The organism is Chloroflexota bacterium, assembly GCA_034717495.1.
Lineage (GTDB): Bacteria > Chloroflexota > Anaerolineae > JAAEKA01 > JAAEKA01 > JAYELL01.
In genome coordinates this window covers 1-51,690 of sequence record JAYELL010000015.1, presented here as the reverse complement: position 1 = coordinate 51,690, position 51,690 = coordinate 1, and the positions used below count along the sequence as shown (strand labels likewise).

Annotated in this window: 42 protein-coding genes; 9 read left to right on the top strand and 33 right to left on the bottom strand. The window is 57.7% G+C overall.

Going from position 1 to position 51,690, the window contains the following annotated elements:
• Window positions 1-156: 156 nt before the first annotated feature.
• Window positions 157-3,636 carry an alpha-amylase family glycosyl hydrolase gene (locus U9R25_03795; protein MEA3335006.1) on the bottom strand — a complete coding sequence of 1,160 codons (3,480 nt, stop codon included), beginning with the start codon at window positions 3,634-3,636 and terminating at the stop codon, window positions 157-159.
• 179 nt (window positions 3,637-3,815) lie between these two features.
• Here U9R25_03795 and U9R25_03790 point away from each other — a divergent pair, with 179 nt between their 5' ends.
• Genes U9R25_03790 through trxA form a run of 3 tightly spaced genes read left to right on the top strand, consistent with a single transcriptional unit; the run spans window position 3,816 to window position 8,175 of the window.
• Window positions 3,816-6,470 carry a tetratricopeptide repeat protein gene (locus U9R25_03790; protein MEA3335005.1) on the top strand — a complete coding sequence of 885 codons (2,655 nt, stop codon included), beginning with the start codon at window positions 3,816-3,818 and terminating at the stop codon, window positions 6,468-6,470.
• On the top strand, window positions 6,467-7,306 hold the full coding sequence (locus U9R25_03785) for a lamin tail domain-containing protein (protein ID MEA3335004.1): 840 nt from the start codon (window positions 6,467-6,469) through the stop codon (window positions 7,304-7,306). Before U9R25_03790 ends, U9R25_03785 begins: the two co-directional genes overlap by 4 nt.
• Window positions 7,307-7,320: 14 nt before the next feature.
• Window positions 7,321-8,175 carry a thioredoxin gene (trxA, locus tag U9R25_03780; protein ID MEA3335003.1) on the top strand — a complete coding sequence of 285 codons (855 nt, stop codon included), beginning with the start codon at window positions 7,321-7,323 and terminating at the stop codon, window positions 8,173-8,175.
• A 677-nt stretch (window positions 8,176-8,852) separates the two neighbouring features.
• On the opposite strand, the gene U9R25_03775 is transcribed toward trxA, so the two are convergent.
• The 31 genes from U9R25_03775 to U9R25_03625 form a co-directional block, all read right to left on the bottom strand.
• The gene (locus U9R25_03775; GenBank protein ID MEA3335002.1) at window positions 8,853-9,599 is read right to left on the bottom strand and encodes a sulfite exporter TauE/SafE family protein; all 747 of its coding nucleotides are present in this window, start codon (window positions 9,597-9,599) and stop codon (window positions 8,853-8,855) included.
• 3 nt (window positions 9,600-9,602) lie between these two features.
• Window positions 9,603-10,895, bottom strand: coding sequence for a nickel-dependent lactate racemase (larA, locus tag U9R25_03770; protein MEA3335001.1), 1,293 nt, complete (start codon window positions 10,893-10,895; stop codon window positions 9,603-9,605).
• 93 nt (window positions 10,896-10,988) lie between these two features.
• A complete protein-coding gene (locus U9R25_03765) occupies window positions 10,989-11,918 on the bottom strand; it encodes a creatininase family protein (GenBank protein MEA3335000.1) in 930 nt (309 codons plus the stop codon).
• A complete protein-coding gene (locus U9R25_03760; GenBank protein ID MEA3334999.1) occupies window positions 11,911-13,161 on the bottom strand; it encodes a Tm-1-like ATP-binding domain-containing protein in 1,251 nt (416 codons plus the stop codon). Before U9R25_03760 ends, U9R25_03765 begins: the two co-directional genes overlap by 8 nt.
• 187 nt (window positions 13,162-13,348) lie before the next feature.
• On the bottom strand, window positions 13,349-14,236 hold the full coding sequence (locus U9R25_03755) for a sugar phosphate isomerase/epimerase (GenBank protein MEA3334998.1): 888 nt from the start codon (window positions 14,234-14,236) through the stop codon (window positions 13,349-13,351).
• A 169-nt stretch (window positions 14,237-14,405) separates the two neighbouring features.
• Window positions 14,406-15,515, bottom strand: a complete 1,110-nt coding sequence (locus U9R25_03750) for a (Fe-S)-binding protein (protein ID MEA3334997.1) — start codon at window positions 15,513-15,515, stop codon at window positions 14,406-14,408.
• Window positions 15,516-15,560: 45 nt separating this feature from the next.
• Window positions 15,561-17,000, bottom strand: a complete 1,440-nt coding sequence (locus U9R25_03745; protein MEA3334996.1) for an FAD-binding oxidoreductase — start codon at window positions 16,998-17,000, stop codon at window positions 15,561-15,563.
• 357 nt (window positions 17,001-17,357) lie between these two features.
• Complete coding sequence (locus U9R25_03740) at window positions 17,358-18,395, bottom strand: TIM barrel protein (protein MEA3334995.1); 1,038 nt, start codon at window positions 18,393-18,395, stop codon at window positions 17,358-17,360.
• A 25-nt stretch (window positions 18,396-18,420) separates the two neighbouring features.
• On the bottom strand, window positions 18,421-19,932 hold the full coding sequence (gene xylB / locus U9R25_03735; protein MEA3334994.1) for a xylulokinase: 1,512 nt from the start codon (window positions 19,930-19,932) through the stop codon (window positions 18,421-18,423).
• Window positions 19,933-20,055: 123 nt separating this feature from the next.
• Entirely contained in the window at window positions 20,056-20,490 is a 435-nt protein-coding gene (locus U9R25_03730) for a hypothetical protein (protein ID MEA3334993.1), read from the bottom strand.
• Between the two features lie 39 nt (window positions 20,491-20,529).
• Window positions 20,530-21,723: a Gfo/Idh/MocA family oxidoreductase gene (locus tag U9R25_03725; GenBank protein MEA3334992.1), complete on the bottom strand. Its 1,194-nt coding sequence runs from the start codon at window positions 21,721-21,723 to the stop codon at window positions 20,530-20,532.
• A 14-nt stretch (window positions 21,724-21,737) separates the two neighbouring features.
• Window positions 21,738-22,784 (bottom strand): sugar phosphate isomerase/epimerase family protein, encoded by a 1,047-nt coding sequence (locus U9R25_03720; protein MEA3334991.1) that lies wholly within the window; start codon window positions 22,782-22,784, stop codon window positions 21,738-21,740.
• A 73-nt stretch (window positions 22,785-22,857) separates the two neighbouring features.
• Window positions 22,858-23,706, bottom strand: a complete 849-nt coding sequence (locus U9R25_03715; GenBank protein MEA3334990.1) for a sugar phosphate isomerase/epimerase — start codon at window positions 23,704-23,706, stop codon at window positions 22,858-22,860.
• A gap of 20 nt (window positions 23,707-23,726) precedes the next feature.
• Window positions 23,727-24,782, bottom strand: a complete 1,056-nt coding sequence (locus tag U9R25_03710) for an ABC transporter ATP-binding protein (GenBank protein ID MEA3334989.1) — start codon at window positions 24,780-24,782, stop codon at window positions 23,727-23,729.
• A 4-nt stretch (window positions 24,783-24,786) separates the two neighbouring features.
• Complete coding sequence (locus tag U9R25_03705; GenBank protein ID MEA3334988.1) at window positions 24,787-25,872, bottom strand: ABC transporter ATP-binding protein; 1,086 nt, start codon at window positions 25,870-25,872, stop codon at window positions 24,787-24,789.
• A gap of 37 nt (window positions 25,873-25,909) precedes the next feature.
• Window positions 25,910-26,785 carry a carbohydrate ABC transporter permease gene (locus U9R25_03700; protein MEA3334987.1) on the bottom strand — a complete coding sequence of 292 codons (876 nt, stop codon included), beginning with the start codon at window positions 26,783-26,785 and terminating at the stop codon, window positions 25,910-25,912.
• Between the two features lie 133 nt (window positions 26,786-26,918).
• A complete protein-coding gene (locus U9R25_03695; GenBank protein MEA3334986.1) occupies window positions 26,919-27,878 on the bottom strand; it encodes a sugar ABC transporter permease in 960 nt (319 codons plus the stop codon).
• Window positions 27,879-27,974: 96 nt separating this feature from the next.
• Window positions 27,975-29,366 carry an extracellular solute-binding protein gene (locus U9R25_03690; GenBank protein ID MEA3334985.1) on the bottom strand — a complete coding sequence of 464 codons (1,392 nt, stop codon included), beginning with the start codon at window positions 29,364-29,366 and terminating at the stop codon, window positions 27,975-27,977.
• A gap of 289 nt (window positions 29,367-29,655) precedes the next feature.
• A complete protein-coding gene (locus tag U9R25_03685; protein ID MEA3334984.1) occupies window positions 29,656-30,351 on the bottom strand; it encodes a GntR family transcriptional regulator in 696 nt (231 codons plus the stop codon).
• Window positions 30,352-30,624: 273 nt separating this feature from the next.
• Window positions 30,625-31,587: a sugar phosphate isomerase/epimerase gene (locus tag U9R25_03680; protein ID MEA3334983.1), complete on the bottom strand. Its 963-nt coding sequence runs from the start codon at window positions 31,585-31,587 to the stop codon at window positions 30,625-30,627.
• 230 nt (window positions 31,588-31,817) lie between these two features.
• Window positions 31,818-33,125, bottom strand: a complete 1,308-nt coding sequence (locus tag U9R25_03675; GenBank protein MEA3334982.1) for a dihydrolipoamide acetyltransferase family protein — start codon at window positions 33,123-33,125, stop codon at window positions 31,818-31,820.
• 64 nt (window positions 33,126-33,189) lie between these two features.
• Window positions 33,190-34,179 carry an alpha-ketoacid dehydrogenase subunit beta gene (locus U9R25_03670; GenBank protein ID MEA3334981.1) on the bottom strand — a complete coding sequence of 330 codons (990 nt, stop codon included), beginning with the start codon at window positions 34,177-34,179 and terminating at the stop codon, window positions 33,190-33,192.
• A complete protein-coding gene (locus tag U9R25_03665; GenBank protein MEA3334980.1) occupies window positions 34,172-35,131 on the bottom strand; it encodes a thiamine pyrophosphate-dependent dehydrogenase E1 component subunit alpha in 960 nt (319 codons plus the stop codon). The genes U9R25_03670 and U9R25_03665 overlap by 8 nt, the downstream gene beginning before the upstream one ends.
• Window positions 35,128-36,417 carry an NAD(P)-dependent oxidoreductase gene (locus U9R25_03660; protein ID MEA3334979.1) on the bottom strand — a complete coding sequence of 430 codons (1,290 nt, stop codon included), beginning with the start codon at window positions 36,415-36,417 and terminating at the stop codon, window positions 35,128-35,130. The genes U9R25_03665 and U9R25_03660 overlap by 4 nt, the downstream gene beginning before the upstream one ends.
• Before the next feature lie 55 nt (window positions 36,418-36,472).
• On the bottom strand, window positions 36,473-37,438 hold the full coding sequence (locus U9R25_03655) for a transketolase C-terminal domain-containing protein (protein ID MEA3334978.1): 966 nt from the start codon (window positions 37,436-37,438) through the stop codon (window positions 36,473-36,475).
• A complete protein-coding gene (locus U9R25_03650) occupies window positions 37,429-38,271 on the bottom strand; it encodes a transketolase (protein ID MEA3334977.1) in 843 nt (280 codons plus the stop codon). Before U9R25_03650 ends, U9R25_03655 begins: the two co-directional genes overlap by 10 nt.
• 41 nt (window positions 38,272-38,312) lie before the next feature.
• Entirely contained in the window at window positions 38,313-39,311 is a 999-nt protein-coding gene (locus U9R25_03645; protein MEA3334976.1) for a carbohydrate kinase, read from the bottom strand.
• A 74-nt stretch (window positions 39,312-39,385) separates the two neighbouring features.
• Window positions 39,386-40,363, bottom strand: a complete 978-nt coding sequence (locus U9R25_03640) for a sugar phosphate isomerase/epimerase family protein (GenBank protein MEA3334975.1) — start codon at window positions 40,361-40,363, stop codon at window positions 39,386-39,388.
• A gap of 57 nt (window positions 40,364-40,420) precedes the next feature.
• Window positions 40,421-41,158: a GntR family transcriptional regulator gene (locus tag U9R25_03635; protein MEA3334974.1), complete on the bottom strand. Its 738-nt coding sequence runs from the start codon at window positions 41,156-41,158 to the stop codon at window positions 40,421-40,423.
• 111 nt (window positions 41,159-41,269) lie between these two features.
• Window positions 41,270-41,794, bottom strand: coding sequence for an AMMECR1 domain-containing protein (locus U9R25_03630; protein MEA3334973.1), 525 nt, complete (start codon window positions 41,792-41,794; stop codon window positions 41,270-41,272).
• Between the two features lie 688 nt (window positions 41,795-42,482).
• A complete protein-coding gene (locus tag U9R25_03625) occupies window positions 42,483-42,734 on the bottom strand; it encodes a PspC domain-containing protein (protein ID MEA3334972.1) in 252 nt (83 codons plus the stop codon).
• 453 nt (window positions 42,735-43,187) lie between these two features.
• On the opposite strand from U9R25_03625, the gene plsX reads away from it, so the two are divergent.
• The 6 genes from plsX (at window position 43,188) to U9R25_03595 (ending at window position 50,428) form a co-directional block, all read left to right on the top strand.
• Complete coding sequence (plsX, locus tag U9R25_03620; GenBank protein ID MEA3334971.1) at window positions 43,188-44,207, top strand: phosphate acyltransferase PlsX; 1,020 nt, start codon at window positions 43,188-43,190, stop codon at window positions 44,205-44,207.
• 59 nt (window positions 44,208-44,266) lie between these two features.
• Window positions 44,267-45,673 carry a beta-ketoacyl-ACP synthase II gene (gene fabF / locus U9R25_03615; GenBank protein MEA3334970.1) on the top strand — a complete coding sequence of 469 codons (1,407 nt, stop codon included), beginning with the start codon at window positions 44,267-44,269 and terminating at the stop codon, window positions 45,671-45,673.
• 55 nt (window positions 45,674-45,728) lie between these two features.
• The gene (locus tag U9R25_03610) at window positions 45,729-46,442 is read left to right on the top strand and encodes a hypothetical protein (protein ID MEA3334969.1); all 714 of its coding nucleotides are present in this window, start codon (window positions 45,729-45,731) and stop codon (window positions 46,440-46,442) included.
• A 202-nt stretch (window positions 46,443-46,644) separates the two neighbouring features.
• A complete protein-coding gene (gene queG, locus U9R25_03605; protein ID MEA3334968.1) occupies window positions 46,645-47,826 on the top strand; it encodes a tRNA epoxyqueuosine(34) reductase QueG in 1,182 nt (393 codons plus the stop codon).
• A 138-nt stretch (window positions 47,827-47,964) separates the two neighbouring features.
• On the top strand, window positions 47,965-49,005 hold the full coding sequence (locus U9R25_03600; GenBank protein ID MEA3334967.1) for a homoserine dehydrogenase: 1,041 nt from the start codon (window positions 47,965-47,967) through the stop codon (window positions 49,003-49,005).
• A 10-nt stretch (window positions 49,006-49,015) separates the two neighbouring features.
• The gene (locus tag U9R25_03595; protein ID MEA3334966.1) at window positions 49,016-50,428 is read left to right on the top strand and encodes a tryptophanase; all 1,413 of its coding nucleotides are present in this window, start codon (window positions 49,016-49,018) and stop codon (window positions 50,426-50,428) included.
• Here U9R25_03595 and U9R25_03590 read toward each other — a convergent pair.
• On the bottom strand, window positions 50,400-51,368 hold the full coding sequence (locus tag U9R25_03590) for a 4Fe-4S binding protein (GenBank protein ID MEA3334965.1): 969 nt from the start codon (window positions 51,366-51,368) through the stop codon (window positions 50,400-50,402). The genes U9R25_03595 and U9R25_03590 overlap by 29 nt on opposite strands.
• Window positions 51,369-51,690: the final 322 nt, after the last annotated feature.

Below are 51,690 nucleotides of genomic sequence, written 5' to 3'. Positions count from 1 at the left end.
TAAAGGGAGCTACGCACAGCCTCGACTCCTACCCATCCGACCGCCGTGTCCCCCCTCCCCGTGTCTCCGCATCCCCCCTCCCCGTGTCTCCGTGTCCCCCCTCTCCGCGTCTCCGCATCCCCCCTCTCCGTGTCTCCGTGTCCACGCGACCAACCATTACCTGGCCGCCTCCAACAGGGTCTCGATCCGGTAGCCCGACTCCCGGCCAGCCTCGGCCAGCTTCTGGAGAATGGCATAGCGCTCAGCGATGGTCTCTCTGGCCTCGTCTTCCTCCATGCCGGATAGGGCATCGAGGATCGCCGGCAACATCAACCAGGCGCGTAGCTGCTCGTAGGCTTCCTTGTTGAACCAGAGAACCCCTTGATGACGATTAACCTGGAGGAACCGCTGCACATCCCGATCGCGCAGTAACCTGGTGAGGACAACCAACGCCTCCCGGCCGGCCGGGGCTTTGACATCAAACCAGTCCTGGTGACTGGCGAGCACCTTGATGAGGCTGACGGCATGCCAGGCTATACCTTCGTCCAGGCCTGCCTCCTGCAAAGCGGCAGCGATCTGGCGTCCCAACAGCCACTCGTCTATCAAACTGCGGCTGGACGCAGCCGGGTCGTCCGGGTCCACGACCTGCCCCAGGTCATGGACCATCAACCACCCGAGGGCCGTTCCCCAGATAACAATGCTCTCATCATGATGTTCTTTGAGCACAGCTGCTGTCGCCTTCAACTCAGGCATCTCTTCGGCCAGGTCGGGCAGACTCATGAAAAGTCCCAATTCCTCCGACATCTGACCCGCCAGCGACCTGCTATCGCCGCCTGTGTCGGCGAAGTTGGCGGCAGCCTCCGCCAGGCCCGCGGCCCGCTCACTCACTTCGACCAGGAACGCGCCATCGACCGATTCCTCACCAGTGATCATATCGGTCACCCGCTGAATCACATGACCGTTAGCAATCGACCTGAAGGGCTCAAGCACCGGCTGGAGCACAATCTCGGCCATGGCCTCTTCGATGTTGGGTACACCCCGACCATCGAGGTAACCCATCAAATGCCTGTAGCGGTTCAGCTGGTCGTCATGAACGACCCGGAAGTCGAGAAAGACGTGGTATTTGAAGGCGCCCAGTTCGATAAACATGCCCTCATCGTGAAGCTGAGCACAGTTACGAATATACTCTTGCCCTGTCACCTGATCGCGGAAGATGACAAATGCGTTGTTGTCACTGGGTAGCACCAGGCCTTGCGCCAACGTTTTCTGCTCCAGGTGCTTCTCTCCATCCGGGCCCTTGACAGCGTAGGCCGCCGAGGCGCGAATCCAGCCGCCGGCCTCCGCCCATTTATTGTGGTAAACGACCAGTCCGCGCTCCTCCCCCACCTGATTGGAATAGGCGAAGACATCCTCGTTCACCGATCCATCGGCGTTGAAGAAATCGTAGAGCAGGAAATTCCCGACCCCGGCAAAGAGGTATCGCTTGTGCAAAAGGGGAAATATCTCTCGCTCGTGCCGCTCGACCAGCCATTGTTTCGGCGTTTCATCGTAATAGGCCTTGCGATATTCCATGCCATATTTTTCGGTGTAGCCCTCCACCTGGCCGTGGCCAAACATGGGCAGACCAGGCATGGTCGCCAGTAAGGTACAGGTGCCGAAATACTTATCCCCCTCGCCAAATTGGGCCACTGCCGTATCCTCGTCGGGGTTGTTCATGAAATTCACGTAACGCTTGAGAATCTCAGGGTCGAATTCTACGGTGTTTTTGATGACCGACCTGTACTTGGCGTTTTCTTCGTTCTTGAGCATGTTCATGAATGCACTGTTGTAAACGCGGTGCATGCCCAGGGTACGCACAAAATAGCCCTCCATCATCCAAAACGCCTCGGCCAACAGCAGTGTATCGGGCACCTCGGCCGCGATTCGATCCACTACCTCACGCCAGAACTCCTCAGGAAAAGCCTCGTTGAACTGCTCCTTGCTCAGGCCGTACTCTGCCCGGGAGGGAATATCGCCACCGCTGCCAGGTTCGGGAAACCAAAGCCGCTGATAGTGGCGTTTGGCCAGGGTCATGGCAGCGTCGAAGCGAATAATCGGGAACATGCGAGCCACGTGTAAAATCGTTTGGATGACTCCTTCGCGCACCTCGGCGTTGAGGTAATTGAGCTGTGCCGTATCGTTCCATGGCATACTGGTACCATCATTGCCGTGGTAGACATATTTCGTATCCCCGGTCCATCGATCCACCCGCTTGAAAACCACCGCCGCGTCTGAGCGGGTATAGTAGTGATCCTCCAAATAGATGCCGACCCGCCCGTCCTCAGATAGATCAGGACCATCAAACGTGTAGGATGGGAAGGGGCTGTAATCCAGCGAAATGAACCAGTCGGGCTGTTCGAAGACCCAGCGTCCGTCGATTCCCACATGGTTGGGCACCATGTCACTGGCCAGCCGGATGCCCCGTTGCCATGCCCGATCCCGCAGGTCTTCGTAGGCTTCGTAGCCGCCCAGGTCATCCGCTATCTGGTAATCGTAGAGCGAGTAAGCAGAGGCCACAGCTTCGGGGTTGCCCATCATCTGCTTGATGCGCCTGGAAGCCTTGCTGCGCTCCCACAGGCCGATCAACCACAGGCCATTGAAACCCGACCGGGCCAGCGTATCCAATGCCTCATCAGGAATCTGATCCAGGCGGTAGAGCTTCTCGCCACAGGCCTTGCTCAACTGATCGAGCCAGACAAAGGCGTTTTTTGACAGCATGACTACCTTGGGCATCCAGAACTTGTCATGGCTGAACCGTTCCGGCTCCGGGTCCAGATGGGCAAAATCGGGCGCTGACGAGGGGCCAGGTCCAAAAAAGATAGGCTTTTCCTCTTCGGCGATCAGATCCAGCCCGGCCAGCAAGCGGTAGAGGCTTTTGCCCAGATAGGGCGCCCAGTTCTCACGGATATACTCTAACTGTCCTGACAAAGAGTGGGGAGAAGCCTTGGCAGGGGCCTCCAACAGGTCGATCAGGGTCATGCCGCCCGGACCGAAGGCAGGTTGCTCGGCGAAAAACTCTCGCAGGCCGTCGACGACTTCCCTGTAAGCTGTTTCCCTGGCCATTTCACTATCATCAAAAAACTCTCGATAGGGGGAAAAGGCAGGATTGTTGTTGGAGAGCCAGAGCAGCAGCATCTCCTCCAGAACTACTTCCTGGTTGGGGTCTTCGCCCGTTTGGCCTGCCAGGTACTGCTCTGCTGTCTGATTGCCCTGGTAAACCGTGGGTGCCGGAAATTCATCGGTGAAGTGCTGTTCAGTGCTCTGAACCGCTCCTTCTCCCACAATGCTCTCCACATAAGCCAGTCCCTCTGAAAGAGCGCCAGGATTGCCTTGCTGGCGGTAGGCAAGAATCATCAAGTGCATGAGTTCGTGAATCAGCGCCATGGCGTTGATCTGTCCTGCCTTCACCGCCTGCTCAGGAAAGCGCAGCAAATCATGCCGTTCATTGACGCGCTGGGTAAACTGCCGGGCTGCCCGAAAGTTGGCAAGCGCAATAGTTCCCCGGACAGAAAACAGGGACTCATCAAACAGGTATCGATCCCTGGCTGACCGGGATACGTGGAACTCGCGGTCATAGGCCGCGGGAATGGACAATTGGGAGTGCTTGCGTCGTCGCATTTTGTGCTGCCTCGCTTCTGGTTCCTGGCTGATTGGATCACACGGGAATTGTCATTAGAGTACCATATTACACTACCGGCAACAAGTTGTACGGGTGAGGTGACCTCGCCCGTACGCGCATTGGGTGGGTGGCGCGCAGGCCGTCCACGAATGGGGCCGCGAATGCACGAATGCCGGCGGTGGCAATCGCTGCATTTGACAGGAATGTGGGCACCGACTATCATCATTCCATGCTGATCAAGTTACTCAACCTCTCACGGCCGCCCGCGTTGATCCTGCTGGTGCTGTTGATCATGGCAGCAGGTTGCGGCGATGCCAAACCCACGGCTACGGCTACCGCCACAGCCACGCCGCGACCCGGCCAAAACAGCGGGGCCACATCTGTTTCCAGCCGGGAAGACGGCGGCGAAGCTGCCTCGGATGCTGGCGAGACGGCCTACCCTGAGCCGGCGGACGATCTCCCCCCAACGACGGAACCCACCAACACAGCAACACCGTCGGCGACGGCATCCCCATCACCCACCATCACGCCGAGGCCGACATCAACGCCAACAGGAACGCCGACGCTGACACCAACGGCCACCCTGCCTGCCAACCAACGACTCTCCGAAGCGCGAGCCTTGCATGACATGGGCAACTATGGCGCAGCCCGTCAGGCCTACGCCAACTTGCTCCGTGACCGGCCCGACGATCCGCAGATCTACGAAGCACGCTGGCGCTTGGGCCAGGCCTATCTTGAGGATGATCTACCGACCGAGGCGATCGTGGCCCTGGAGAAGGCCCGCGCAGAAGTGCCGGCCGAGCAGTTGCCACCCGAGACCGATTTCTGGTTGGCTCGGGCATACACCCAGGTCGTGGCACCCCAGCAGGCCATCGACGCCTACCGCCGCTACCTGGCGCAGGACGACACGCTGGCTGGCCCCGTCCATCTGCGCATTGCCCGCCTGATGCGCAGCACCGGCGACGACGAGGGCGCCATCGATGCCTATCAGCAAGCCATTGCTCAGGCACCCGACAACTTTGTCCTGTTCGCCGCCCGGGAAGAGCTGGCCGAGGTATATGCCGAAAAAGAATCATGGCAGAACGCACTGGCTCAGTTGGACCAGATCATTGCCCAGAGTCAATATGACCGGTATAAGGCTGAAATCCAGTTTCGAGCGGGCCAGATTCTGGAAAACGCCGGTGAGCCTGAGGCTGCAGCCTCCCGCTACCGGCAGGCCATCGAAGAATCGGAGCGCAGCGGCGTCACGGTCAGTGCTATCAACCAGCTCGATCTGCTCTCCCAGCCCGTCGACGAGTACACTCGGGCCCGGTTGCTGCTGGCCAATGGCTACGTAAGTGCCGGAATCCCGGCGATGTATGAGTACTTCGAGAAGACGCCAGAACATGCGGCCTATCCTCATGTTCTGGTGGCGGAAGCCTACTACGGACAGAGGGAGTACGAGTCGGCCCTGGCCGAGTGGCAGGGTTTGCTCGATACCCACCCGGAATACCCGGATCGGGCCGGCGTCCTGATCCGTATGGCAACGGCCCAGTATCGCCTCGATCGCGATGAAGTGGCCCGGGACCTCTACGCTCAGGCCGCCGAAGCCTCATCCGTCAGAGCGCCTGAAGCTCTTCTGGAGGCCGCTCAAATCGCGGAACGAAGCCACGATTGCGAGACGGCCGCGACCGAATATCTGGACATAGTCCGTCAATATCCCGCGTCTGCCCAGGCCGGTGAAGCCCTTTACCGGGGCGGCCTGTGCCAATATCGCCTCGGCCAAACGGGCAGCGCCGTCGAGTCATGGCAGCGACTGATCGACAGCTATCCTGGCAACACCTATGCCCACGCAGGACGTTTCTGGCTTGGCAAGGGGCAGTTGGAGCTGGGCGAAACCGACGCAGCTATCGAAACCTGGCAAGGTCTCCGGCCGGTAGCCCCGGACAGCTACTACACGGCGCGCGCGGCCGAACTGGCTGCACAGGCCGGCGTCGACGGGCCCCTGCAAAAAACGAGCAGTTCCAACGCCGACGAGGAAAGCCTGCAGGAGGAAGCTGATGCGTGGCTTGCCAACTGGGCTGCCCCCGGCGTCTCCGATCCCGCCACGTTGCGCCAACTGCCGGCTGAGCTTGCCGTGGATAAGCAGTTGCAGCGGGGTGCGACTTATCTTCGCGCCGGTTTGCGCGCCGAGGCCATCCGGGAATTGGATGCCGTGCGTGACCGCTACAAAAACGACCCGCTGGCCATGTACGCGCTGTCACTTTACTTCAGGGATTTGGGGGCATACCGCCACGCGACGCTGGCAGGAGTCCGGCTTGGCGCCCTCGCGCCTGATGGCCTCTTTGAATCGCCGGAGTTTGTCCAACGGCTTGCCTACCCCAACTACTTTGCCGACATGGTCGAGGCTGAAGGGTCTGCCTTTGAAGTTGATCCGCTGCTGATGTATGCCCTGATTCGCCAGGAGAGTTTTTTCGAACGGGGGGCCCGCTCCAGCGCCGCGGCCCAGGGATTGACCCAGGTGATCCCCAGCACCGCTGAGTGGATCGCCAGTGCGCTGGGTTGGTCCGGCTTCCAGGCAAGCGACATCTACAAACCTTACATCAATATCAAGTTCGGCACCTACTATCTGTCGGCTGCCCTGGACATGTTCGACGGCAATCCCTATGCGGCCCTGGTCGGTTATAATGCCGGGCCCGGCAATGCCCGTTACTTCCTGGACGAAGCCAATACCGACGACCACGACCTGTTCGTTGAAGAAGTTACGATTGCAGAACCGAAGCTCTACGTGCGACGGGTGCTGGCCCATTACGCCAACTACCGGCGGCTCTACGGAGACGGAGGAGGGCAATGAAACGCCAGTGGCTTGGCCTGATTGTTGTCAATGCCGTGATCTCCCTCTTAATCACACTTGGAGTTCTCTGGTTTGCAGTGAACCTGGGTTGGATCGATTCGGGCACCGAACCAACCCCTTTCGTCATCGTGCCGTCGACCGCAACGCCAGGGCCAACTGCGACAGCAACTGTTCCATTGACACCAACGCCGACCATTGCAAAAGGCATCTATGTCGTTCAACTGGGCGATTCCCTCCTGGCCATCGCCGAAAGACTGGATGTCGACCCGAAGATTCTGCTCAAGCTGAACGACATAGGCGATGCCAATCACCTGGTGACGGGGCAAGAGCTCCTGGTACCACTGGCGAGTCTGCCCACAGGAACCCCGACCCCAACGCCAACGACCGCTCCTTCGGCGACACCGACCCTGGTTGATATCCCGCAGCCGGGCCCCGAGGTGACCCTGCCAGTCACAACGACTGCGAGCGCCGATATCGAGGCCGAAGCGGCCATCACGGCGACCCTGCCGGTGACAGGCGTGCACGTCGTATTGCTTGGCGTGGCCTCGCCCGGCGACGTTCAAGCGGAAGCAGTAATCATCGAGAACCAGGGCGGCGAAGCTGTGCAACTGCGCAACTGGACGTTGGCGCACAGCAACGGGCCCCGCTACGTTTTTCCACCCTATATGCTTGTGCCAGGCGAAGCCATCTGGGTACATACAAGAGCCGGAATCGACGACATCGGCGATCTCCACTGGGCCCGGAACACTGCCGTTTGGAGCAGGGGAAGTGCGGCGATCCTGGCTAACATGTCGGGCGAGACCATGTCTGAGCTGACTATCAACAGTGAGAACTAATAGGAAGATACACAATGTCTAACATCATCGAAGTAACTGATCAGGATTTTCAACAGCAGGTAATCGAGCAGTCGCATTCCAGGCCCGTAGTTGTTGATTTCTGGGCGCCCTGGTGTGCACCATGCCGAATGATCGGACCGGTCCTCGAACGGTTGGCAACGGAAGCCAACGGCGCCTGGGTTCTTGCCAAATTGAACGTTGACCACAACCAACAAACCGCCGCGCGGTACGGCATACAGGGAATCCCGGCCGTCAAAGGCTTCAAAGATGGCCAGGTGGTCGCTGAGTTTGTCGGCGCCCAGCCCGAGCCCAACATTCGACGATTCATCGACGAACTGGTTCCCGGCGCGGCCGAAAACCTGGTAGGCGACGCCAGGCGCCTGGAAGCCGGGGGTGACCTTGGGCAGGCCGAAAGCCTCTACCAGCAAGCGTTGCTGGACGATCCCAATAACGCCGGTGCCCTGCTCGGGCTTGGCAGAGTTCTCTTCAATCTCGATCGGATGGATGAGTCACTGGCTGCGCTGCAACGCGTGCCACAGGCCAAACCGGAACGCGCCGAAGCAGAGAGCTGGATCGCCAAGGCAAACTTCCGCCAGTCTGCCGAACTGAGCGGAGGGGAAGTCGATGCCAGGCGCCGTTTGGCGGCCAATCCGGATGATTTACAGGCCCGCCTTGATCTGGCAGCAGCCCTGGCAGCCAAGGAAAGTTACCGGGAAGCCCTGGAAGGTCTACTGGAAGTGATACGGCGGGATCGCGGCACCTACCGCGAGAATGCCCGCAAGAACATGTTGTCCATCTTCGATGTTCTAGGCGAAGAGCACACGCTAACCCAGGAATACCAGCAACAGCTGGCGATAGCGCTCTATTAAAACACCGAAGAATAAGCGTGACTGTTACAGAGGCTCTCGCCAACAGGCGTGCTTCGCACTGTCATTGCGGGGGCACCAACCCACAGCAGTCGCGGGATGCGCCGGTACAACAAACTCACGCATCCGTCACTCCCGCGCACGCGGGAGTCCATCGATATCGCGTGCCATAATTGGTCGTCCTAGCGTGAGTCAGAGCTGGAGCCCAGGAGTTCATGCTCTGGTTCCCCGCCTTCGCGGGCCCCTCCGGGGTGCACGCGAGGATGACACACGGTCGGTCCGGAAATCGCAAGTTTCTAAGCAGCAAACTCAGACCCTCTTCGCGACCCGGTTTCCTCAAGTATGAATGAGACTGCCACGTTGATCTCGCTGGATTGCTCCCGCAGCCTTTACTCGGTTGCTGCCGTCGCTCGATCTCCTCGCAGTGACAGGCCCTCTTTTGTCATTGCGACGCTACGCTACGCCACGCCAGCACGCTACGCCAGCACGGTAGCAACCGATCCGAGAGGTAGGCGTGCCGAGAGGCAGCAAGCGGTGCGGCCTAGCACGCCAGCAGGCGTACCGTGACGCTAGCAAGCGGTGCGAGAGCTAGGTAAGGCCACCGAGAGGTGTGAGCTGGTGATCCATCCCGCGGCGGTCGCGGGATGTACAGGGCAGAAACTCGATTTGATCCCGATTCCTCAGTCTTTGAAGATAAGCAGCAGGGCTGATACAGACAGGATCGCCACGATGATCCGTTCGTAGACCTTTGGATCAATCTTGACGACGATCTGCTTGCCTGTCCACACACCCAGCGGCACCATGGGCAGTATCCAGATGATCTGGCGCAGGCGCTCCAGGTCAAAAATACCGGCGTAGAAATAAAAGGGGACCTTGATCCAATTCAGGATCATGAAAAACATGGCCGATGTGGCAACAAAGGTGCGAGGCGGTACCTCCTGCATCAGAAGGTAGATGCCGATGGGAGGTCCTCCGGTATGCGCCAGGGTAGAGATGAACCCAGAAGTGCTTCCTGCCAATACACCGTGCCAATTTCGAGGGTGATAAGTGAACAGCCCCAAAATGCGGCTTTCGAAAACCTTGTAGGCGGCAAACAACAGGATGATGATGCCCAGCGCCGTACGCAACACGTCCGGTGGCACGTTGGTGATGAAATAGGTTCCCAGGATGACACCCGACAGGGCACCAGGAATGAGTAGAACCAGAAGCCTGTTACTCCATCGCCGCCAGTGGAAACCGACAGCAATGATATCTGCCAACATCAGGACCGGCAGAATCATGCCGATAACGACACTCACCGGCATCACCAGCGCAAGCAACGGCATCGCCAATGTTGCCGACGTGGCACCCAGGCCACCTTTCGCCAGACCGATCATGAAAAAGGCAACAGCGGCGATCAAGAGGATAACAACGGTTGACTCTTCCACCGGTCAGATCCGATGATCTGAACTGTTATCTTCGAGATAGGGCACCGTTTGAGGTCCCTCTGGCAGCACAGCGATGCGGGCATTCGGCCCATAGCGTTGATGCAATGCATCGACCGTTTCCTCAATGTCATGACAGGATAAAAACAGGGCGTTTTCGATCTGGTCGTCAGTGAGGCCCTGGCTGTAAACGTAAACATCCGCCTTCAGTTGGATATGTGCCTGTATCTGTACCTGCCATTGGTCGTGTTCCAGGAATCCTGGCTGGGATATCAGGTCCAGCGCTTGCTGAGGCGAATCGACCTGCGCCAGCAAGGAAGCGTACTGGCCGTGATCCGGCACACCATCCTCGCAGGCGGCAGCCACGATGATGCTGCCACCCTCTCGAACGATCTCGGCAGCGGCCCTCATTCCCTTCACCGATTGGTACAGATTCTGGTCGAGGGGATAACCACTGTTGGTTGTGATTACGATATCGTAGGGCTGTGACACCGGAATCATGGCACTTGCCCGCACGAAGTCACAGCCCGCGGCATGAGCCGCCAGCAGCTCTCCCGCGAATACACCGCTGATTTCGTGACGGGCATTGAGCGTCACGTTGAGCAAAAAACCGGGCTCAGTGCGCAACGCCACTTCCCGCATCTCCTGCCAGATGGGATTGCCCTCGATCACACCCCAGGTAGCCCGGGGATCGGCAACCATGGAGACGCTGTGGTTGGAGAAGACACTTTCAGTGCCGGCCAGGGATGGCAATATCGCCTTGGGGCCGCCGCTGAAGCCCGCGAAGAAGTGGGGCTCGATGAAACCGGTCAATATCTTGAAATCGGCCGCCAGATAGTCCCTGTTGATGCGCACCGGATGGCCCAGCTGTGTGGTACCCAGCGAAACAAGACTGGCGTCATCGAAGCAATCATGTTGCAGACAACGATAGTTGTCAACGATTGAGTCGCCTAACATGGCCCGCAGCTCGGCCTCGGTCTGGGGACGGTGGGTACCAAGACCGTTCAACAGGGTTATCTCCTCGCGTCTGATTCCCGCCCCTTCAAGCTCGGCGAGGACCGGCGGCAGGATCCGGTCGTTTGGAGTCGCCCTGGTGATGTCGGTATGCACGATGACGACTCTATCCCCCGGCTGGACTAGCTCCGCCAGCGGCGGCGAATCGATCGGTTCGCGCAGGGCTGCGACCAATGCCGCCTGCTCGTCGGGCAATCCCAAAGTAGCCCTGGGCTTGATAATGTCACACCCATCGGGCAAAGTCACCTTCAGCCCATCTCGACCGTACGCCAATCTTACCTGCATGTCATTCTCCTCTCCCCTCTCCCAGGTAGGAAGCCCTTCGCTGCCGCTCTGGGGGCTGCCCACGGGGCGGGGGGGTGGATTAAAAACATCATCCTAGAAAACCCTATCCACGAATTCCCGGTCATGGACTTCGACAGGCACTTCCATCAGTTCAAGGACTCCACGAGCTACGTGTTCCGACAGGCGCCGGAAGGACTCCTCACCCTTTTCCCTGGTAGCACGCAAGGGATTGCCGATCACGCCACTTTCGATGAATTCATGGTGATCCATTGGAAAGGTGAAATACTTGTAGTCCTCGAATTCCACATCGGGCATACCATCCTTCTTTTCAAAGGACCTGGGAAGGAACTCCGGAACGTGAGCCCGAGTGAAGGCGGCCCGGTCCATCCTGACCAATCCCTCGTTCCAGGCCAGGTCCTGCGCGGTTTCCAACTCGCTGGCATGCCAGCCCGGTGTCTCATCCCAGGGATTCTCCATCAGTCCATCGAGTATCCCCACATAGTTTTCCATATAGGGTTTGACGAAACTGATCAACGCTCCGGTGTCGTACCTCAATTTTCGCAGGATCGGGTCGATCACCTTGACATTGGAGCCATGGCCGTTGATGAAGATAATGCGGTTGAAACCATGGTGGATCAAACTTCGAGCCACGTCATGCACCAGATTGAGCAAAGTGCTACTTCGCAGTGTAATCGTGCCGCGTCCATGGCCCGGTTTGTGCATATGCTGAGGGGAATAACCGGTCCAGATCGGGGGCGTGTGCAGCACGGCAATCATCTCCGAGACACGCTTGGATATCTCCCAGGCCGTCACCGTGTCGGTGTAAAGGGGAAGATGGGGCCCATGCTGCTCCAGGCTCGCCATGGGTACCAAAATTGTATCCTTGGTCTCCAGATAGGTCTCGATATCGGTGATACAGAGGTCGCCCAAATCCCATGAAAGGAAATTCGAGCGGAAGTCCTGGTCACCCTCGGTAAAATGGGGAACGTCGCGGTATTTCTGCGAATTATGATCGTCAATCATTTTCGGACTCCTTGGCGCCCTTGGACGCCATCATATCTGCAAAGAGGTCTGCCATCGCAACACCAAATGATGGGTCGTTGACATGGCGCTCGTAACTGAGAACGGGAATATCGTCGCGAATGGATGCTTTTAGCGTGTTCAGAAACGCCTGGTCCGCCTCTGGATCCCAGAAGGGTCCATCCGGCACATTTGGAATCGATAAGCCCTGCGTGGGCACCGCGACGATTACTGGACCGGTTGCCAGGTTCAGTCGCTCGGCGAAGAGTTCACCAAGAGCCATCATCTCCTCCTGGCTGGCGCGCACCAGGGTGTATTCAGGGTTGTGGTCATACACGGGCCGGCCCTGCAGCTCGGGAGGGATGGCATCGGCATGGAAAACAGAGAAATCGATACAGCCAGGCACAACTACCTGGGGCAAACCCAGCAGACCGACTCTCTTCAACCGGTCCGGGCCCCCATCGTGGATGCCACCGGTCATGGGATCATAGGTCTCGTTGGTGGTAAGATCGATGACCCCCACAAACTGACCGGCTTCCGCCAATTCCTCCATGGCCGGTCCACCCACCCCATTGGAGTGGAAGATCACCGCTTCATAGCCATGGTCCGCGAGCCGTTCCTTCATCGCCATGCCGGCAAGAGTCGTGTTGCCCAGCATGGTCACTGCCACAAAACGGTCCTCGTCGCCCGGCTTCGACAGCTCGTGGCCATGCCCGACCATCCCGGCAACTGCCGCCGCCACGTTGTCAAACACCGTCGTGGCAATCGGATTCAGTCCCAGGATGTCCACGATGGAGTGAACGACCATGATGTCACTGGTACCAACCAGCGGGTCGAAGTAGTGTTTTCCGGATGCGATGGGAGACACAAGCACCTTGGGAACCCCGACCGGCAAACCCATCATGGCTGCGGCACCCATTACGGCTCCTTCGGCACCTCCCATGCTGACGATGGCATTTAACTTGCCCTCTCGATACAACTCCCGGGCCAGCACCTTGAGGGCCCCGCGCATTCCCTCAACCGCTTTGCCCCGGCTACCGGCGTTGCGCAGTGCGTCGATGTTCGTCTCTCCGTAAGTCGCGGCCTCGGCGCGGCTGATATCCGGGATGATATCCAGCGGTTCACCAAGAATGCCTGAGTCGATGACAGTCGTGGAAAGGCCTAAATCCTGCATCCTGTCCCGCAGGTAAGCAATCTCCGGTCCCTTTGTATCCAGCGTGCCGATGATTACTACGTTTTTTCCCATAGACAACCCCTAACCCGGACAAGCCAGAACCGGGCTCTTGCCACCTTGCCTGGACTAACTGTACGGCAAGATTGCATCTTGCCCGGCAGCTTTCCTGGACAAAATGCAATTTTACCCTACCACTTCAGTTGGAAGCTGTCCCCGAGATGGTCGGAAGACGGTTTCAGTCAGTGTTTGCGGCTGCCAACTACTTGATCAGAGGCAACAGTGTCTTGGCCGTCTCTTCCACCAACCAGCTGTAGAATTCTTCCGACAGGACACCACTGCCATGGTCCTCGATGAACTTGAGCTGTTCTTCGGTCAACTCCGACTCGGCCGCAGCGGTAGCGTTCTTGTACGGGTTGGCAGGCGTACGATCCAATGGCGCCACGAATTCGACAGTCAGAGCGCCATCGTAGCCGATTTCCTTCAGGGTGCCGACGATGTCCCGCCAGTTGAGCGCACCCATGCCGCACGCCATGCGATTGTTGTCCGCCACGTGATAGTCCCAGATCAAATCGCCTGTATCGAGAAGCGCCTGGCGGAAGTTGGCCTCTTCCATGTTCATATGGAAGGAATCCAGACATACGCCGCAGTTGTCACCCACTTCCGTCGCAAGCAGGACCGCCTGATCGTGACGGTTGATGAAGTTGGTTTCAAAGCGGTTGAGCGCCTCGACGGCGATACGAACCCCTTCCTTTTTGGCATGGGCGTTCACTTCCCGCAAGCCCTCGACGGCCCAATTCCACTCGGTCTCAGGATCGGCCTGGGCATTGACCTTGCCGACCTCGGAGGGCACGATGGACATGAGCTCCCCGTCCAGTTCCTTGACCATGGTGATGCAGTCCTTGAGATACTGCACTGTATTGGCCCGGCCTTGAGCATCGGCCTGCAACAGGTCCAGGCCGGCGAACATCAAGCTGATTGAACCCCAGCAGCGCAGGCCGTTGTCCTTGAGCAGCTTGCGGACCTCTGCCGTGTCATACCTGTCCGGTTCGCCACCAATCTCGATGCTTTCGTAGCCATATCTGGCAAGCCGTCGTATGGTGACCTCGAGGGGCTCAGCCCTCATCCAGTTGTGCATTGAAAGATGCATGGAATACCTCCTGTTTCAGTTACGTCGAATTGAAGAGTCTGTCAGTAGCTGTTTGAAAAGGGGTCGAAAGCCTCCCCAGGCCGCTCGAAAGCTGCAATTCAGGCCTGGAAACCCGCCTGATGCCGCGAAGCACACCTTGAAGACCCAACAGGCCCATGGACAAGGCCTTTCAAACAGTTTCTGAGCCAAGATGAGCAGCCAGCAACTCGTAAAGGCCCTGCGCCCGCAGGCGGAAGCGGGCTGCATGGGTGTCCAGGGCGTGTAAAGCGCCGGGGTCCTCGGTAATGATCAGTTCGGCGCCGACCGCATTGGCATCGCCAAGCCGGGCGTAGGTCAGGTCGGTCGCGATATCCGGTTGGACATATTGAAGGGAACTGCTGCCCACCGGGTGTGCCCGGTCCCGCCGCCAGAACAGTTCGCGCCGATTGTCGGGCATGATGGCCGTCAGCAGCTTTCTTGGCGCATCATGGCGGTCGGGCACGCGCAACGAATGCGGCGGATCAACGTAGGCATAGGGTGGGGATTCTGCGGATCTGCGAAAGGCCAGGTGTCCCAGGGCCAGTTCCTCGGCCAGGAAATTCGTCACTTCCTCCACGATCACAGAGCGAGGCCAATCGATTCCCAGCCGTTCCTCGTATAGCTGAGAAAAGGCGTAGTAATCGCCGGGCGTCAGCACCAGGAGTTTATGAGCATCACTGGCTCTGATGTCAGCCAGGTTGGCGGCCGCCAGTTGGCGCGCCGTTTCAGGAAATCCCAGCGAGCTGGCAAGATAGCCGCTGTTTCGGCCCACGCCCACCAGCACCGGTTCTATCCCCACCCCTTTCAAGAGCAGCAACGCGGCGTCCAGCACATCGGGTCGTTGCCAGCAGGCATCATCCCCGACGAACAGCGCCACATCTCCCAGGCCTGAAACAGGCTCGGGGAGCTGTTCCCGATAGGGATTGCCCCATGCGCGCAGGGATTCGTCGACGGCATAAGCTGTCTCAGGCGCCTTCCGCTGATCGACAACCTGGGCTCGGGCTACTGCGATAGCATAGGGCAACGGTTGATCGGTTACACAGTGGGCGCGGCAGGTACCACAGTCGGCACAGGAATAGAGCCGATCAACGGAACTCTCGTTCCACGAGATGAGTCCCCGCCTCTCCGAGGAAATCAACAACCCCCATCCATGGGGAGTGAGAGTCTCCAGGCGGGTAACGTGGGCGACCGGGCAAACATGTCGACACATCAGGCAGTATCTGCAATTGTCGGCAGTCAGGAGAATGTTCTCAGGTGACATACAACGTTCCTCACATACGAAACACGAACAACGGTCCGGACCAGATCAGAAGCCAAAGCCCACCTTGCCGGGATTCATGATCCCGTTGGGATCGATGGTGGACTTAATGCGTTGCAGGAAGGGCCAGGCATCGCCATACTGCTTGCGCATATATCTGCTCAATTTCAAGCCAACCCCGTGATGCTCATTGATCATACCGCCGTTGGCGATCACTGTCTGCATAGCCACATTCCACACCCGGTTGTGTAAACGAAGCGCTTCCTGGGCATCCTCGGGAGGATCTTCTATGATGAAGCGGCAGTAGAGCATCACACCCCAGTGGAACCAGTGGGAAAAGTGGCCGATAAACCTGACGTTCCAGTCGGAAAAACCCTGTTCGACCGCCCGCTTTTCCGCCCAGTAAAGATCCTCGATCTTGTCGTAGGTTGTGATCGTCTCGGTGGTTCCGTACATCCACGGCAGCTTCAGATTGATCGGTGGGTAGTAAAAGTCATAGCGGTGTTCCCACCAGGCCTCACCCGGCTCACGACCCAGGTCCCGTCCGTCCAGGTCCTTGCAGATCTCCAGTGCCTTCTGTTCTTCGAGCGCGGCGATATCGGGATCTCCGTCGAAACCCAATACCATGTATGCCCCGTCGTACTCGTAGCCGAGGATCTTTTTGATCCGGCTGGCAGTCGAGGCTGGATCGTACAGGCGAATGACAAAGGGGTGCAATCGCCTTGTCATCATGCGCCGTCCTGCCTCCAGAGCCTTACTCAAATCATCGAAGAGAATACCACGCAAAAGGCGAGCCTCGGGAATGTACTCCACCTGCATGGTGGCCTCGGTGATTACGCCGAAAGTGCCCTCTGCCCCGAGGAATAGAGGAGGCCAGTCCGGTCCGGCAGCGTGTTGAGGCACCTGGGGCGTTCGAATGATCTCGCCTGTCGGCAGTACGATCTCCATGCTCAGGACCAGATCTTCCGCCTTGCCATACTTGGTGCTGATGGTGCCTGTGCCCCGTGGCGCCAGATAGCCACCCAGAGTTGCGCAGCGGGAAGCGGCCGCATAGTGGGCCAAAAAGAGACCCTTTTCATTCAATGCCCACTCCAGTTGCTGGCCGATGATGCCCGCCTGGGCGGTGACAGTCAACGATTTTTCATCGATCTCAATGATCTTGTCCAGTCGTTTGGTGTCCAGCAGGATTCCCCCGAATATCGGCAAAGCTCCCCCCTGGGTACCGGAACCGCCACCCCATGGCACAACCGGGATGCGGTATTTATTGGCGATATCCATAATCTCCGAGATTTCCCCGGGGGAACCAGGATGAACGATGTAATCGGGGGTTGGCAGCGGTTCGCCCCGATCGAGCCACATCTGTGGCATCCAGGACCAATCGGTCGAATACACCAACCGATCGCTCTCATCCACCGAGACAAAAGGTGCCCCGACGATTTCCTCCAGCTCGCTGCGAACCATCTCATATTGAAAAAGAGCTCGTTTCATGCTCGGGTGACTCCTTGAGTTACTGACTCATGTTACGCACCTGGCAAATACAGGGGTCAAATGACATCCTGAGCCTCGCCAGCACGCCAGCAGGCGGTGCGTGAGCTACGCCAGCAGGCGGTGCGTGAGCTACGCCAGCAGGCGGTGCGTGAGCTACGCCAGCAGGCGGTGCGTGAGCTACGCCAGCAGGCGGTGCGTGAGCTACGCCAGCAGGCGGACCGTGAGGTCGGCGGTCCGGGAGGACTTCGAAGGGCGGCATTTGACCCGTTCGCGCACTTCGATCGCACTCAGTACACCTGCGCAGGGCCGCAGGCGCTGCGTGCAAACTGCGTAACTCCAGTCACTGAGGGATGCAAACTATCCATTGCCCATCAATGCAGACAGGACCAACCAGTCCAGTTCTTCGTAGTCGCGGGCAACGATCAGTTCGTCCATCTTCTCCTGATCCAACCTGCGCACAATCTCGACCAGGCGCAAGAAGGTTTTCAAGCTGTTGCTCAGGTGTTTGGTCGCCAGATCAGGCGGCTGCGTACGTAGTGCCTTGACATCGAGACCCACCATGCCCACGTCGAAGAACCGATTCTCCTCCAACACCCTTACCTGGTTGAAGGCCCTGCGCAGGTCCACCGATCCAAAGGACCGATCCTGATCGAACTTCAAACCGTTTTGATCGTTGAGGTGGACACTCCATAGCTTGTCAAAGGCCAGGGCGAAACTCATTTCATCGGCTGGATCGAGCCCGGCCAGCACCGCGTGGGCAGATTCGACCAGCGCACCCACCCGGGATGGGTCGCTGGCCATGAAACCCAGCGCCAGAGCGTGGCCAATAGTCGGAATATAGGCCAGATCCATGGGCTCATTGGGTTTGGGTTCGATGACAATTCTAAGATCAGGATCATGGTCGAGCAGGGCATTGATCGCCTCCACCAACAGGTGGGTTGCCCGCACCGCGTCCTTGGCTTCGCGTAAATAGGTGCCCTCCCGGGCCAGCCAGAGAACCATCAGGTCCGTTCCCAGATATCGACAGATGTCCGCGCATTTTATGGCTCGTTCGATGGCATACGCCCGGGCACGCGGATCATTTGCCGTGAACCCGCCATCGACGGTCATTGGATGTTCCCACAGCCTGGGCGCCACAAACTCCGCCACCAAATCCAGGTCATCGAGCCTGGCCTTCATGGCCTCACCCTGTTGGCGAATTTCCAGCGCGGTCAGATTATCCAGGTCAGGCACGGCGTCATCATCGTGGAACTGCATCCCGTCGAATCCCAATTCCTTGAGAATCGCCAGCTTTTCGTCGAAATCCACGCCTGGCCTCACCGGTGGACCAAAGGGGTCGGCGCCCTCGTGGATGTTCCATGGGCCGAATGAAAACCGATAGCCATACTTGTCCATTAGATCCTCCATACCTCACTCCAGATTATTCGACCAGTTCGGCGATAGCGGTGAACTCATTGGAAAGAGCAGGGTAGAGCGCCCGGTAGTGTGGATAGTAGCGCTGGTAGGTCCAACTGTCGGCGCCAGGTTTGCTGCTGCCGGTGATCTGTATGGTCTTTTCGCAGGCCGAGGGCACGTCAGCAAAAGCTCCCGCACCCACAGCCGCCAGCAGCGCCGCGCCGAAGGCTGCGCCCTCGGCGGTGTTTACCGTTACCAACTCAACACCAAGCACGTCGGCCATGATCTGCCGCCAGACAGGGCTGCGAGCGCCGCCGCCGGAAATGCGAACCTGTTCGACTTCTCCCAGGCCGGCCTCCTGGATCAAGGTGAAACTGTCCTTGATACCGAAGGCGACACCTTCCAGCACGGCTCTGGTCAAATGAGCGCGGTGGTGGCGCAGGGTCAAGCCGACCCATGCCCCCCGGGCCAGCGGATCAGGATAGGGCGTGCGCTCGCCAGTCAGGTAGGGAAGGAAGAACAGGCCCTCACTGCCCGGCGGCACCTCGGTCGCCTCGGCAAGCAAGTCTGGAAAGCTCATCTCACGGGCCAACTGGTCACGATACCATTGCAGACTCCCCGCGGCACTGAGCATCACACCCATGAAATGCCAGGCTCCCGGAACGGCATGACAAAAGGCATGCAACCTTCCCTCAGGCTCGATCAGTGGCGCCGGCGTCGAGGCGAAAACAACTCCCGATGTTCCAAGAGTCAATGCGACGATGCCAGGTTTGACGGCACCAACGCCAACAGCCTGCGCCGCCTGATCGCCACCGCCACCCACAACCGGTGTGCCCTCGGCCAGGCCCGTCTCGGCAGCAACAACTGCCGTGACCACACCAGATACCTCGGATCCTTCGAAGGTCGGCGGCAGCCATGCCGCCGGAATCTCCAGCGCCTCTGTCATTTCATCAGACCAGGTGCGGTCCTTCAAATCGAACAGAATGGTTCCGGCACCACCAGCCCGATCAACAGCAAACTGGCCGGTAAGCCGAAACCGGATATAGTCCTTCGGCAGTAGAATGTGCCTGGTCCTGGCATACAGGTCAGGCTCATTCTGCTGGACCCAGAGAATCTTGGGTGCTGTGAATCCCGGTAGCGCGTCATTGCCGGTGATCCGGATGAGACGCCGCCTGCCGATCCGCCGGCGGATTTCATCGCACTGGGGACCAGTTCGCTGGTCATTCCATAGAATGGCTGGACGAAGTACCTGGCCTCCACCGTCGAGCATGACCAGGCCATGCATCTGGCCGGTCAGGCCGATCGCAGCGACAGATGAGCCTGTCACCTGGTTGTCCTGCAGTACCTCGCGAATACTGGCAGCCATTCCGACCCACCAGTCTTCCGGGTCCTGTTCGGACCAGAGGGGCCTGGGGGTCGACAACGACAAGAGGTTGGTCGCGCTGCCAATAACATGTCCCGATTCATCAACCAGCAGTGCCTTGGCACCGGTGGTCGACACATCGAGTCCCAGAAAGAGGTTCTTTGCTGACATCATTTCAAGCCTCGAAACCGGGTTCTATTCCTGTTTTTTTTCAGGCGTCCAGGCTGTGCGCAGCCTCGACTCCGAACCCGGAGCGAATGAGTGCAACACAGTACAAAGAAAGCAGCCTGGGTGGTCTCACGTACCCGGCAAGGCCTGGACTTCCTCATCCTCAATCGGTTTGGCCACAATATGGCTCCACAGAATGTAAAACAGCAGGGAAGCCAACAGCAGCACAAAGCCGCGGCCGAAGAGGCCAAATATCCAGGGCTGGAATATGCAAAAAATGCCCAGCAGGATGCCCGCGATGGCTATCCGTTCGATCCACTTGAAGGTTCGGGCAGATACATTGTTGTTCAGCACGCTGGCCACAGCCCAGATAAAGGAAATGTAGGCCAGAAGGATACCAATAAACACCAAGATAAAAGGAAGGCCATAGAGAAGGATGTTGGAAGCCAACTTTTCGGGTGGTACAAGAGCACGGATGATAGGACCCGCGATCACACCCAGGACCAAAAAAACAGGGATGGCGATGAGAAGGCCTTTCGGCACGTGAGGTCGTCTTTTCTCCATGATCAATCCTTAGTCAAGTTCTCAGCCATTGACAATTAGCTAGTACTTTATGTCGATATGTCTTCTGGTCTCTTGCGACTCGGCAATCGCGTCGCAGACGACGTTACAACGATACCCATCCTCAAACGTGGCCCCGTGAGGCCCAACGTCCTTGTCATTGACGATAGCATCGAGGAAATGCGTGATTTCATGGACGAAGGTGTGCTCCCAGCCGATGATATGTCCCTGAGGCCACCAATTGCCCCACCAGGGATGATAGCCCTCGGAGACGTTGATCACGTGAAAACCCTGAGTTTCCTTCGGCTCTTCGCCCACCCAGAAGACCTCCAGTTCATTCAGGCGCTCCATGTTGAAACGCACACTTCCCTTTTCACCGTTGATCTCGAAGCTGTTATAGTTTTTGCGGCCGGCAGCAAAGCGCGAACACTCCAGGGTGCCCAGAGCCCCATTTTCGAACTCCATGGCAGCCGCAAACGCATCGTCCACATCGACAACGCCAGTGCCACCCTCTTCCTTGTCCCGCTCCTTGATGAAGGTAGTGGTCATACCGGCAATCGAGCTGATACCGCCCACCAGATAGTGGGCCAGGTCGATAATATGGGCACCCAGGTCGCCCAGGGCACCACTGCCGGCCACTTCCTTGTTCAGGCGCCAGATCTTGGGTGTGCCATAGTGGGGCATGATCCACTCCTGAAGGTACACGGCGCGGAAGTGATAGATGCGACCCAGTTTACCCTGATCGATCAGATTGCGAATCAGTCGAATGGCGGGCACAAAACGATAGTTGAAGGCCGTCATATGTTTGACGCCGGCTTTCTCAACCGCGTCCAACATCGCCCTGGCCTCGTCCGCGGTGCGGGCTAACGGCTTCTCACACAGGACATGTTTGCCGTATTGGGCAGCCAGCGCGGCGGGACCGGCATGTAGATTATTGGGACCACCGTTATCCAACATCTGGACATCGGGGTCCTCGATCATATCCCGCCAGTCTGTGTAATACTTTTCGTAGCCATAGCGCCTGGCTGCCTGCGCCACAGCCACCTCATTGCGCCCCGAAATCGCTACCAACCTGGGAATCGCGGGCGGCGGATACATCATATAGGGAATGGTTTTGTATGCGTTCGTGTGTGCCTTGCCCATAAAGGCATAGCCCAGCATTCCCACGCCGATCTCCGGTGCTTCCCCCTCAGCCGCCGGACCTGCCATGGTGGTGAAACCAGTATCTTCGCTCATGATTGTCTCCTTGCTTATCGTCGTTCCACGTATTCCTGCGGGCTGATCAGGTCAGACTCAGAGTCGGATGCAAAAGCAGCATCGAACGCCACAGCCGCCGGTTCAAAGTCCAGATTGCGCACGAAGGCGGCCGACTCGGTGGCGCCATGCTCGCGGTCCATCCTGGCATCCTCCCATTCCACCGAGAGAGGTCCATCGTAGCCAATATCGTTCAAGGCGCGAATGACATCCTCGAAAACGATCGAGCCCCGACCGACGGAGCGGAAGTCCCAGAAGCGCCTCGGGTCACCGAAGTTGAGGTGGCCACCAAAAACGCCAGCTTCCATGGGACCCGAAGACCAGTACACGTCCTTCATGTGCACGTGGAAGACGCGGGAGGCAAACTTGCGAATGAATCCAACATAATCCACGCCTTGATAGCCGAAGTGGCTCGGGTCGTAGTTGAAGCCAAACGCACTGTGTCCATCGAGGGCCTCGATGGCGCTCTCGGCGCTGGCGATGTCGAAGGCAATCTCGGTTGGATGTACCTCGAGGGCAAACTTCACACCCTGCTCCTTGAACACATCCAGGATGGGTGTCCACAGCTCGGCGAAGAGAGTCAGGCCCTTCTCCAGAAAATCGGGGGGATTGGGAGGGAAGGAATAAACCATGTGCCAGATGGGTGACCCGGTGAAGCCTGGCACCACGTCCACGCCAAACTTTGCCGCGGCGCGGGCAGTATTCTTCATCTCTTCGGCGGCGCGGGAGCGCACGCCATCTTGCGAGCCGTCGCCCCATATCCGCGGTGGCAGAATACTCTCATGGCGTTCATCTATTCGATCGCACACCGCCTGGCCGGCGAGGTGATTGCTGATGGCAAAACACTGCAAGCCATGCTTGTCAAGAATATCCCGGCGCGATTGCAGGTAGGCGTCATCTTCCAGCGCTTTGTCGACCTCGAAGTGGTCGCCCCAGCATGCGATCTCGACGCCATCGTAGCCAAAGGATTTGGCCTTCTCGCAGATCGTATCAAAGGTTAGATCTGCCCACTGGCCGGTGAATAGTGTAACCGGTCGTCCCATGATAGTTGCTCCTTGCAAAGTATTTTATCGTAGAGGTTCGCAACACGTTTCAGGCGTCACGCCCCATGGTTGCTCACGAAAACAGTTCCTTCAAAAACACCAGTCCATCCTGGGCCAGCGCATCCTGCGTGGGCGCCAGTGAACGCCAGATCGCGGCAGCCCGGGCAATACTCTTGACCTTGGCCGTAAATGACTCGATCACCACCGGACCTTCAAAATCGATCTCTTCCAGCGCCTGGGCAATATCCACCCAGTCGATATTGCCGCTGCCTGGAGAGCCGCGATCGTTGCCGCAGGCATGTAGATGTTTCAAACGCGTCCCGGTAGCTCGAATGGCATCGCCTGGAGATTTCTCCTCGATGTTCATGTGAAAGGTATCCAGCAATATCTGACAGGCTGGACTATCCACACGATCAACCACTGCTATGGCCTGATCGGCCAGATTGATGAAGCTGGTCTCGAAGCGATTCAGTGGTTCCAGGCACAGAACGACGCCGTGATCGGCGGCGTATGCTGCCAACGACTTGAGATTTTCGACCAACAGGTCGGTATCCCGTGCCCGTTCCCCGGCAGTCATCTCCCAGGTGCGACCAACGGCCGAATAGAGCGGCCCTACCAGGTTAGTGGCACCCAGGACTTGCGTCGCTTCGATGCACGCCCGGACGTAGTTCATGCCATTATCGCGAACCGCAGGGTCGGGATGAATCAGATCACGATCAGGGCCCATGGCAGCACAGGTGCTTACGCCCAGGCCATTCTCGCGGATGATCTCAGCACCCCGCACGTAGTCCAGGTCTCCCACGGTTTCGAGCGGTGCCTCGATCCAATCGAAACCCATCCCGGCGACGTGCGGCGCCAGCCTTTCCAACTCAGCCGTCGTGAGCGGTGACGTCCAAACCCAGGTATTTACACCGAATCTCATAGTGGTTCTCCTTTGCCCCGTTACTGAATCCGTTTGCCCTCTTCGTCAAAGAAATGCAGGCGTTCCCTGGCAAAGTCGAAGCGGACCTGGTCACCGATTCTTGCATCGGTGATACCGGGAATCAGGCTCAGAATAGTCATTTCACCGGTACGTATGTGCAGAATGGTCTCCACACCCAAGGGTTCGGAAAGCACAATCTCGCCCGTAAACTTGGCTGCTGGAGCAATCTTGACATCCTCAGGCCGCACACCCAGCAGGAATTCCTGCGGGAGATCCAATGGTGGCACGGCCAGGTCCAGATCAGAGTCCTTCACCTGCAACCTGCCATTGCTGCGCGTTGCGCTCACGAGATTGATCCGGGGAGTGCCCACCAGTTGTGCCACGAAAGTAGTCGCCGGCCGGTCGTAAATGTCCTCAGGTGATCCGACCTGGACCAATTCGCCCAGGTTTAGAACTCCGATGCGATCGGCCATCGTCAGCGCTTCGATCTGGTCATGGGTTACAAACAGAGTCGTGCTGTTCTGGGTCTTCTGCAGGTGTTGAAGCTCGACACGCAGCGCCTCGCGTAGTTTGGCGTCCAGATTGGAAAGGGGCTCGTCCATCAGGAAAATCCGCGGTTGACGTACGATAGCCCGCCCGATGGACACTCGCTGCATTTCACCACCGGAGAGCTTGGCCGTTTTTCGGTCCAGCAGGTGGGAGATTCGCAACATCTCGGCCACATCGGTAACCCGCTGATAAATTTCCTGCTTGCTAAACTTTCGAACAGGTGCCTTCAGTGGAAACGCCAGGTTATCGTAGACCGTCATCGTTGGATAGAGTGAGTACTGCTGAAACACAAAAGCAACATCGCGATCCGCAGGGGTATACCCGGCGATCGACTCACCGTCGAAAAAGATGTCGCCCGAATCCAGGTCCTCCAACCCGGCAATCACCCGAAGCGTGGTGGTCTTGCCGGCGCCAGTCGGGCCGAGCAGTACAAAAAACTCACCGTCCCTGACGTCGAAGGAAACATCGTTCAAGGCAGTCACACGGGAGAACGTTTTTACCATGTTTTGCAGCTTGACATTGGTCATGGCCCTACCTCCGAACGATCGCTTCTTCGGTGTCAGGGTTAAAGAAACGCACCATCCCTGGATCCACATCGTACCGTACCGTCGTACCGGTAGGGAACAACCTGGAGCGATCTGACCTCAGGTGAACGATGTCTTCCTCGTTCATGTTGACATGCAGCATGGTGAATGCGCCCATCAGGTCGCTGGCGTATACATCGCCGACCAACGACCCGTCGTCGGAAATGATCGCAGCTTCCGGACGGAAACCCAGGATGACATTTCCTTCACCTCCCAACTCGCGCACCAGATCACGGTGCCACCCGGCAGGCACGGAAAAACGATTGTGGTTGCCCAGATCGACAACGCCTTCGGCGAAGTGTCCGGTCACCAGATTCATACCGGGGCTGCCGATGAAACGGGCGACGAACAGGCTTGAGGGATCGAAATAAACCTCTGCCGGAGTCCCGACCTGCTGAATCTCGGCGTCGGACATGACGACGATGCGATCGCCCATGGCCATCGCCTCGATCTGATCGTGGGTAACATAAACTGTGGTGGCGTTCTGGTCGATGTGAAGCTGTTTGATCTCGGCGCGCATGCTCTCCCGGAAATCCGCATCGAGGGCACCCAGCGGCTCATCCATCAGAAAAGCCGCCGGGCGGCGCACCAGCGCGCGAGCCAGGGCGACACGCTGCTGGTCGCCGCCACTCAGCTTGCCAGGCTTCATCCGAAGCAGGTGTTCAATATGCAGGAGATCAACAACCTCAGAGACGCGCTTCTCGATTTCGTCTCGGGGCAGGCGCTCGGCTTTCAACGGGAACGCAATGTTCTCGCGTGCGGTCATGTGGGGATACAGGCCGTAAAGCTGGAAGACGAAAGCCATGTCCCGGTCGCTGGGGTGATGCCACGTCACGTTTTCGTCGTCCAGCAGAATCGTGCCGCCGGTGACCGCCTCCAGCCCTGAGATCATACGAAGCGTGGTAGTCTTTCCGCAGCCCGAAGGGCCCAGTAGCACAACAAACTCGCCATCATTGATGGTCAGGTTCATCGGTTTCACGGCGTGATTGTCGCCGAATTTCTTCTCTACATCTTGAAGTTCTATTGTTGCCATTGGTTCATTTCCTGGATGATATGAGCAACCCAGCCCGTCATTTGCGTACGGCGCCGAAGGTAACTCCGCGCACCAGGTAGTCGCGAAGCAGAAAAACGACAATGACCACAGGGATCAAAAAGCCAAGGCTGCCGGCCGCGATGGCAGACCACTCGATGCCGCCGCGACCCAACATGGTCGCGATACTCGGTGGCGCCGTGCGAGCGGTGTTGCTGGTGAGCATCAGGGCGAAGGCATACTCGTTCCAGGCAAAGATCAGACAGAAAACGGTGGTGGCTGCGATGCCGGTCATGGCCTGGGGCAAAACGATCTTGAACACGGTCTGCATCCTGGTATAGCCATCCACCAAAGCTGCCTCCTCATATTCCCTGGGAATCTCGTCGATAAAACCTTTCAGCAGCCAGACCGAGAAGGACAGGTTGAAAACCGTGTAAAGCAGGATCATACCGATGTGAGTATCGTGCAGGCCAAGCTGCCGGTACATCAGAAACAAGGGAATCGTGACCACCACGGCCGGCAGCATACGGGTACTCAGGATGAAGAAAAGAATATCGTTCTCTCCAGGTATGGTGAACCGGCTGAACGCGTAGGCTGCGAAAAACCCCAATACCACCGATATCAAAGTCGATAACCCGGCAATGATCACCGAGTTCATCAGACGCCTGATATAGTCGCTCGGCCCAGTGATCTCCTGGCCGCTGTCGAAGGCAACCTGCTCGAACATGGTCAGGTTACCCTCTGCTGCCGCGCGCTCAAACTCCTCGATGCGATTTGGCGGGACCACCGCCCGCTCTGTCAACAGGAAGACAAAGCCCTCCAGCGATGGCTCGAAGAAGACCTTGGGCGGCACTGAAACGACCTCGGCCCGGGTCTTGAAGGCGGTCATCATCATGACAAAAATTGGGATCAACATGATGATGGCGATAATCAGCACAATCAGAGCTCGCAGACGACCTCGCCGGCGCGCGCTTGGACTGACCTTGTCCACCCGAATTGACTCTGTAACCTCGTAATCCGGTCCGCTTTCATAAAAATCTGACATGGCCTTAACCCTCTGTGTTGCCCTGGTTGATCGCCCGGATCAATAGATTGCTGACGGAAATGATGATAATCAGGATGATATAGGCCAAAGCACTGGCATCACCGGTCCGGAACTGGCCGAGAAACGCCTGGCGATAGAGATTGACGGCAATCAACTCAGTTTGATCCCCAGGTCCGCCGCTGGTCATGCCCATGACCAGATCAAAGGACTTGAGGGCGTCGATGGTACGGAATAGGACACCGATAAGCAACAGCGGCATTACCTGGGGAAGTGTTATGCGCCAAAATTGGAACCACGAGCTGGCCCGGTCGATCACAGCAGCTTCGTAGAGGTATTCCGGAATCGCCTTTAGCCCCGACAGCGACAGCAGCATGAGAAATGGCGTCCACATCCAGATATCCACCAGCACCACTGACCATAAGGCCAGGTCGGGCACTGGCTGATTGGCAAACCGACCCGCCAGCATGTCTGGAGCCCTGGTGGGGTCTGTGAAGCCAAGCAGGTAGTTGAAATAGCCAAAGGTTGGATTGTACATCAGCTTCCAGAACAGCCCCACCACCACGGGTGAAAGCATCATCGGAATCAGGATAAGGGTAGTGATCAGACCGCTCCCCCTGAATTTTTCCTTGATCAGCATGGCCAGCGTGAAGCCGAGAATGGTCTCAAAACCGACAGCCACAACGGTATAGCGTCCAGTGGTGGAGAAATAACCCCAAAGCCGGTCGCTGGAGAGAATATCGATGTAGTTCTGTACGCCGACCCAGGTTGGCGCCTGGCGTGAGATGGCGGAATAATCGGTAAAAGAGAGAAACAGACTGTAAAAGAGAGGGAAAACGTTCCACGCAATCAGCAGGATCAAAGTCGGCCAGATAAACAGGCTGATGATGGCCCGGTCGCTGAGACCTCGTCGCCGCCGTTCCTGTTGCACCTGGGGCGTGCCGGTTTGCGTTTGGGCTACGCTCATGATTGAGGTTCCTTGTCGGGGAGTATGAAATGTCGGCCAGAAGGCTGGCCCGGCCCAAGCGACTGGGCCAGCCTTTGTGTGGGAAACCTTCAGCCGCTATTCGGTGATATAGCCGGCATCGCGCAGGATCTTGTCGTGCTCCTCTGCGATGGTATCCATGGCCTCCTGAGCTGTACCTTCACCCTCGATGATATACTTGCCAAACTCACGCTGGGTGATCTCCAGGAGCTGTCCGAAGATCGGGATGTTCCAGAAGTCCTTGACAAAGGTCATGGTGTCCGCAAATGCCCGGTTGTAGGGCGTGGCATTCAGGAACTCCTCAGATTCGAACACCTTCGAGTTGGTAGTGTAGCCACCGAACTCAGCCCACTTGGCCTGGATATCGTCCTGGCCAAACCACTCGATGAAGTCCAGAGCAGCCTGCTGGCGTTCCGGGCTGACGTGGGAGACAACGCTCAGACCCTGTCCACCCAGGGCAGCGCCACCGTGTCCGTCTGGTCCCTTGGGATTGGCGAAGAAGCCTATCTTGTCGTAGTAGTCGGGGTTGGTGCCCGAGTTGACCAGCGCCGGGAAGAAAGCAAAGTAATTCATGGCCATGGCGATGGATCCATTGATCATCGCGTCGTTGACCTCGGTGAAGAAGGCATCACTCAGCCCAGGTCCCTGGCAGCAGTCGTACAGCTCCTTGTAGTACTCCAGCGCTGCGACAGCTTCCGGCGAGTTCACGACGCCCAGCACGTTGTTGTTTTCGTCCTTCCAATCGGCGCCCCAGGGGAACATCGTGTTTTCCACGCCCATGGTAATCGCATCGTAGGCTTTCTTGGTGTAGATACCGACGCCATAGAGACCTTCGCTGGGGCGGGTGAAGAACTTGGCAATGTCCATGAACTGCTCATAGGTCTCAGGAACGTCCAGGGGATAGCCATACTCCGCCTCGAAGGCAGCCATTTCGTCGGGGTCTTCGAACAAGTCTTTGCGATAGCCCCACCCATCGGCGTCACCCTCGGTGGGATAGGCCCAGTAGCTGCCGGAGCCTGCGGGGTACTCGCCGTAGTAGGTCAGGGTGGCCGGCACGACGCTATCCGCCAGGCCGGTTTCGTTCAGGAAATCGGTCAAATCCATATAGTGGCCCTCGCTGGTCATCTGGCCTATCCACTGGCTGTCGCCAACCACCATGTCCCAGGTATCGCCGCCCGCAGCCACTTCGGCGGCAAACAGGTCATAGAACGAAGGCCAGGGTTCCTGAACGACATTGACCTTGATGCCGGTCTCTTCCTCGTACAGATCGGCTGTCTGCTGTAGATAGTCGGCAGGGTCCCACTGGGCCCAGAGAATGTTGAGCTCATCGACCGCCGGGCCTTCCTCAACTGCAGGGGCCTCTTCCGCCGGCGCTTCGGCGACTGGCTGGGCAGGGGCTGCTGGCACACAGGCCGAAAACAGCATAGCAAGAATCATGATCAGTGACAGGGGTAACAGGTGCTTACGCATCGTATTTGACTCCTCCTCGTGTGAGAGTGTTTCGCAAAATTGATCGATGGTCGAAATTCACTTAGCTGGTTGATCTGAATTATTGGGCACCTCCTTTGACCGGTTTGCTGTGCGCTGACCAAAAAACCTGTCGGGCACTGGTGGCACTCAGCAATCACGTTGGCAGGTTTTACTGACAGTGAGTAACCAATGGGCTTCCTACCTATTCCTGCCCGAGAAACCTCGTTGGTGGCTATGAGACCCTGGTCGGCAATGGTCGCATCTTCCTCTGACATTGACAATTGGGGGCTCAGTGATGGCTCAATCTCTGGAAGATGTTTTCCCGGTAATTGCCGAGGTGGGCGCTGGCAGCCTCCTCAGCGCCTTCGGAATCGCCTGCAGCGATCATCTCGACAATCTCGCGATGTTCAGCGGTGCAACTCGCGAGTCGGTCCCAGTTTCCCTGGGCATCTATCGACAAAAAAGAGACCCGGTTGCGGATCTGTAACGCCAGGTCTCCCAACAGTTTATTGGGGCACGCAGCAGATATCGTCTCGTGCCAGACATTGTCCACCCTGGTCCAGGTTACCCGATTTTGTTCGGCAACCGCCCGTTCCAGTTCCTGTTGCGCTGCTGCCAGCGTCTGAAGCTGTTCCTCGCTGATATTCCTGGCAGCGAGACGAGCCAGTTCAGGCTCCAGAAGAAAACGCACGTGGATCGCATCCTGGACATCTCGCAGTGAGGGTGCTGCCACAGTGATCGCCCGTCCAGGGATGATCTGAATCAATCCCTCCTGGGCCAGGATCTGAAGCGCCTCACGCACCGGCGTCCGGCTGATGCCCAGCTCGCTCGACAGGCGCGTCTCGGAAATGGGCTCACCCGGTTGAACATCGGATTGTTGAATCGCATCCTTGATATGCTGATAGGCCAGATCACGGAGAAGAAGAGATGAGTCGGCGGTGTTTTCCGTGGAAGAGGCGAAGGTGGGGTCAGGCTGAACGCTCAATGTTTGAAGTCCTGGTGGGCGACACCGCCCTGATATGCAACCTGTATATCGCTCGTATGCGCCGATTATAACACCCTGAAACCAACCTGTCAAGGGTTTTTCAACTCGACCATTGATCCCATCGCTCATCTGAAAAATGGGCATGCCGGAAACCTGGGGTGAGCGACCTTTGACCATGCGTTCAGATAACCGCTCAGCCCTTGATGGCGTCTGAAGAGAGACCGCTGATGCTGCCAGATTGTCAAGCGGCTCGCGACCCCTGGGCGGCCTGCGTCAGGCCCAGAACATCTCGCCCGCCTCTTCGAATACACAGGCTTCCTGCAGCAGGGCAATGCCCTTGCCCAGACCCTCTGCCTGCGACATCAAGGCATCCTCGTGCTCGATGGAAATGACATAGTCATAGCCCACCAGCCGCAACGCGCTGACAATATCCTTCCAGGCGTCGGCACCATGTCCATAGCCGATGCTGCGAAAGGTCCAGGCCCGGTCCAGGATCTGATCGTACGGTTTGTTGTCGTTACAACCATTGACCGCGATATTGATGTTGTCGACGTAGACATCCTTGCCGTGGACGTGGAAGATGGCATCGCCCAGCTTGCGAATGGCCGCCACCGGGTCGACTCCGTTCCACCAGAGATGGCTGGGATCGAAATTGCAGCCGAGCACGGGGCCTGCCGCATCGCGCAGCTTCAGCAAGGTCTCCACATTGTAAACCAGCATGCCGGGATGCATCTCGAAAGCCACCTTGATTCCGAAATCCTCGGCGTATTTGGCGGCGCCTTGCCAATAGGGAATAGTCACGTCATTCCACTGGTAATCGAGAATCTCCAGAAAATGGGGCGGCCATGGACAGGTCACCCAGTTAGGCATCTTGTCGTCAGGCGAGCCGGCAGGCAGGCCCGAAAAGGTGTTTAGCACCGGCACTTCCAATAACTGTGCCAGACGCACAGCCTTCTTGAACGTCTCGTCCGCCTCGGCTGCAACCGCCGGATCAGGATGGACCGGGTTGTTGTGGATGCTCAAAGCGCTGAGAATCAAGCCGCGCGAGTGAATTGCGCCCAGGTACTCAGATCGAGCTGTCTCGCTTTCCAGAAGCGCATCCACCGGGCAATGGGGAACGCCCGGATAGCCACCGGCACCGATTTCAACTGCCGAAACACCCGATGCCACCGCCATGTCGATGGCTTGCTCAAAGGAAAGATTGCCCCATAGGGCGGTGAATACGCCGATTCGCATAGCTTACCTCCGTAGCTAAAGGATTCAATAGTCAATTCGTCAATGGTCAATTGCCAATGCCACGCGTGGCGCAGGCCGTCCGTGGAGCGTAATACGCAAAGGCCGGCGGCAGCCAATTTGACTGCGGAGCGCGGCATCCTTTGCGAAGCATCCGGTACGGGCAGATGCCGCAGAAATAGGCTCTATGCAGGGAATTGGTCACGGCCCACCGAAAACCTGATAACACTGCTTCACAGCATCAGAACCGGAGCCTCCAACGCGTCGACAAGATCGGTCAGGAATCGAGCCGCCGCCGCGCCGTCCACCAGTCGATGATCGACCGAAAGGGTCATCGTCATCACCGGTCGAATCACCAATTGATCGTCGCCCTGCCCTTCTTCGACGACCGGCCGCTTGGAAATCCGACCCACAGCCAATATGGCGCACTGGGGAGGGTTGATAATTGCCGTGAAGTGATCGATTCGAAACATGCCCAGGTTGCTGATGGTGAAGGTACCTGCGGCGACATCATCGGGGAGGAGTTGGCCCGAGCGGGCGCGTTCCGTCAGGTCGGCCAGCTTCAGGGAAATCTCGCTCACCGACAGCTGATCCGCCTGCTGGATCACGGGTACGATCAGGCCCTCGTCGAGTGCAACTGCCACACCGACGTTCACCTTCGAGTGGAGATGTATCTCCTGGCCCTGGAGCGATGCATTGAGCCGGGGATGTCGCTTCAGCGCCCAGGCGCAGACCTGGACCAGTAATGCGGTCACTGAGATACGGGGGCGTTCCTGCACCTCAGCCCGCCGGTTCAAGGATTGGCGTGCCATCAACGCGGCAGTCATATCCACGTCGACCGTAAACGTGACATGGGGGGTGTTCTGATAGCTCTCGGTCAGGCGCTGAGCAATCCTGAGACGCATCCCCTCCAGCGGAACCACGCTGGCTGGCTGCCTGTCGATTGGCGGCCGGCCGGCCATGGCTGCAACTGCCGCGACATCGGAAACCTGGATCCGGTCGCGTGGTCCCGTACCACCAACGCCTGCCAGGTTGACGCCGGTCTCCCGAGCGGTCCGCCGGGCTGCCGGCGTGGCCCGTGGCCTGGGTTCTTCCGTTACCCCGGTGCCGGATGGCTGAGCACGAGCCACGGCGGATTCGACGTCCGCTTTCGTGATTCGCCCACCTGCCCCGGTGCCTGTTACAGCGGCCATGTCAACGCCCTGTGCTTCGGCCAGTCGCGCGGCCACGGGGGTTACATTGATGTTTCGTTCCGCAGCAGGTGACCCCATCGGCCCCTCGTTGGCCGTGGGCAGTTGCTCACCGGGCTCGAGAATGTAGGCGATGACCGACGTGACGGGAACGACCTCCCCCGATTGCACGCAAATGCCTGCCAGCAGTCCCGACGCGGGCGACTCGACCTCGACCGTGATCTTGTCGGTCTCGACCTCCAGAAGTGCCGCACCCTTGTCAACCGCCTGTCCCTCCTCGACCAACCATTCGATAACGGTTGCCGTCTCCTGGGACATCTCCAGCTTGGGCATGATTACAGAGGTTGCCACACCATACCTCCTGCGCACCATTCGCGCCTGAAACGGGCCATCCAGAGACCGTGATAGCGAAGCATCATACGCTGCCTTCGGCCAGCTTCCGGGCCGCCTGGACAATATCGTCGACCTGAGGCACTGTATGGTACTCCAAAGTGCGGTTGTAGGGAATTGGCATGTCCCGGCCCGCCAGCCGGATGATGGGAGCATCGAGAAAATCGAAGGCTTCACTCCCGGCGATCACCGCGGCCAATTCACCACCAAAGCCACCTGTCTTGCAGGCCTCATGCACAATCAATACGCGGCCGGTCTTGATGACCGAAGCGATGATTGGCTGCCGATCCAGAGGCTTCAATGTGCGCGGATCGACAACCTCAACCTCGATGCCCATCTCAGCCAACTGCCGGGCAGCCTCCAGGGCACGCTGTACCATGATCGCAGTCGCCACTATTGTCACATCGCGGCCTTCTCTCTTCACCTCCGATACGCTGAGCGGCAGGGTGTAGATCTCCTCCGGTACAGGCCCTCTGGACTTATAAAGCAGCTTGTTTTCGATAAACATGACCGGATTATCGTCCCGAATGGAAGCCACCAGCAGACCCTTGGCATCATATGGCGTGCTGGGCATGACTACCTTCAAACCAGGCACATGCACGAACCAGTTCTCCAGACTCTGGGAATGTTGGGCGGCTGCACCGGTGCCCGATCCCGCAGGCGTTCGCAGGACGAAGGGAACAGTGGCGTTGCCGCCGAACATGAAACGGATCTTGGCAGCCTGATTGACCAACTGCTCAGCCGCCAGGGTGGTGAAATCCATGAACATGATCTCGCCGACAGGACGCATTCCGGTCAGCGCTGCACCTGTGATCGCGCCGGCGATGCCCAGCTCGCTGATCGGCGTGTCGATGATCCGTTCCTCGCCGAACTCCTCAACCATGCCGCGGGTCACACCGAAGGCGCCGCCGTAGACACCCACATCCTCGCCGATGACGAAGACTCTTTCATCCCTGCGCATCTCCTGCTGCAGAGCTTCGCGCACCGCTTCCAGGTAGGTCAGTTCTCTAGGCATACACGCCATCCTCGATGGTCGCGAGGTCCGGTTCCGGGCTGGAGTCCGCGAATTCGACGGCTGTGTCGATCGCGCCAGAAGCTGCCTGCATGATCGCGTCGGCCCCCTGGTCGTCCAGTTCACCTGCATCGATCAACTGCTGTCGAAAGCGCGCTATCGGGTCTTTGGCCCGCCATTCCTCGATCTCCGCTTTGCTTCGATAACGATTGGCGTCGCTCTTGGAATGGCCGCGCCATCGATAGGTACTGGATTCAATCAACGATGGCCCACCCCCGTCACGAGCCCGGTCAACGGCCCGACGCACGGCTGTATAGACGGCCATCAGGTCGTTGCCATCGACCGTTTCGCCAGGCATGCCGTAGGCCGCAGCGCGATCGGATATCTTATCAATGGCAAAAGCTTTTTTGGCCGAATAGGACATGGCATACTGGTTGTTTTCGCAGACAAAGACCACCGGCAACGTCCAGATGGCGGCCATATTGAGCGCCTCGTGAAAGGGGCCGAGGTTGGCCGCACCGTCGCCGAAAAAGCTGAGGCAAATCCTGCCGGTTTTTTGCATTTTCTGGCTCAAGCCCACCCCAACGGCAATGGGGATGCCCCCGCCAACAACGCCGTTGGCGCCCAGATTGCCGCCATCGACGTCGGCGATGTGCATCGAGCCGCCGCGGCCACGGCAGTAGCCCGTTTCTTTGCCCATGAACTCCGCCATCATGAGATTCAGGTCGGCGTTTTTGGCGATACAGTGACCGTGGCCCCGGTGGGTGCTCAAAATAAAGTCATCATCCTGTAACGCGGCAACAGCGCCAACCGCCGATGCTTCCATACCGATGGAAAGATGCATGGTACCGTGGATCTTTCCCATCGTGTACAGTTGTTCAGCCATCTCTTCAAAGGCGCGAATCGTATACATCTGTCTCAAAAGATCGTGCTTTTTTTCGGCAGTTAAGGTCATACGCAAGTCCCGTCCTGAATCCGCCGCAGCTTGACCAGCGTGCTATTCTCGTCAAGCTGTACATCGTCCCAGGTGACGATCTGATCTTGAGCCACAGCGTTGAGCATGGTGGCGCCGGGTGCCAGGCCGGCCGGCAAGGCATTCAACTCGAGCGCTGCGTCAGCCCGATCCATCACGCCGCGAAACAGGTAGCCGCCGAAGTCATCCATGGTCTCGCCGGCGCTCAGATCACGCTTGGCAACGGTCATGTTTTCCGCGACAGGTTGATCCAGAGGCACCAGTGTCACCTGGCGATCCAGATATGCTCTGGCGAAAGAGATTGGTGCTTCGATGAACCAGAGATGGAAGGGGCGGAAAAAGGTCGAATATTTCCCATTGCCCACCTTAAGATACTTCAGATCATCGGCGATGCGCGCATCATCCACCCGGCAGGTCACGAAGACGCCACCCGCCATCGATTTGCCCTGCACGAAATCGACTGCGCCGGGAAAGCGTGCAATACCGCCATCCTCTTCCAGCATGAAGAGATCGGTCACCGTTTCCAGGGTGGCTTCGGGACCGATCATGCCCCGTTGCATGGGCAAACACCCGGTGGCATTGGCCGCACAGCTCATCTCAAACATGGTCTTCGTGCCATCCACGTAGGAGGCGGTCTGGTAGGCGTCCTTGTTGGCTCGACGGGCCGCCTCGGCAACCGTGTCCGGGGTAGCACTGGGGTCCAGGGGATTGTTCTTCCCCTTGCCAATCACAACGGGCTCGAAATTCAGTAAATGCACGAACTCCCAGAGTTCCATCAGGCAGCCCGGCTCGTCTCCGGAAGAGACGCTGTAGAGCACGCCTGCCTCAGCGGCCAGTTGCTTCAGTGCCCGTCCTACGGTCACATCGGCTTCGATATTGACGAGCACGACATCCTTGCCATGTTGAATCCCGGCGTAAGCCGTCTCCGCGCCGGAGGCTGGCGAGGGAGTCACATCGGTTACGATGTCTATCGCGTCTACCCTGGCGGCCAGGGTGTAGTCGCCGGTAACGACTCTTTTGCCGGCGCGGATAGCGTCCATGGCCTGTTCGGGGTTGTGGCACTCGACAACGGCATCCCCGGCGATGCCACTATTCAAAAAAGCCCGCCGCGCCGCGCCCACGTCCGCATCAGCCAGTATCGATACCTCCATACCTGGAACGTGTCTTACCTGGGCAACGAAACCACTTCCCATCCAGCCGGCGCCTGTGGCACCGATGCGGATCGGCGTACCGTCCGCCTGGCGTTGTTTCAACCATGTTGATAGCATGTACAAACCTCGATGTTATGTCATTATGACATTGTGATATCTTGACAAGATGACATCACTTTGCCGCCACAGCCTCCCGGGCCGCGACTACAATATCATCCGCGCTCATGCCATATTTGGCCAATAGCAGGTCAGGATCACCTGAGTCTGTATAGGTATCCGCCAGGCCGATGAAACGCATGGGTACCGGATGGTTTTCAGCCACGATACGGGCAATGTTGCTTCCGAAGCCGCCGTGTAATAAATGCTCTTCAGCGGTTACGATGGCACCTGTGTCCTGAGCGGCTGCGACGATGGCATCCACATCCATCGGTCGCAAGGTATGCATGTCCAGCACACGGGCCTCGATACCCTCTTCGGCAAGAACGGCAGCAGCGTCCAGTCCTGCGGCAACCATCATACCACAACCGATGATAGTAACATCGCCGCCCTCTCGAACCAGGTTGGCCTTACCAATCTCGAAGGGACAGGCATCCATGGGATAGATGTGGGGCATGGCGACCCGGCTCGAACGGAGATAGACCGGCCCATCCCACTCTGCCATGGCTTTGACTGCAGCATGCATGGAGGCGGGATCACCGGGTACGAGGATGGTGAAAGTGGGCAGGCCGCCCACCAGGGCCAGATCCTCGATGGCCATCGCCGTGGCCCCATCCTTGCCCAGTGTAATGCCGCCATGGCTGCCCACAACCTTGGCATTGACGCTGGAAATTGCGATATTCAGACGCAGTTGGTCGTAGGCATTGCAGAGCAAAAATGAGGACATGCTGGTAATAAAGGGCAAAAATCCGCAGTCGGCAAGCCCGGCGCCGATGCTTACCATGTTGCTCTCTGCCAGCCCGATGTTGTAGAACCGCTCCGGGAAAGCCTCGCGCACTGCCAGGGTTTTGGTCGTATTGGAAAGATCGCCATCCAGGACAACGATCTTCGGATTGGATTCTACCAGATCCAGCATTGCATCGCCGAAGACCTCTCGCATTCTCTTGGCAGGCTTCAATCCTGCTCGCTCGCCTAACGACATTCTAGTTCCTCCCGCGCTCCTACTGCTTCATCCTCAGTCAATGCCCGGCCATGATAGGTGAAATCTGCCTCGACAAAGGAGACTCCCTTGCCTTTAACCGTGTGAGCAATGATCACCGATGGCTTTCCCTTGACATTCCCGGCATCTCGAAAGGCCTGGCTCAGTTCATCGACATCATGTCCATCCGCCTCGATGGCATACCAGCCGAAGGAACGCCATTTGTCCGCAAACGGCTCCAGTGCCATCTCCCGGCTGATGGGGCCTGTCTCCTGGTACTTGTTGTAATCCACGATGGCCACCAGATTGTCGTTCTTGAAATGAGCAGCCGCCATGGCACCTTCCCAGATCTGGCCTTCCTCGCACTCCCCGTCGCCCAAAAGCACATAGACGCGGTACCCAAGATCGTTCATCCGTGCGCCGAGGGCGTGCCCGATGCCAACCGAGATTCCCTTGCCCAGGGAACCGCTGGTATTCTCGATTCCGGGAAGTTTGCCCTGGACCGGATGCCCTTCGACAGGGCTGCCAATCGTTCGAAGGGTCCCGAGAAGCTGTTTATCGAAATAACCAGCTTCGGCCAGAACGGTGTAAAAGAGAGGAGCGGCGTGCCCCTTGCTCAAGATGAAACGATCTCTATTGGGCCAATCGGGTTCATCCGCCCGATAACGTAGCACTCCTCCGAAATAGAGCACTGTCAAGATCTCCACCGAGGAGAAGGAACTGGATGGATGGCCCGAGCCTGCATGGGTCGTGATATCCAGCACAGTGCAGCGGAACTTGTTCGCCAGTTCATTCAGTCGCTGGCGGTCATTGACCTGCAAAGTCGAAATAGTCATAGAATTCCTCATCGATCATTGTTGCATGAAACAACTTGCCATCAAAGCCCCTGGTTCAACCTGTCGGCCAGAAACACTTCCACTTGCCTGGCCGTTGGCAGCGCCGGGATCACTCCTTGTTTGGTTGCCGTAAGTGCGCCAACCGCACTGGCATATCTCAGAATCGACTCCAGCTGATCCAACTCCAGGTGCTGCTGCCAGTCTGCGCCGGCAGTCAGCTGAACCAGCACACCGGCTATGAATGCATCGCCACAGCCAACGGCATCCACAGTATCCACCGGGAAGGCGGGGATGAACCTGCCCCCCTGAGCGGTTTGCACGTAGCTTCCACCTGGTCCCAGTGTCACCACCACCAACGAGGGGCCCCGCTCCAGGAGGGTTTTTGCCGCCTCCTGAATTGACCATCGACCATCGACCATCGACCACCGGCCGTCGGTCAGCAAGCCCAGCTCTGTCTCATTGGCTTTTAGCAGGTCCACCCGCGGTACCATCTTTGCAGCCTGGGCGACGGCCTTTTCGGGTGACTCCCACAGGCTTGGCCGGTAGTTCACATCATAGGAAACCAGGGCGCCTGCCTGGCGAGCGACCGTTACCGCCTCGTGGGTCGCTGCACGGCTTGGCTCGTGTGTCAGGCTTAGGGAGCCAAAGTGCAGGGCTTTTGCCGAGGCCAACAGGTCCCGATCCAGTTCGTCGGGCCGAAGCCGCTGATCGGCGCCCGGATTGCGGTAAAATACGAACTCCGCGCTGTTTTCGTCGGGCATGGCGATCACGGCCATGGTGGTGCGCGCTTCCTCGTCGATTCGCATTCCCCGTGTTTCGACCCCTTGCTGCCTCAGTACATCGATCAGAAAACGGCCGAAGGCGTCGTCGCCCACCTTGCCGATGAACGCCGTAGTGGCTCCCAGACGGCGAGCCGCGACAGCGACGTTGGCGGGAGCACCCCCCGGTTTCGGATGAAAGGCCGACACTTCGACCAGTCGACATCCGACCTCTGCCGGGAACATATCGATCAGCAATTCACCAAGGGTTACGATTTTCATAGTTATGTCAGCATGTCATTATGCCAGCATGTCACGATGTCATTATGTCATCTTGACATGCTGACATCTTGGTATTATCCGCCGAGCATCTGTCGCATCAATTGGGAGATCCTGATGGCATCGTAGGTGTGCATACACTCGAGCAGATCTTCGCGGGGTACCCGGTCCAGCAGCTCGTAGCCAAACTTGAGATTCTTGATGGTCTCAGAGACAACCTCAGCCGGATCCTCCCGGTAGGGGAACAGATCGAGTCCAAACCAACCGTCATAGCCCCATTCATCCAGCCAGAGCAGCGCCTCCAGCGTTTCCCAGAGATTGACGGTGCCAACGATAAGATCGTCGTCGAAGAGCTTCCAGTTGTCGTTCCAGTGGGTGTGAAAAAGCTTTCCGTAGCGGCTGCAAAGTGCGATTGATTCCGCCAGGTTTTCCTTCATCATGAAGGCATGGCCCATATCGATATTGACACCAAAGTTGGGCCGGTTGATCTCGTTCACGATCGTCATGCAATGACCGATGGTCGGCAGCAAGATTCGCGAGCGAGGTTCCCATGCCTTGTACTCGACAACGATCTTCTGATCGGGATTGTGGTCGCACCAGGCGGCCAGATTCTCAACCAGCCAATCCAGTGCGCGGCGATGATCGATCTGAAAGGGATAATCATAGCCATCCTGTGCAGGCCAATAGACCATGATATGCGCTTCCATGACCTGAGCGATATCGGTGGTTCGTTTGGCCAGATCGAGAGCATCCTGCCTGATCTGGGGATCTGAATTGGTAAACTGGCCATACTTGAACTTGGGGTCAACCCAAAGATGGGGACAGAACTGCACAATCTCCATTCCCAGGTCATTCGCCAGCATCTTCAGATCCTTGTAGCTGTCATCAGTGACCTCCGTTGGATAGTGCATTTCCAACCCGTCAATCCCGTCGATTGAAGCCGCCAGCTTAAAGCGTTGCTCGATTCCGATGTCAGGCCGGTACCCCTGCTTGACAAAACGATCACTGGTTGCTCCCAGAAACCAAATACCACACGAGACCTTGATATCCTTCATATGGTGAGTATCTCCTTGCCTGCTCCCCCGGCTCCTCATGCTTTTCTGACAGGGCATCTAGCCCAGCAGTTCGCTATACAGAGAATACCGGTCGCCGCGATAGTAGATCCGCAGAAATTCAACTGGTTGTTGCTCCAGGTCGTAGGACACACGCTCCAGAAACAGCGTTGCCGATCCCGGATTGACACCCAGGTGTTCGCTCAAAGAGTTCGACGCCGGCACAGCTCTGGTAACCTGTGTGGCACGCTCCAGCCGCACTCCGTAGAACTGTTCCAGGGTCCGGCGCAGGGAATCGCTGGCATAGTCCCGTTGCAGGATCCCCGGGCAATATCGGTGGACCAGATAGGCATCTTCCATGCTGAGAGGTTCGTCATTGGCCAGCCGCAGACGTTGAATGTGAGCCAGCTCGCTGCCGGCGGGAACCCCGAGTATCCTGGCAATGTCGTTGGGCGCCGGCAGCAAACCGGCTTCCAGTACCTGGGTCCCGGGCTCAAGGCCCCGTTGGCGCATATCCTCGGTGAAACTGACGATTCTGACCTGGCTCTGTTCAATGGTTGGCTGGGAAACAAAGGTACCCCGGCCTCTCTGGCGATAGACCAGTCCCTCGTTGACGAGCATATCAAAGACCTGCCGTACCGTTGTCCTGCTGATCTGGTACTGCTCGATCAATTGCGATTCAGGAGGAAGCATCTCGCCCGGTAACCAGTCGCCGCGCATAATGCCACCGCGCAGAATCTCATGGAGCTGATGGTAAAGAGGTAGTTTACTGTGGCGATAGATCTGGTCTTCAGTCATCGTGGAGAGATTTTCCAGGGATAGAACAAATGTCATGACATTATAACATATCGCCAGATCAATTGTCAAAAAAAATCCCCTCTCGCCCATGAGAGGGGCTGGCCGCCAATCCTACTCCAGGATTTCGGCCTCAAATCGATAGATTTCCGCGGGCTCGTCGGGCCCAATCGACGCCTTTCGTTTCGTCAGCATCACTTGATCGGAGACGGTATCGATGCCGGATATCGCCGGCAGCAGCAGCGCACGGCGATATCCGGCTTCCACCAGGATTCCGTAACGAGCTGGATCCAGTTCTTCCAGGTTCTCCACCAGAACGCGAGGACCCAGGAGATAGACGGTGATCTCAATTGCGTCAACCTCCTCCAGACACACGCTTGTCACTCGTGGATCGTCAGCAGCGGCATAGACCGCCTGTCGCACAACCTCGGCAAACAGGGTATCCTCCACCGGGCGAAGGCTTCCCCGACAACCGCGCAGGGCACCCTGTTCTTCTCCAGGCTGCGCCGTATCATGCAACGATACAAACAGTGCTCCAGCCGGACCATTGCCTGGCCTGTCGCCCACAGCGAGATGCTTCCCGGTTTCGAGGTAATAGCGGATCGCGTCGCGCGCCAGGTTCACGAGAGTATGTGACATCGGGCTATCTTGCCTGTTCAAACTCTGTTTTTTTCGTTTTTCGCGTCAGCGCAATTCGAGATAGAGATCGTCCAGTCGCGAAAAATAAGCCTCCGGCCGATTTTGCAGCTTCATTGTACCGTCTTATGCTGCCAACGTCAACAGCCTATGAGGAGGAAGTAAACAAGTAGGCAAGTAGATGAGTAGACAAGTCAACATGATCGTTGGCACACCAGCAACGATGAAAATGCAGACTGGCACGGCCGGACCCACCCCCCGGCCCGGGGAGGGGTCGTGAGGCATAGTCGACGCCAGGTCAAAGCGCTCAATCTGGGGCAGTGTCCTGGCCATCTTATGGCACTTGATCATCAACCGCCGCGCCAATTGCCAACACTTCCAATCCTCAAAGCCTCTTTCAACCCGCTGGCCGCCCTCGGACTGCTTCCTCACAGATCACCTGCCACCTTGCCCGCCATGCCTTCCTGTTCCCTTCTTCCCTTCTTCCCTTCTTCCCTGTTTCCTTGTTTCCTTGTTTCCCTGTGTACTTGTTTCCTTGTTTCCTTGTTTCCCTGTTTCCTTGTTTCCCTGTGTACTTGTGTACTTGTTTCCCTGTTTCCTTGTTTCCCTGTTTCCTTGTTTCCCTGTTTCCCTGTTTCCCTGTTTCCTTGTCTACCTGGTCCTTGTCTACCTGCCCCTCCGCCACTAACAATTAGCCAGATTCTTCCCCGGCCTCAGTGATGGTTGTCTGCTCAGGTCGCTCTGAAAGTGCCTGTGCCGGCTCAAGTGGGACGATCAGCGCCATCGCCAGGTAAAGAATCAAGATGGTCCCGAAGGACATTAATCCCAGAGCAGCGACAATCACGCGGATCAACACGGGATCCACGTTGAAGTAGTCTCCGAAACCACCACATACGCCGGACACGACCCGGTTCGTCCGGGACCGATAAAGTCGTTTCTGCATCAAATAACCTCCTGCTGACCAGGTGATCAGCAACTCCATTTGTAATCGACTGTGGCAGATCCACCGCCGAAGGTTGGCAAACGAAAATAATCGTTCAATCTCTACTTCATAATACGTTTCCAGCCCAAGAAAGTCGCGGGCTGGAAGATGTTGTTCTCGCACCAACGGATCAAACAGGGTACCACGCGCTTTTTTGACAGAGTCCACCGATTCGTGGATACTGAAATTTCGGTCTGGTTTCCCGTTGCAGAACGCAACTTACAGCCATCAACCGTGTTCTAACATTTAGCGGGCAAATCCTGTTGGCAGTATTGACGCGACTCATGAGTGTACGAAGCAGTCGATGCCGGGGCAGCTTTCAACGCTTGCGAGAGCCGTTCTGAAAATCGGGGCTGTTTTGGACGCCCTGGCCGGACTTGGCACGCTGGCACTGAGGGTTTACGAAATCGAATCATGAAAATCGTTCTCGACGCCATGGGCGGAGATCATGCACCGGACGTTACAGTTGAAGGTGCTGTCATAGCTGCCAGAGAATTTGATATCACAGTTGTGCTGGTAGGCGAAGAAGAGGTCATTCGACAGCAGCTTTCCGGGCATGACACCAGCGGCCTCGACCTGCCTGTCGTTCACGCCGGTCAAACGATCGATATGGATGACAAACCGAGCAAGGTCCTGCGGAGCAAGCCTGAGTCGTCGATGCACGTTGGCATGGATCTCGTCTCATCGGGTGAAGCGGATGCGTTCGTAACCTGTGGCAACACTGGCGCCTGTCTGGCAATTGCTCTGATCAAGCTCGGTCGCATCAAGATCGACGGAAGACGAAGAATCCACCGGCCCGCACTGGCCACAATCTTCCCTACCAGGACAGGAAAGTGCTTCCTGCTTGATATCGGCGCCAACACCGACTGGCGACCGGAATATCTCCAGCAATTTGCCGTAATGGGCGATATTTACGCCGAAAACGTACTGGCGATACCGGAGCCCAGAGTTGGTCTCGTCTCCATTGGCGAGGAAGAAGGTAAAGGTAATAGGCCGGTGATCGAGGCCTTCGATTTGATCAAGGCCACACCAGGACTGAACTTCATCGGCAATGTGGAAGGCAAGGATATTACCGAGGGCGTGGCCGATGTCGTCGTCACCGATGGCTTCACGGGAAACGTCATCATCAAGCTGGCCGAGGGTGTTGCTTCGCTGATTGTGGACACCCTCAAAGAGGAAATCACAAGTCGATCACTTTCGAAAGTCGGCGCCCTCTTAATGCGGCCCTCGCTGCAAGCAGTGGGAGCAAAACTGGATTACGCTGAAATCGGTGGTGGTGTGCTGCTCGGTCTCAACAATATCTGTATCATCGGTCATGGCCGGTCCAATGCCAGGGCGGTGCGCAGTGCGATCAAGGTTGCGCGCGACGCGGTCCAGGCGGAGGTCGTTGCCAAGATTAGAGAAGGCCTGGAAACACAACCGGAGTCGAAATAATCTGAATAGTAGCCATTGTTATTACACTGCAAGCTGTTGGTTCAAAGAAAAGGACATTCATGACTAGCGTACGCGATGTATTGAAGAGATTGCCAGAGAACGTTCGGCAGGCACTGGCAAATGAACTGCTGTCGATGAACGGCACCGTGCCCGACGAGGCGCCGCCTCCAAGCGATGAGGCAATCATGGCTGCCCTTGGTGCATTGGCAGCCGAAGAACAGCAAACTCGTCGACGGGTGGTCGTTACCGGTATGGGCGCCGTTACTCCAGTAGGCAACACTGCTCAGGAGACGTGGGAAGCCCTGATCGAGGGAAAATCGGGCATCGGGCCTGTGACCCAATTCGACGTCAGCCCGTACGCAAGTCGTATTGGTGCGGAGATCAAGGAATTCGACCCGTCAATCCGCATTCCCCACAAGGAAGCGCGGCGGATGGCCCGCTGTTCTCAGGTCTCCGTTGTCGCGGCCTATGAAGCTTTGGAAGATGCGGGCCTCAAACCGGATGATATTGATGGCGATCGAGCCGGCGTCACCATGGGAACGGGCGTAGGTGGCATGGACATATTCGTTGCCGCGATCAAACGCTCGGCAGGGAAAAAGAAATTACGTGGCCGCCCCATGGAAACCATCAATGGGCTTCCCAACATTGCTTCTTTCCACATCAGCAACGCCTTTGGGTTTAGAGGACCACTGAACACCGTTGTGACGGCCTGCGCTGCAGGCACCCAGTCTATCGGCATTGCATTGGAGGAAATCCGCAGGGGCACGGCCGACATCATGTTGGCTGGCGGTGTCGAGGCTATGGTTAGTGATGTCTTCTACGGCGGGTTTGAGGCCTTGCGGGCTACGACCACCCGCAACGATGAACCGACCCGTGCCAGCCGGCCCTTTGACGCCGAGCGTGACGGTTTCGTCATCGGTGAGGGTACGGCTATCCTCGTTCTCGAAAGCCTGGAAAACGCACTGGCACGCGGTGCCCGTATCTACGCAGAGGTGTTGGGATGGGGTCAGTCAGCAGATTCCTATCATGCCGCTCAGCCCGATCCAACAGGGAGCGGTGGCGCCCTGGCAATGCGGGGAGCCCTTAGCGATGCAGGCCTCTCGATCGACGACATCAGTTATATCAATGCCCATGCCGCCGGCACCCCCCTCGGCGATGCCCACGAAACGCTGGTAATCAAGGAGGTCTTCGGTGAGCAGGCCTACGATATCCCGGTCAGTTCCACCAAGTCAATGATCGGTCACTGCTTCGGGGGCGCAGGCGCGATCGAAGCCATGGCCTGCATCTTCTCGGTTTTCCATGACGTCGTTCACCCGACAGTCAACTACGAGAATCCCGATCCTGAATGCGATCTTGACTATGTGCCCGCGGTTGCCCGCAAGACAGAGATCAAGGCGGCTCTTTCCAACAGCTTTGGGCTCGGCGGACAGAATGCCTGTCTGATCGTCGGCAAGTATCTGCCATAAGCGCAGCATCTACACATCTGTAGAAACCATCTTACTCACACACTCAGGAAACACTATGCGCGCCCTCGTCAACGAACAACACGTACAACGCCGCGCCAAGATCGGTCAGATTGCCAGTTGGGCCGGTCTTGGCGTCCTTGCCATCGGAATGGTAATCTCGTTTCGAACGGAACCCACTGACCCCAACTACCTATTCTGGATGATGGGTTCCATCGGATGCCTTCTGATCGGGTTTATCGCGGCCAATGTTGGTAGCTACAACGTTCGCCGTTTTGGCCGCAGTCCTCGCCCTGATGAAATCCTTGCAAAGGAACTCAAGGGGTTCGACGACCGCTATATGCTTTACAGCTGGATGTTACCCGCTTCCTATGTGTTCGCCGGCCCAAGCGGACTCTATACCTTTGCTGTGCGGGACCAGGGCGGCGAGATCAGTAATACAGGTAGTCGCTGGAAGCAACCCTTCTCTATTAGTCGTTTTTTGACTGCTTTTGGCAGGGAAGGCCTGGGCAATCCCACCGTCGAGGCCCAGGAAGAAGCACGCAAGATGCAGGATTACCTGGAAACCCATATGCCCGACCTGGACGAAGAAGTTCAACCGGTTGCCCTCTTCATCAATCCAAAAGTCAATCTGGATCTGAACAATCCCGATATTCCCGTGGTTGTGCCCAAGGGTCTCAAGGCACTGATGCGACAGCGTGCCAAAGTCAAGCGCATCGACAAAGCCACTCTCGACGAACTCGAGAAACTGTTTACATCCACGCCAAAATAGGACCACCCATTTGAAACCATACGCTCAAGCCGCCGCGTTTTCGGCGGCTTTTTTCAATTCCACACCTTGACAAGCCCTCTTGCTTCTGGCATCATAGCCTGGCAACAGGACACCAGACGCGCGGCAAAGGGCCATGAGACGATTTGCCAGAGACCATGCGAAACAACAGCCAGACTGGCGGCGGAAAATATATGCAGGTAGCATGGAGAAAGAGACGGTGAATCCCGGCCGATTGACAGCAGTTGTTCGATCCAAGGCTTTCGAACTGGGATTCGAGGTTGTCGCCGTGGCACCGGTCGGCCCAAGTCCCGATTTCGACCTATTTATGCGATGGATCGAGGATGGACACGCCGCAGAAATGAGCTATTTGCCTGGGCGGGCTGCTGAAAGAGCCGATCCCAGGCACTTGCTGCCGGAGGCGCGCTCCATCGTGGTGCTCGGCGCCAACTACTTTTCGGGCAACCTGCCTTCGGAACTGCGCAATGATCGGTCGCGAGGACTGATCGCCAGCTACGCATGGTCGGCCGATTACCATGACACTCTCAAGCGCCGGTTGTTTGATCTGGATACCGCCCTGAGAGAAGCTTCCGGTCGCACAGACATGGGACGGGCCTGCGTCGACACAAGCCCCATCCTCGAGCGCAGTTGGGCATCCCGCGCTGGCCTGGGTTTTGGCGGGAAAAACACCTGTCTGATCGTACCTGGTGCAGGATCCTGGTTTTTCCTGGCTGAACTCCTGGTTCCCGAAAAACTGGCCTACGGCTCCTGGACTGCTTCAGAACCCGTCCCGGTCTCGCATTCACATGAGGGCACCTGTGGTCAATGCACCCGGTGCCTGAACATCTGTCCCACCGGGGCATTCCCAGAGCCCTTCATCCTGGACTCACGACGCTGCATCAGTTATCTGACGATCGAGAATCGCGAAGCAATCCCTTTGGAACTTCGGCCTCTGCTCGCCAACTGGGTCTTCGGTTGTGACCTGTGCCAGACAATCTGCCCATGGAACCGGCGTTACGCCACTCGAAGGCAACTCCCGCGAACAGGAGAGTTGGCAGAGGTCGCTGCACCCAAACTTCTGGACCTGCTGGCGTTGGACGAGAAGGGTTTTCGGCAACGTTTTCGCAAATCGCCGATCAAACGAGCCAAACGCCGCGGGCTACTGCGCAACGTCTGCGTAGCCCTGGGAAACTGGGCTGACCCAGCGGCCATCCCGGGCCTTTCACAGGCTATGGAGGATAGCGAATCGTTGATCCGCAGCCACGCTGCCTGGGCGCTGGGAAAGATCGGCACTGCCCATGCCCGCCTGTTGCTACAGTCTTGTCTGGAAAAGGAACATGACCCCGAGGTCTTGCTGGAAATCACCGCAGCGCTGGCCATGAAATGAGAACTGCTGCGGCGACACCATTCTTGTAATGAAACGGTTGTGATCACGCCCGGTTGACGGCACCTGCGTGCGTACCATCGCGACGGACGACGATGCGGCCCAATGTCATCACGCGGCACAACAAAGGAGAAGTCACCTATGACCCGAGTCCACCGCCTGGCACTGATCGGTTTTGGAACCGTCGGTCAGGGATTCGCTGAAATCCTGCTGGATAAGGAAGACGAGTTGATTGAGCGTTTCGGGACGGCATTCCAGATTGTTGCCATCAGCGATCTGGTTAAAGGCAACCTCTACCAACCAACCGGCCTCGATCTCGCCACCCTGTTGAACACAGTGCGTCGCACCGGAAAACTGGATTCTTATCCGGATAGCCCAACACTGCGTCGTGATTGGGACAGCATAACAACGATTTGGAACAGCAATGCGGACACCATGATTGAAGTCAGTTGGACCGATGTACAGACCGGTGAGCCGGCTATCAGTCACGTCAGGGCAGCCTTCGAAAGTGGAAAGAACGCCCTACTCACCAACAAGGGTCCCGTCGCGCTTGCCTATCGGGAACTGGCGGAACTGGCCCGGGACAATCAGGTTCAGTTCCGCTTTGAAGGAACCGTCATGAGCGGCACACCCGCCATTCGTATGGCTGAAACAACGCTGGCCGGATGCGAAATCAACCAGATTCGAGGTATCCTCAACGGCACTACCAACTTCATCCTGAGCCAGATGGAAGAGGGGCAGAGCTATGATGCCGCACTGGCCGAGGCCCAACGTCTTGGCTACGCAGAGGCGGATCCCACAGCCGACGTGGAGGGTTGGGACGCGGCTGGAAAGGCCGTCATCCTGGCGAACGTCCTGATGAACGGCAAATTAACCCTGTCGGATGTGGATCGTACCGGTATCACCGAGATCGATGCCAGAGACATCCAGGCCGCGCAAAACGCCAGTGAGCGCTGGAAGCTCATCGCCCGCGTCTGGCAGGAGGATGGCGTTACCAGGGCCAGCATCAAACCCACGCGTGTTTCCCTGAGCCATCCATTGGCCGGGGTCGGTGGTGCCAGCAACGCGCTAACCTTCACCACGGATCTATTGGGAGACGTCACGCTGGTGGGTCCTGGCGCGGGCAAACGCGAGACTGGCTACGCGGTCCTGGGAGACCTGTTGGATATAGCAGGAACATAAGGAAACAATTATGCCTCACAAGTTCAAGACCATCATCGAACCCTTTAAGATCAAGACCGTTGAACCGATACAGTTTACGACCTACGCGCACCGGCAGCAGGTACTGGTGGAAGCGGGGTACAACCTCTTTCTGTTGAAGTCTGATGATGTTCTTATCGATCTGCTGACGGACAGCGGCACGGGAGCCATGTCCTCCAACCAGTGGGCTGGCATGATGCGGGGAGACGAGAGTTACGCCGGCGCCCGATCCTTTTATCGCTTCGAAGAGGCAGTACAGGAGATTACCGGCTATACGCATGTCATACCAACCCATCAGGGCCGCGCGGCGGAACGTATCCTGTTCGGTGCACTTTGCCAGGCAGGTGATGTGGTGCCAAACAACAACCACTTCGACACGACGCGGGCGAACGTGGAGTTTCGCGGCGCGGAAGCGCGCGATCTGGTGGTTTCCGAGGGACTCGAGCCAGCCCTGGTCCATCCTTTCAAGGGTAATATCGACACAGAAGCGCTGGAACGTACCATCCGGGAGGTTGGCGTCGAAAAGATACCGGTGGTCATGCTGACTGTGACCAACAACGCAGGGGGCGGTCAACCGGTCAGCATGGCGAACATCCGTGCAGCCAGTGAGATCTGTCGCGAAAACGGTCTCTTGTTTTTCCTGGATGCATGTCGGTTTGCCGAAAACGCCTGGTTCATCAAACAGCGGGAGAAGGGATACGCCCACAAAACACCGCTCGAGATCGCCCGGGAGATGTTTGGTTACGCCGATGGATGCACCATGAGCGCAAAAAAGGATGGACTGGCAAACATCGGTGGTTTTCTGGCCCTCAACGATCCTCCCTACCAACGGCAGCCGTATCTCGACCTGCCCCAGCGCTGCAAGAATCAATTGATCCTGACCGAGGGCTTTCCCACTTACGGCGGGCTGGCCGGCTACGACCTGGAGGCCATCGCAGTGGGGTTGCGGGAAGTGCTGCAAGAGGACTATCTGCGCTACCGCATTCGATCGAGCGCATATCTCGGTGAGAAGCTGAGCGAGTCGGGCGTGCCGATTGTGCAGCCGCCGGGGGGACATGCCATCTACATCGATAGCCGTGCCATGCTACCCCACATCCCCGCCCATCAGTATCCCGGACAAGCCCTGGCGGCTACCATGTATTTGGAAGCAGGCATCCGACCGGTTGAGATTGGCCAGGTCGTCTTCGGCCGCCCAACCGATGACGGTGGCCCGGAGCAGCCGTCCCCCCTGGACCTGGTGAGGTTGACGATTCCCAGACGGGTCTACACTCAGAGCCATGTGGACTATGTTGCCGAAGCGATGGCCTACATCAGCCAGCGCAGGGATGCTATTGAGGGCCTGCGTATCACCTGGCAGGCACCGGTGCTACGGCATTTCACGGCCCGTTTTGAGCCAGTGGCTTGACGGCCTGTGCCTCCAGCGCCTTGATATCCAGCGGCAGAGGCTTTCTTTCATCCCGAATGAGAGTGGGAAGATCCAGATCACAGGCTACCTGGCAGACCCCGCAACCCATGCAGAGGGTTGTATCGACTACCGCGGTGCCGTTGACATGAATTGCACCAAAGGGGCAGGCTTCCTCACACTCGCCGCAGGCGATACACTCGTCGGCGTCGATCTCGGCGATGTAGCCCGATGAGGAAATCATGGGAATCCCGCCCCGCATCATGACCTCGACGGCACCACAGCAACATTGGCAGCAGTTACAGATCGCGTAGAACCGGCCTTCCATGGCATCCTTGAAGTAGGCCGTGTGCATGTGTCCCCGCTCGTGCTCGGCTTCCAGGATCGCCAGGGCCTCGTTCTGTGTGATGCGACGGGCACTCCTGGGGTTGTGCTCAACGATAAAGTCCACAAAGGGCTGCCCGACGATCATGCAGACATCGAGGGGTAGACAGGGATTCTCCCTGGTCTGCCGGCAAGGGCAGTTGTATATGGCTATGTCCTTGGGGTTGCGGACGACGATGTCCCGCGCCGTGGGATAGGGGATGACTTGCTCCTGGTCGGGCAGATCAAGGTCGTGATCCAGGACGAGGAACTGCCGGGCCAGGTCATGGGTCAATACCTTGCCGTGATAAGAGTCAGCGCTCCAGTGCTGAAAGACACGCCGGTGGGTTTTGACCTGGCCCAATCCGATGCCAATGTACTGATTGCTCCAACGAACATAGACGTAGCCATGCAACGCCTCCAGCCAGCGCGACATCCCGGCGCTTCGAAAATATCCTATTGTCGATCGCCGTACCGGCCGCCAGCGCTCGCCAAAGAGCCAGAGTATGCCAACGGAAGTTACGATGCCGAAAACGAGAGTTGCTACTGCCGTAAAAGTGAAACGAAGAACCCGGACCATGGTGTCACCTCCAACCTGTCGTCATTGTAACTGGAGTTACGCAGTTCGCACGCAGCGCCTGCGGCCCTGCGCAGGTGTACTGAGTGCGATCGAAGTGTGCGAACGGGTCAAATGCCGCCCTTCGAAGTCCTCCCGGACCGCCGACCTCACGGTCCGCCTGCTGGCGTAGCTCACGCACCGCCTGCTGGCGTGCTGGCGAGGCTCAGGATGTCATTTGACCCGTAACTTGGCCATGTGCGTAACATGAGATTATTATGGATGCATTGGCAACCTGGGTAACTGTTTTGACGCCCTTTCCCAACTACTTCGATAATACAAGCTC

Bases quoted from the DNA above. Each gene is read 5' to 3' on its own strand.
- U9R25_03680 (MEA3334983.1), bottom strand. From the start codon at position 31,587: ATGCGAATCGGCGTATTCACCGCCCTATGGGGCAATCTTTCCTTTGAG.
- U9R25_03690 (MEA3334985.1), bottom strand. From the start codon at position 29,366: ATGCGTAAGCACCTGTTACCCCTGTCACTGATCATGATTCTTGCTATG.
- U9R25_03740 (MEA3334995.1), bottom strand. From the start codon at position 18,395: ATGGACAAGTATGGCTATCGGTTTTCATTCGGCCCATGGAACATCCAC.
- trxA (MEA3335003.1), top strand. From the start codon at position 7,321: ATGTCTAACATCATCGAAGTAACTGATCAGGATTTTCAACAGCAGGTA.
- U9R25_03730 (MEA3334993.1), bottom strand. From the start codon at position 20,490: ATGGAGAAAAGACGACCTCACGTGCCGAAAGGCCTTCTCATCGCCATC.
- U9R25_03640 (MEA3334975.1), bottom strand. From the start codon at position 40,363: ATGAAGGATATCAAGGTCTCGTGTGGTATTTGGTTTCTGGGAGCAACC.
- U9R25_03600 (MEA3334967.1), top strand. From the start codon at position 47,965: ATGACCCGAGTCCACCGCCTGGCACTGATCGGTTTTGGAACCGTCGGT.
- U9R25_03720 (MEA3334991.1), bottom strand. From the start codon at position 22,784: ATGGGACGACCGGTTACACTATTCACCGGCCAGTGGGCAGATCTAACC.
- U9R25_03745 (MEA3334996.1), bottom strand. From the start codon at position 17,000: ATGAAACGAGCTCTTTTTCAATATGAGATGGTTCGCAGCGAGCTGGAG.
- U9R25_03695 (MEA3334986.1), bottom strand. From the start codon at position 27,878: ATGAGCGTAGCCCAAACGCAAACCGGCACGCCCCAGGTGCAACAGGAA.
- U9R25_03655 (MEA3334978.1), bottom strand. From the start codon at position 37,438: ATGTCGTTAGGCGAGCGAGCAGGATTGAAGCCTGCCAAGAGAATGCGA.
- U9R25_03635 (MEA3334974.1), bottom strand. From the start codon at position 41,158: ATGACTGAAGACCAGATCTATCGCCACAGTAAACTACCTCTTTACCAT.
- U9R25_03595 (MEA3334966.1), top strand. From the start codon at position 49,016: ATGCCTCACAAGTTCAAGACCATCATCGAACCCTTTAAGATCAAGACC.
- U9R25_03610 (MEA3334969.1), top strand. From the start codon at position 45,729: ATGCGCGCCCTCGTCAACGAACAACACGTACAACGCCGCGCCAAGATC.
- U9R25_03630 (MEA3334973.1), bottom strand. From the start codon at position 41,794: ATGTCACATACTCTCGTGAACCTGGCGCGCGACGCGATCCGCTATTAC.
- U9R25_03710 (MEA3334989.1), bottom strand. From the start codon at position 24,782: ATGACCAATGTCAAGCTGCAAAACATGGTAAAAACGTTCTCCCGTGTG.
- fabF (MEA3334970.1), top strand. From the start codon at position 44,267: ATGACTAGCGTACGCGATGTATTGAAGAGATTGCCAGAGAACGTTCGG.
- U9R25_03755 (MEA3334998.1), bottom strand. From the start codon at position 14,236: ATGCATCTTTCAATGCACAACTGGATGAGGGCTGAGCCCCTCGAGGTC.
- U9R25_03670 (MEA3334981.1), bottom strand. From the start codon at position 34,179: ATGCCTAGAGAACTGACCTACCTGGAAGCGGTGCGCGAAGCTCTGCAG.
- U9R25_03645 (MEA3334976.1), bottom strand. From the start codon at position 39,311: ATGAAAATCGTAACCCTTGGTGAATTGCTGATCGATATGTTCCCGGCA.
- U9R25_03660 (MEA3334979.1), bottom strand. From the start codon at position 36,417: ATGCTATCAACATGGTTGAAACAACGCCAGGCGGACGGTACGCCGATC.
- U9R25_03760 (MEA3334999.1), bottom strand. From the start codon at position 13,161: ATGGGAAAAAACGTAGTAATCATCGGCACGCTGGATACAAAGGGACCG.
- U9R25_03715 (MEA3334990.1), bottom strand. From the start codon at position 23,706: ATGAGATTCGGTGTAAATACCTGGGTTTGGACGTCACCGCTCACGACG.
- U9R25_03700 (MEA3334987.1), bottom strand. From the start codon at position 26,785: ATGTTGATCCCAATTTTTGTCATGATGATGACCGCCTTCAAGACCCGG.
- U9R25_03590 (MEA3334965.1), bottom strand. From the start codon at position 51,368: ATGGTCCGGGTTCTTCGTTTCACTTTTACGGCAGTAGCAACTCTCGTT.
- U9R25_03705 (MEA3334988.1), bottom strand. From the start codon at position 25,872: ATGGCAACAATAGAACTTCAAGATGTAGAGAAGAAATTCGGCGACAAT.
- plsX (MEA3334971.1), top strand. From the start codon at position 43,188: ATGAAAATCGTTCTCGACGCCATGGGCGGAGATCATGCACCGGACGTT.
- U9R25_03750 (MEA3334997.1), bottom strand. From the start codon at position 15,515: ATGTCACCTGAGAACATTCTCCTGACTGCCGACAATTGCAGATACTGC.
- U9R25_03665 (MEA3334980.1), bottom strand. From the start codon at position 35,131: ATGACCTTAACTGCCGAAAAAAAGCACGATCTTTTGAGACAGATGTAT.
- U9R25_03725 (MEA3334992.1), bottom strand. From the start codon at position 21,723: ATGAGCGAAGATACTGGTTTCACCACCATGGCAGGTCCGGCGGCTGAG.
- U9R25_03625 (MEA3334972.1), bottom strand. From the start codon at position 42,734: ATGCAGAAACGACTTTATCGGTCCCGGACGAACCGGGTCGTGTCCGGC.
- U9R25_03650 (MEA3334977.1), bottom strand. From the start codon at position 38,271: ATGACTATTTCGACTTTGCAGGTCAATGACCGCCAGCGACTGAATGAA.
- xylB (MEA3334994.1), bottom strand. From the start codon at position 19,932: ATGATGTCAGCAAAGAACCTCTTTCTGGGACTCGATGTGTCGACCACC.
- larA (MEA3335001.1), bottom strand. From the start codon at position 10,895: ATGCAGGTAAGATTGGCGTACGGTCGAGATGGGCTGAAGGTGACTTTG.
- U9R25_03785 (MEA3335004.1), top strand. From the start codon at position 6,467: ATGAAACGCCAGTGGCTTGGCCTGATTGTTGTCAATGCCGTGATCTCC.
- queG (MEA3334968.1), top strand. From the start codon at position 46,645: ATGGAGAAAGAGACGGTGAATCCCGGCCGATTGACAGCAGTTGTTCGA.
- U9R25_03795 (MEA3335006.1), bottom strand. From the start codon at position 3,636: ATGCGACGACGCAAGCACTCCCAATTGTCCATTCCCGCGGCCTATGAC.
- U9R25_03765 (MEA3335000.1), bottom strand. From the start codon at position 11,918: ATGATTGACGATCATAATTCGCAGAAATACCGCGACGTTCCCCATTTT.